Origin of the sequence: Sphingomonas sp. BGYR3 (assembly GCF_025153455.1) — a bacterium.
In the GTDB taxonomy this organism is placed as follows: domain Bacteria; phylum Pseudomonadota; class Alphaproteobacteria; order Sphingomonadales; family Sphingomonadaceae; genus Sphingomonas.
Genome location: NZ_JANZNT010000002.1, coordinates 1 through 55,727, shown reverse-complemented (window position 1 = coordinate 55,727; position 55,727 = coordinate 1). Strand labels below are relative to the sequence as shown.

Here is a 55,727-nt window from a genome sequence, read left to right as displayed (position 1 = left end):
GGCGGGGAAAAGCTGGGCGTGCTGATCGACGCAGGGCCGCTGTCGGGGCAGGACAGCGGCGGGGCCGGCATGGTGCGGGTCAACGCACTGTCGATGGTGACAATGCTGGCGCAGCTTCAATCGGATCGCCACATGGTCGATATCGATCTGGGCGCGACGCTGCCCGGCCTGAGTGCGACCAGCCTGAAGCTGGCGATTGGCGAGCGCCCCGCACAATCGCCCTGGATCACCATTACCGATCACGGCGCGCCCGTCCTGCGCACCGCTCAGGCCCGCCTGCTGATCGACAGCCGCATCGCCCCGACGGCGCTGCCCGGCCTTGCCAACCTGGCTTCGGTCCGGGTGCCGCTGTTCGTCGAGCTTGCCTCGGCAGAGGCGCGGCTGGCCGGGCTGAATTGCGGGGCGAATGGCCAGTTCGCGACGATCGAGGCGCGGCCCAGCCCGGGCAGCATCGCGCTGGCAAGTGCCGATATCCGCTCCTTTGACGATTTCACCCGTCCCGTCCCGCTGTCGCGCGCACGGATCGTGGATACGCTGCTGATCGACGTGACCGGCATGGCGCGCATCGATCTGGGCGCGGCGGAGCCATGGCAACGCCTGACGTTCGATCGGCAGGATGTCGATAACCGCACGGTGCGCACCGTCGTCAGCAGCACCGCCATTCAGGGGGTTACCGCCAGCCTGATCCAGCAGGCCGATCTTCGCGCCGAAATCGCGGGGCTGATTGCGCTGGACACCGGAAAGCTGACCGCTGCGGTGGGCGAGCAGCTTGCCACGCTTGGTCCTGCACTGGACGGGCTGATCAATCTGGCGACGGGAACGCTGGGGATCCGCTATGGCGAAGCCGATGTCAGGGTGAGCGGCCTTCGCTGCGGTATTCCAAGCCTGGTTGGCTGACCGGGCTAAAAAGACGATCGGGCCGGCATGATACGCAGCCGGCCCGATCTGATACGCGTTACTTTACTGGGTCGTTGTCCGTCAGAAGCGAAGCGCTGCCGTCAGCCGCAGACCATGGGTATCGAACCGGCCGTTGGTCCGAGCGAAGTCGGTTCCGGCCGGATTCCCGAGCACAAACGGGTGAGTGGCAGGTGCGGTTCCCTGGCTGGCGCGGACGACGTAATCGTCCTGGTCGAAACGGGTGTACAGATACTCCATGCCGACCGAGAAGTTGCGGCCCAGCTTCTGCTCGATGCCGCCGCCGGCCTGCCAGCCCCACTCCATGTCCTCGCCGCGGCCTTCATAGGCGTTGGCGGTGTTGGTCGAGGTGAAGCTGTTGTTGATCTTGCCATAGGTGGCGCCGAACGTGCCGTAGAACAGCGTGGTGTTCGCAGCGAAACCGGCGCGGGCACGCACGGCGGCGTTCCAGTCCAGCTCACGCGTGAACTGATAGTTGGCGGGCGTCGAGCTGAACGCGGTCACGCTGTCCGACGCTTCCGACTTGCCGAACTCGCCGACCACACCATAGACGAAGCTGCCAACCTGCTTGTCGGCACCGATGCGGGCGTAATATTCAATTCCGTCCTTGTCGCCGGTGCAGCCGGTTGCCAGGCTGTTGCCGTTCGGACGGCCGCCGCAAAAGCCGGGGAACACGTTCACATTGCTGGTGTTCACGATGGTGTCACCGAACTGACCGTCCAGGTTGCGGTCGAAGGTGACGCCTTCGTTGCCGTCATTGCTCTGCACGGTGTAGCCGAACGAGCCGCCGATATAGACGCCGTCGAACGGCTTTTCCTCGACCTCCTGGGCCATGGCGGGCGAGGCAACGGCAAACAGTGCCGATGCGGCGAGAAGGATAGAACGCATAAGATAACTCCCGGTTTGGATATGCGAGGGCACATACGTTTGACGACGGCAAAAGGGTTCATCGGGTTCCAACAAACCCGTCACACTGCTGCATAATTGCAACAGTGCCCCATGGCGGGGGGTTCCGCTTGCGCCGCTGTTTCCCGTGGCACTATACCGTCGGTCATGTCCGAACTGTTCGACGCATCGCCGTCCCGCCCCGACACCTATGATGCGTCCTCCATCGAGGTTCTGGAGGGGCTGGAACCCGTTCGTCGGCGGCCGGGCATGTATATCGGCGGCACCGACGAGCGGGCATTTCACCACCTTGCCGCCGAGGTTCTGGACAATGCGATGGACGAGGCGGTGGCAGGCCACGCCACCCGCATCGAAATCAGCCTGCAACCCGGCAACCGGCTGACCATCGTTGACAATGGCCGGGGCATCCCGGTCGATCCGCATCCCCGTTTTCCGGACAAGTCCGCGCTGGAGGTCATCCTGTCCACGCTGCATTCCGGCGGCAAGTTTTCGGGCAAGGCCTATGCCACGTCCGGCGGCCTGCACGGCGTCGGCATCAGCGTCGTCAACGCACTGAGCAGCGAAACGGTGATCGAGGTGGCCAAGGACCGCCAGCTCTATCGCCAGCGGTTCAGCAGGGGCGTGACGCTCGGCCCCATCGAGCCGCTGGGCAGCACGCCCAACCGGCGCGGCACATCAGTCACCTTTTCCCCCGATCCGGAGATTTTCGGGCCGGAAATGGCGTTCAAGCCCGCTCGCCTTTACCGGCTGGCCCGATCGAAGGCCTATCTGTTCGCGGGCGTCGAAATCCGCTGGAAATGCGCGGCCGAGCTGATCGCGGACGACACGCCGGCGGAATCGGTATTCCAGTTTCCGGGCGGCCTTGCCGACCATCTGCGCGAACAGCTTGGCGGCCGGGAGTGCGCGACTTCCGGCTTCTTTGCCGGTCAACAGGGATTTCCCGACGGACCCGATGGATCGACCACCGGCAAGGTCGAATGGGCCGTCGCCTGGCCGCTGTGGAGCGACGGCAGCTACAGCTGGTATTGCAACACCATCCCGACGCCCGATGGCGGCACGCACGAGGCGGGTCTGCGCGCCGCGCTGGTCAAGGGCATCCGTGCGTTCGGCGAGCTGGTCGGCCAGAAAAAGGCCAAGGACATCACGGCAGAGGATGTGATGACCGGCAGCGAGCTGATGCTGTCCGTCTTCATCCGCGACCCCCAGTTTCAAAGCCAGACCAAGGACCGGCTGACCAGTCCGGAGGCGGCGCAGCTGGTCGAACGCGCGGTCCGCGACCATTTCGACCACTTCCTTGCCGACAACATGGACCGGGGCAAGGCGCTGCTCGGCTATGTCCTGGAGCGGATGGACGAACGGCTCAAGCGCAAGCAGGAGCGCGAGGTCAAGCGCAAGACCGCGACCAGCGCGCGCAAGCTGCGCCTGCCCGGCAAGCTGACCGATTGTTCCGCCGATGATCCCGCGGGCACCGAACTGTTCATCGTCGAAGGAGATTCCGCAGGCGGCAGCGCGAAGCAGGCGCGCGACCGCAAGACACAGGCGATCCTGCCCATTCGCGGCAAGATCCTGAATGTCGCATCGGCCACCAGTGCCAAGATCCTGGCCAATCAGGAAATCGCCGACCTGGTTCTCGCCATGGGCTGTGGCACGCGCAAGGATTGCCGCCCTGATCAGCTGCGCTACGAACGCATCATCATCATGACCGACGCCGATGTCGACGGCGCGCATATCGCGACGCTGCTGATGACGTTCTTCTTTCAGGAAATGCCGGAACTGGTGCGGCGCGGGCACCTCTATCTGGCTCAGCCGCCGCTGTATCGCCTGACCAGCGGCACCAAGTCGCTCTATGCGCGGGACGATGCCCACCGCGCCGCGCTGGAGGCCAGGGAGTTCAAGGGCAAGAAGGTGGATGTCGCCCGGTTCAAGGGCCTTGGGGAAATGAACCCCAATCAGCTCAAGGAAACGACCATGGACCCCGCGACCCGCAGCCTGATCCGCATCACCCTGCCCCAGGAGTATGAGGAGCGGGCGGGCGTCAAGGACCTGGTCGATCGCCTGATGGGCACGAACCCGGCCCATCGCTTTGCCTTCATTCAGGAAAACGCCGCAAGACTGGAAGAAGAGGCAATCGACGCATAGTCAAACCCATGATATCGTCATGGCTTCGCATCTGTTCGGAGGCGTGTATGAGGCGTTTGGTTGCCCCGCTGACTGTTGCTGTTCTCGCACTCGCAACACCCGCCGCCAAGGCGCAGGACGTCGCTGTCCCCGATGGACCGGACATTACAGTCAACGCATTGAGCGTTGATGATCTTCGCAAAAAGCTGACTGACTGTATAGCACGGCAATGTCCGGTCGGTGAAGAAATCGACGCCACGCTGGCGCTCGCCGATAATCTTTTCATTGCCGGGCAATATGCCGAGGCAAAAAAGATCATGCGGACGTCGCTGCATCGGAACCGGCGTCACAGGAAAACCGATCCGGGCCCGGTCGCGGAGCTGGCGCGCGCGGCCAGCCGTGTGGCCAGTCATATGGGCGATAGCGATGCAGACCTGTTTCACGCCCGTGAGGCCAGGGCGACGCTCAAGGGGGCGCTTGGGGGGAGTGAAGAACGCGCCTTTGGCTCGCTTCTCGAGGTCGGCGATGCGATGGTCCGTGCAGCCCGGATAGAGGATGCTGGCCGACTGTACATGATGGCCCGCCGCCGCGCGATCGAGGAAAAGGATCCCGTTCTCGAGGCCACTGCCCGTATCCGGCTTGCCAGTATGTATGCAGGCCTGGCTACCCCGCAAAATCGGTACGGCGGACTGGTAAAGGTGCAGTTACGGCACTTGCTCCGACAGGATGATCCACGAATGGCCGACTTTCGGGTCGCGGCCGAACTGCTGATCGCCCGCCTGAACGCCAAGCTGGGCGACGCGTCGCAGCTGGAGCAGCTGATCGAAAAACATCGCATCGCAAACAAGAATGCGCCGCTCACCATGGTCTATGCCGCCGATCTGGACGTCCCGTTGCGGCCATCGGATGCGGGTGAATGGGCCGATCTTGGCTTCTGGGTCGACATGAATGGCAAGGTGGGCGCAGTCGACGTGCTGAAGCAATCCGACCGAAAAGGACGATGGGCGGCGCAGTTGACCGAGAACATCGCACGCCGCCGATATCAGGCATTTACCGCTGATGCGACGGCTCGCTACGTGGTCGAACGCTTTTCGGTTGTGAAGCGACGCATTGATAAAACGAGCAGCAAAATTGCGCAGTATAACGTCTCTGTCGTTTCGCTTGTGCTGGATGAACAGCAGGACACGCCGTAACCGCATGGCAAATGGCATGCTTTGGGCCGGCCGAACGCTGGTCCTGTTCCTCCTGTCCGCCTGCATCGTCGTTGGCCCGGCCACCGGTGTGCGCGCGGCCCCGATCGTTCAGGAAACGGAAGCGGCGCCGGATGCACGGCTGCAATCGCGGATCGGGTCGCTGAAATCATTCTTTGCCAACGGCGGGGATTTCGACGCCAGCTTTACCGAACAGTTCCGGCGACAGGTGCCGGAGGCGCGATGGCGGGCGCTGGCGGCCCAGGTGGTGGCGGCAATCGGCGCACCGGTCGGGGTCGAGGAACAGACGGCGGCGGGCCCGCACGGTGCCACCCTGCGGTACGGGTTCGAGCGCGGCATTGCCACGATCCGCATTGCCATCGAACCGGACGGGCAGGGCCGGATCGCGGGCCTGCTGATCGTCAATACCGAGCCACGCGGCGACACGGCCGTCCGGATCGCGGCGGATGTCGCCGGCCTGCCGGGTGCTGCCGGCCTTTTCGTCCAGCGACTGGACGACGCCTCCCTTCCACCCGTGATCGATCAGGCGGGCGACCGCGCGGGACCGATCGGTTCCGCCTTCAAGCTGTGGGTGCTGGCCGAGGCGGCGCGGCAGGTCGCGGAGGGCAAGCGACGCTGGAACGATGTCCTGCCTCTTGGCGAACGGTCCCTGCCAAGCGGCGTGACGCAGAGCTGGCCGCCGGGGTCGCCATTGACGCTGCACACGCTGGCGGTGCAGATGATTTCGATCAGCGACAATACCGCCACCGACACGCTGATGGCTGCGCTTGGCCGGGCACAGGTCGATGCCATCCCCGTGCTGGCGGGTGTACGGGACAGCGACCGGACCTTGCCCGTCCTCACCACGCTGGAGGCGTTCCGGCTGAAGGCGCTGGCAAAACAGGGGCTGGTGCCCGCCGACTGGGCCAAGATGACGCCCGATGCGCGGCGCAACCTGATGGCAGAACAGTCAGCCGCACTGAAGACCGCGCCGGTAACCGCATCGATGTTCAGCCAGGGACCACTCAGGACCGATATCGAATGGTTTGCCAGCCCCGCCGACATGGCGCGCACGCTCGACTGGCTTCGCCGCAACGGCGGGCCGGAGGCCATGGCGATCCTGGCCGTCAATCCCGGCACCGGCGTCGCCGACCGGTTCGAATGGGTGGGGTTCAAGGGCGGATCGGAACCCGGCGTCCTCAGTCTCAATTATCTGGTGCGGACGAAATCGAGGCAATGGTTCGCGGTCACCGGGCAATGGCACAATCCCGGCGGAGAAGTGAGCGAGGCACGCTTCGCAGCGATCATGAACCGTGCCCTGACGCTGATCAGTCGCCCGGTTCAGCCCTGATCGCCCGGCCGAATACCGGAACCGGGCTCAGGCAGAGATATCGCCCCGTCGCGCCGCCCATTCGCGCCGCAACAGCCCGTACAGCGTCGTGTCGCGCACACCGATATGGGTTTCCCATTCCTCGCGCAGCACGCCTTCCAGCTTGAAGCCCAAATGTTCCAGCAGCCTACGTGACGGCAGATTGTCGGGATCGGTATCGGCGAACACCCGCCGCTTGCCTTCGGTAAAGAACAGGTGGTCCAGAAACCGGGCCACAGCCTCACGCGCCAGCCCGCGACCGACCAGTCCGGGCAGGATCATGTAGCCGATTTCGCCGACACCCCCCTGCCGCCGTTCGCCGACCGAAACCATGCCGATCACCCGCGCCTCGCCCTTCAGCACGATGGCAAAGGCGCGCCAGCCGTCATTGTCGATCCGCGGTGCCAGATGTTCGCGCAGCGCCGCTGCCTCGCGGATCGGGGCGTGCGACCACCAGCGCATCTGCGCATCGTCGGAAAAGGCCGGCAGCAGCGCATCGGCATCCTCGATCGCCAGTTTGCGCAGGGTCAGCCGCTCGCTTTCGAGCGTCGGAAAATCAGTCAATCAAACGATCCTTATTGCGCCAGTGCATCGACCAGCGCGCGCACCTTGGCCTGCCGCCATTGCGGCAATGGCGCAACCAGCCAATAGCCCATGCGATAGGGTTTGGGATCGCTCGTCTGCACCACGCGGCCCGCAGCCAGATCGGCGCGGGCGATGATTTCCGGCACGGTCGTGCGCCCCATGCCCGCTGCCGCCGCGTCCACCGCCAGTCCCGCATCGCCGACCAGGATGCGCGAGACGCTTTCCTCGTTCAGGCATCCGGGCCAGGAAATGCGGGTGTCCGCACCGCCGCCGGGCCGCTCGACCGTCACCATGCCGTCGGATTCCAGCGCCTCGCCCTCATGCTCGCCCGGCCCCTCACCCCAGCGCACGGCCAGGTCGAGATTGGCCTCGGTAAATTCGATGGCATCGGCCGCAGTGACCAGGTGAAAGCGAAGGTCCGGATCGGCCGCAGCGATTTCCGACAATCGGGGCAGCAGCCATTTTTCAGCCAGGTCGCGCGGCGCAGCGATGGTCAGCGATTTGGACGACTGCCCCGCCTGCATGGCGCGCACTGCCTCTTCAAACTGAAGAAAGCCCATGCGCAGCGCCTCCAGCCCCGCCGCACCCTCCGGCGTCAGCTCAAGCCCCTTGGCAGTGCGGCGGAACAGGACAACGCCCAGCGTATCCTCAAGCGCGCGAATCTGCTGGCCAACAGCGGCGGGCGTCACCGCAAGCTCGTCCGCCGCGCGGGTAAAGGACAGGTGGCGCGCGGCAGCATCCAGCACGCGCAGGCCATTCAGGGGCAGATGCGTCCGCTTCACGGCCTCACCCCGTCACTGCTGGTGCGATCAGGGCGAATTTTGGGATCTCCGCATCGAACTCGTCCCCACCCGCGGACAGCATCTGGTAACTGCCCTGCATATGCCCGGTCGGCGTCGTCAGCGGACAGCCGGAGACATAATCGAAACTGGCGCCCGGTTCGATCAGCGGCTGTTCGCCCACCACGCCCTCGCCCTCGACCATGTGGCGCATCCCGCGTCCATCCGTGATGACCCAGCGCCGCGTGAGCAGCTGCACCGCGTGCTTGCCCTCATTCTCGATGCGGATGTGATAGGCCCAGAACCAGCGGCCGCGATCCGGCTCCGACTGTTCGGGCAGAAAGCTGACCGCCACCCGGACGATGACCCCATTCGTCTCCGCCGACTGGTTGAACAGCGATTTCACAATCCCGCCGCCCGCAATGCCTGATCCAGATCATCGATCAGGTCGGCGGGATCCTCAAGGCCCACATTCAGGCGCAGGGTCCCCTCCGTAATCCCCATTTCCAGCCGCTTTTCCTCGGCCACGCTTGAATGGGTGGTGGATGCAGGGTGCGTCATCAGCGATCGGGAATCGCCGATATTGTTCGAAATGTCGATCAGGGCGAGCGCGTTGAGCAGGCTGTGCGCCTGGGCACGGCCGCCATCCACCTCGAAGCTGAAGATGCATCCGGCCATGTCCATCTGGCTCATCGCCAGACTGTGCTGCGGGTGGCTGGGCAGGCCGGGATGATTGATGCGCGGCACCCGTCCTTCCAGGAAACGGCCGACGGCAAGCGCATTTTCCGACTGGCGGCGGATCCGCAGGTCCAGCGTCTCCAGCCCCTTCAGCACCACCCAGGCGTTGAACGCCGACAGGGTGGGGCCAGTGTTGCGCGTGAACGGCAGCAGCGTGTTCAGGATGAAATCCTCGCTCCCGCAAACCGCTCCGGCCAGAACGCGCCCCTGCCCGTCCATCATCTTGGTCGCGGAATAGGCGACGACATCCGCGCCGAATGCCATCGGCCGCTGCAATGCAGGCGTGGCAAAGGCATTGTCGACGACACTGGTAATGCCGCGTTCGCGCGCCATGCCGCACACCGCGCGCAGATCGACGATGTCCATCGTGGGATTGGCGGGGGTTTCAAAGAAATAGACCTTGGTATTCGGCCGGGTCGCGTCGGCAAATTGCTGCGGATCGCGGGCATCAACGATCGTGGTCTGAATGCCGAACTTGGGCAGCAGCGTGTCGGTCAGCCAGCGGCACGACCCGAACAGCGCGCGGCCGGCGACAACATGATCGCCCGCCTGCAACTGGCACAGCAAGGATGCGGTCATCGCCGCCATGCCGCTGGCGGTCGCGCGGCACGCCTCTGCACCTTCCAAGAGGGCGATGCGCTGTTCCAGCATTTCGACCGTCGGGTTCTGCAACCGTGAATAGGTCATGCCCGCCTGTTCGCCGGCAAAGCGTGCCGCGGCATCCTCTGCCCGGTCATAGGCATAGCCGGAGGTCAGGAACAGCGCCTCCGACGTCTCGCCAAATTCGGAACGGGCCGTGCCGCCGCGCACCGCCTGTGTCGCCGGGCGCCAGTTCTGGGTAATGGATCGGTCCTGGCCGGTATAACGCTTCATGGCATCCGCTTTGCCGGGCGGCGGGGGCCAAGGTCAAGCGCGTTGCGCGTTCCCATGGCCATCCGCGCCGCTATGGCACCGGGCGGGTGGCGAGCAATGCTGAGGGGTCAACCGCTGAATATCACCGGCCAGCTGGCGTCAACCCGCCGCGCGCCGCCCGTACCGACCCCAGGTGAAGCGCGAGGACAGGGCAAAGTTCCACACCGCGCCCACAGCCACCCCGGCCAGCGCGGGCACCGCCCAGGCGCCCTGCTGCGCGCCGTGCAGGAACGCCGCCACCCCGACATTCGCAATCGCCCCCACCGAACAGATCACGCAAAAGCTGACCCAGCCGTCGATCAGTTGCCGCGTGCCGCGAAGCCGCCGGTCGCGATAGGTGAGCAGATTGTTCAGGAAAAAGTTGAACGTCATCGCCACCAGCGTCGCACCGATCTGCGCCGCCAGAAAATCCGCCCCCAGCGCCTGATACAGCAGCCACAGGATGGTCAGGTGGACCAGCGCGCCCATCGCGCCGACGCCCGCGAAGAGGACAAAGCGCACCGGCACCCAGCGGCCGAACATCCGGTCATACAGCGCGATCAGATATTCCAGCGCCACGACATGATCGAGCTTGCTTTCCCCCGCATCCCGCGTGCGAAAGACATAGGGCATTTCGCGAAACTTCAGCGGGCGGGGGCTGGCCGTCATCACGTCCAGCAGGATCTTGAACCCGATCCCCGACAGGCTGGGCACAAGCTGACGGACGATGGCCGTGCGGATCATGAAAAACCCGCTCATCGGATCGGACAGGTCCGCCTTGATCACGTGTTGCGCCAGCCGGGTGGCAAGGGCGGATTTGGCGACGCGATCCCGGTCCCATTCGCCCGTCCCGCCGCCTTCGACAAAGCGGGAACCGATAACGAGGTCCAGGTCCGGCTGATCGAACAACAGCTCGAACATGCGCGGCAACAGCGTTTCGTCATGCTGCAGATCGCCGTCCATCACCGCGACAATGGGCGCAGCGGTCGCGCACATCCCCTCGATACAGGCGGTGGACAGGCCGCGCCGCCCGATCCGCTGGATCACGCGCACCCGCGGGTCGCGCCGGGCCATGGCGCGGGCGGCATCGCCCGTTCCGTCGGGGCTGTCATCATCGACGAAAATGACTTCCCACCCGCTTTCGCCCAGCACGGCATCCAGCCGTTCGATCAGGCGCGGGACATTCTTCGCCTCGTTAAAGACGGGAACAACGATGGCGAGGTGAAGGGCATCAGGCATCGGGATCAGAGCGCGGCCAGCACCGCATCGGCCATGGCGCGGGTGGACAGCGTTCCGCCCAGGTCCGCCGTGCGGGCGCCCCCGGCAATCGCCGTGGCCACCGCCGCCTCGATCCGGTCGGCCGCTTCGGGCCGGTTCAGCGAATGGCGCAGCATCATCGCGGCGGACAGGATCGTCGCGCACGGATTGGCCCGGCCCTGCCCGGCAATATCCGGCGCGGAACCATGGATCGGTTCGTACAGCCCCTTGCCGCCATCGTTCAGCGCGGCGCTGGGCAGCATCCCGATCGACCCGGCGCACATCGACGCCTGATCCGACAGGATGTCGCCGAACAGGTTGCCGGTCAGGATCACGTCGAACTGGCCCGGATCGCGGACCAGCTGCATCGCGGCGTTGTCGACATACATATGGCTCAACGCGACGTCGGGATATTCGGCCGCCACCTCGATCACCACATCGCGCCACAACTGGCTGGTTTCCAGCACATTGGCCTTGTCGACCGAACACAACCGCCCCTTGCGGCCCTGCGCGGTGCGAAAGCCGACATGGGCGATCCGGCGCACCTCATCCTCGGCATAGGCCATAACGTCATATCCCTGACGCCGGCCGTCGGCGGTGGGGCGGATCCCCTTTTCACCGAAATAGACATCACCGTTCAGCTCGCGGATGATGACCATGTCGATCCGTTCGGCCACCTCGCGCTTCAGGGTGGACGCGTCCTCCAGCCCCTTGAACAGCCGGGCCGGGCGCAGATTGGCGAACAGGCCGAGTGCGGCACGCAGGCCCAGGATCGCCTGTTCCGGGCGCAGCCGCCGCTCCAGCCCGTCATACCGCGTGTCCCCGACCGCACCGAACAGGACCGCATCGGCCCGGCGGGCCAGGTCCAGCGTCGCGGACGGGAGCGGATGGCCATCGGCATCGTAACCCGCGCCGCCCACCGGCGCTTCCTCGAACGTCAGGCCCAGATCGAGCGCGGTCAGCACGCGGACCGCCTCTGCCGTCACTTCCGGCCCGATGCCGTCGCCCGGCAGCACTGCGATCAACGTCATCCGAACAATCCCCGATATCCTGAGCAATCTTGCGGCCTGCCGACTAGCGGCGGCTCTGCGGTCACGCAACCGCGCGCTTGATCCGATCGACGAGCCGGTCCCGCGCCGCGATCGCATCCTGCCCCCGGCCGATCATCAGGTCGCGGGCGATGAAATGGCCGGTCAGGCGCAGGCCGTCCAGAATGTCCGGCCAATCGGCCGCACTGCCATCCAGCAGAAACCGGGGCAGTCGCAACAGGCGGTCCGTCAGTCCCTGTGCCGCCGGCGCGCTCACCGCACCGCCGCTTTTGGGGCTGACATGGGTCAGTTCCTCGGTCGCGCCGGTGGCGACGCACTGACGAAGGTCAAGGCCAAAGCCCAGCTCCCTCAGCACCAGCAGTTCGTACCGGACCAGCGCCGCCGCCCAGTCGCGCGCGGCGGGCGCAGCTTCAATCGCGGTCAGCAGCGCCTCCAGCGTCGCATGCAGCCGGGGATAGGGCTGCCCCTCCGGCAGGGTCGCGGCGGTCAGTGCCGTGGCCCAGTCGATGGCGGCGGCGGGCAGCGGCTCGGCAAACAGGGGCGCCCGGCTGTGGATCAGCTCGGCCGTCATGCCGGGCAACTGATCCTCCGTCCGCGCGCGCCATTCGCCCGCGATGCGGTTTCCCGGCTGAAGGATCGGGCGCAGCCGGCGCGAATGACCGCCGCGCACATAGCCCGCAACGACGCCCGCCGCCTCGGTCAGCCCGCGCACGATCGCGCCATGCTCGCCATGCAGGCGAACCGACAGGATGGTGGCAGGCGCGATCAGGTGCATCGGCCCTCGTCCTCCCCGATCAGGGGCGGGGGGTCAACGCCGCAGCCGCCGTGCCCAGTCGCTGCCCAGCGCGCGCTTGGCAAACGCCACTCCGCCGTCAAAGGCGGACAGCGCGCCGATCAGCGCCCGATTGGACAGGCCCGGCCGCAACAGCAACAGGTCGGCACAGGCAACGCCACCGGTTGCCAGCTGACGCTTGTGCTGCCCCTCCCCTTCGGTGAAATCGAACTGGGCCAGCGTCCCTTCGGCAAACAGGTCGCGCATCGCCGTCAGATGCAGCACGCTGCCCGGCGACCAGTCGTTCCACGCGGGATCATGGCCGACATGTTCGTACCGGACGATGCCGTCGCTGACCGGGCACCACAGATAGGCGACCGGGCGGTCGTCGATGGACAGGATCCATCCCCGCGCCCGCCCCGCCGCCGCCAGGGCCAGCATTTCCGCCTGATACCCGTCGTCGGCGGGCAATGCCGCGTCCAGCAATCGTTCCTGATAGGTGCGCGCCGCCACCTGCCGCGCCAGCGGGTGAAAGGCGGCGACCTCGGCCGGGCTGCGATACCGTTCGATCCGCACCCTGCCCGCCGACGCCAGCTTCTTTTCCTTGCGCTTCAGTCCCGACCGCGTGTTGCCGGACAGGGCGGCGAACCAGGCGTCGAACCCGATCGACAGGTCAGTGTGAAACCGGGTGTAGCGTTGCCGTTCGCAAACCAGCAGACCGGCGCCCGCCGATGTCAGGGCGGCGACATGCTGCACCGGCAGTGATGTGACAAGGTAGCCATGCTCGCCCGGCAGCAACGGCGGCAGGACGGGCGCGGCATCGGCCAGCACCGCGTCCAGACCCAGCGGCACCCGCGACAGCCGCCGCCTGACGGTCAGGATCGTGCGCGCACCGACCTGAAAATGCACTGGCCAGGGCGGCGACGGCGCGATCAGCGGCACACCCGACTGGATGGCAACCGCCTTCACGCCGCGCGCTCCTCCACCCAGTTGGACCAGAGCTGTTCCGCCTGCCGCCATGCGGTGCGCAGCGGATCGGGGCCAAGCGGCCGGTCCTCGGCATCCAGCCGCCATTCGGGCAGCTCGGCGAAATGACGGGTGGGCAGCATTTCGCGCAGGTCAGCCAGCATGGTCAGCAGCGCGTCGAACCGGCGCACATGCACCCCGTTGGCGCGGGTCCCCGCCCGGTTGGCCAGTTCGAAACTATGGCCGACGATCGTGATCGCCTGATGCCCGGCGTGCAGCGCATGGCCGATTGCCGCGCGCATTTCCCCGGCCGACAGCGCACAGATCTGGAAATGTCGCAAATGCCCCGGCGCGTCCTCGATGACCGTCACCGGCACTTCGATCACGCCCTGATGCTCGATCGGGGATATCCGGGTCGGCGGCAGGTCGATGGCACTGGGCGCGGGCGCAGCGGCACCATTATGGCTGCTGTCATAGCGGATGCCGTGGCTGGCCAGGGCACGCAGCGTTGCATCGTTCGCGGCATAGCTGCCCGCCCGGAACGCCACCGGGCGCGGCGCGCCCGCCGCCATGATCAGGTCGATCGCCCCGCCCAGCAACTGCGCCTGTTCCGTCTCGGCATAATCGATGAGGTTGAACGGTGCGTGCGACGCGCCGCCATCGCCCGGTACCGCGCGGGTCCATCCGGGGTGCAGGTGCAGCTGCACCTCCTGCCCCGCCGTCAGCACCGCATCCACCACGCGGCGGATCGGATCCAGCCCGAACGGAATGGCCGGCATGGGGTCGATAAAGAAACACGCCTTCAGGCCATGATCGTTCAGGCAGCGGAGCTGATGGGCGATCCCGACCCCCGCCGGTTCCAGCGAACGGGCAACAATCGCGGGCAGGTCGTGTCCCGCCCGGTGCTGCCGCCAGGAAAGCTCCGTATCGATGGTCAGAAAAACATCGGTTGCCATGCCCCCGCCCTACCCGAAAGGGGGTAAAGAATGTGCCAAGATCGGCGGGCGAACCGGTTTCGTGGTTCTGCGATGGCCCGCTGGTTACGGCTTGATGCCGTACCGCACATAATCCTCGTCGATGCGCGGCGACAGCATCCGGGCGGCGGCCAGATCCGCATCGCCCTCTGCCGCCTTGCCCTGACGCCGCTGGATGATGCCGCGCAGGTACAGGCTGCCCGGCATATAGGGGGCCAGGTCCATCGCGGCCTTCAGATCGGCCAGCGCATCGTCCATCCGGTCCATCCGGAAATACACCATCGCCCGGCTGTCCAGCGCGGACGCCGGATCATCGCTCAGCTCGATCGATTTGGTGCAATCCTTCAGCGCGGTGTCCAGGGCGACGTTGCGCGTCCCCTTCAGCCAGCACCGGTTGTTCAGCAGGTCCGGGTCGCCTGGCGATGCGGCAAGCGCCTCGTCCATCGCGGCCAGCGCCAGGTCCATCTCGCCCATTTCCGCCAGCACATCGGCCTTGTGCGACAGGTAACTGGATTTATCCTCGCCGCCCTCGGCAATGCGTTCGTCTAGCAGTTCGAGCGCGGCATCGCCCTGCCCGATTCGCATCTGTAGCATGGTCAGCGCGCTCACTGCACCAAATGACCCCGGATCGATGGCGCGCGCGGCCTGAATGTCGGCAAGCGCCTTCTTGTCATCCTTCATCAGTTGATGGACGCGCGCGCGCCACAGCAACAGGTCGGCGTCGGTTTCGATAGCGATAGCACTATTCAGGTCGGCCATCACGGCCTTCCAGTCCAACAGCGTGGCATAGAAATCCGCGCGATTGGTCAGCGGCTCGCGCTTGTCGGGCTTTGCCTTGATCGCGGCGGCATAGGCGGCCAGCACGGGGGCAAAGGCATTGGCCTGCTTGGCGGCCTGAACCTGCTGCCATTGGGGCGGCGTTGCGGCGGGCGCGATCAGCTTGAGCGAGCGGCTGCCGGCCCGTGCCATCGCCTGCCGCGTGGCCGCGATGTCGGCGACCGCGATTTCCGTGCCGGTCGACTTGATCTCGTCCTGGATCACCAGCCAGCCGTCATCGCCGATCGCGGCCTTTCGCGTCAGGCTGCGCCCGGCCAGCGTTGCGGGCAATTCCACATCGCCGTCCAGCCGGAAATCGCGGCCTTTGCCCGGCAATTTCACCCGCTGGCGCCACACCATATGTTCGGCATCGCCCGTCGACACGGGCAGCGTGCGCCAAGCAGTCCGCGACCGGTCCGGCGAAAAAGTAATCGACGAAACCGTCTTGTCGAGATTCAGCACGCGGCGCTCGCCATCGCGGGTCCAGCCACCGCTGGCCACGCCGGTCATGGTCACGGTGGCGGTGCCAGTCGCGGCGTCGAACGCCATCTGATGACCGGTCATCGTCGCGCCTTGGCTCAGGATGCTGCGGTTGATGCCATTCGCCATCTGCTCCATGGCTTCGGCATTACCCTGCGCCTGCGCCGCCTTGAGCTGTTCGACCAGCGGCCCGCGCATCGTCATCCACGCGGTATAGGTGCCGGGCACGTCGATACCGGCCGACAGGTCATGCTCGACCTCCGCCTGAAACTGGGGCCGGGCCGGCGCGCGGGCATCGATCGGCATCAGTGCCGACCCGTCGGGCCGCAGCGGCAAGGCAAAGCGGAATGGCGGCACATCGGCCATGTCGGCCAGCTGCGCGCCCGCGCTCGTGCCATCCAGCCAATAGCTCGTGCCGCCGATTTCCGCCCGGACGATCACATGGTCGAACGCCGCAGGGATTGGCAGACGGCCGGGCAACAGGCCGCCAAGCTGGCTGTGGACCAGAACCGGCTCCGCCTTGATCTCAAGCGCGTGCAGCATCGACAGCAGCAACAGCGTCTTCGCCTTGCAGTCGCCATAGCGCAGCCGCCACGTGTCGGCCGGGGTCTGCGGCCGGTAATTGCCGCCATTCATGCCGTTGAACAGGTAACTCACCTGATCCTGTACCGCGATCAGGGCCAGCGCCGCGCGCTTCAGCGGATCGGTTTCGGCGGCGCGGATCCGGGCGACTTCGCCGGCCAGCGGGCTGTTCGCCGCGATCAGGCCATCGGTTTTGTAGAGCGCGGCCATGGTCCGCGAAATGCTCTCCCAGTCGGCAAAGCTGGTCGCTTCAAGGATCGGCAGCTTGCGAAAGCGCACTGGCACGTCATCGGGCAGTTCGGCCGGTTTGGGCAGGGTGCCGATCCATTCCAGCTCGTTCCAGTCGCCATTGGCCACCGCCTTGGCCGTGAAGCCATCGGCATAGCTTTGCCATGCGATCTTCTGATCCTTTGGCCAGATCATGCGGGTGCGGGAATAACCGATCTTTGCCGGTTCCGCGGGCAGCGCCACCGCCGCCTGCACACCGCCGCCCAGCGCGCCATCCTTGTTCGTCTCGGAAAACCGCATCCGCAGGACGTCGCCGACCTGCAGCCCCTGAACCGACAGGGTCGCGGTCAGCATCCCGTCGACCCAGCGCTGCTCCAGCCGCTGTTCACGGCGCAGCACCTCGAACTTCTGCCCGCCCTTCAGCACATCGATCACCTCGCCGCCGCGAAGGATTTCGACGGAATGGACGATCAGGTCGCCGGTATCCGGGTTCCACGCCAGACGCAGGTTGCCAATATCGCCCAGCATCTGCGCCGTCGCCGCGCGGGTGGCCAGATCGCTGTAAACCCAGGCTTCGTCGCCGTTCAGCCGGACCTGCTGGTCGCGCACCTGCAAGGGGGGATCGGCATCGGTCAGCTTGGCGGCATTCAATGCAGGGGCAGCTTTGATCCAGGTGGGTGTGGCCTCATACCGGATCGTCTCACCCGCACTCGCCGCCGACACCCAAGCCAGCGCCATCACCAGCCACGCACACACCCGAACCCACATCATGCCGATTTCCGCCCCCACGGTGCGGTCGCAAAATATCGACCCCCCGTTCAGGGGAGCGTAACGCGCCCATCCCGCCGCCCGCAAGCGGCAAAGCGTTCAATTCGGGTGATAAAAATCGTAAACCTGCTGGGCCACCGCCGCGCTGACACCGGGTGTCCGCTTCAGATCGTCCAGGCTGGCCGATCGAACCGCCTTGGCCGTGCCGAAATGCATCAACAGCGCCTTTTTCCGGGCCGGACCAATGCCAGGCACCTCGTCCAGCGGCGATGCACCGATCGCCTTCGCGCGCTTCTCCCGATGCGCGCCGATGGCAAAGCGGTGCACCTCGTCACGCAATCGCTGAAGGTAGAACAGCACCGGCGCGTTGACCGGCAACTGGAACTCCCGCCCATCCATCAGGTGGAACACCTCGCGCCCCTCACGGCCATGATGCGGCCCCTTGGCGATGCCGACCACCGGCACATCCTCGATGCCCAGCTCCTCCAGCACCTGCATCGCGACGCCCAGCTGCCCCTTGCCGCCATCGACCAGCACCAGGTCGGGCCATTCGCCCCGTTCCCGGTCCGGGTCCTCTTCCTGCGCGCGGGCAAAGCGGCGGGTCAGCACTTCGCGCATCATCGCGAAATCGTCGCCGCCCACGGTGTCCTTCCGCTTGATGTTGAACTTGCGATACCCGCCCTTCCGGAACCCCTCCGGCCCGGCGACGATCATCGCGCCCAGCGCGTTCGTGCCCTGAATATGGCTGTTGTCGTAAACCTCGATCCGGTCCGGCGGCGCGGGCAGGTCGAACAGATCCGCCACTTCGGCCAGCAGCTTTGCCTGGGTCGTGCTTTCCGCCAGCCGCCGGTCGAGCGCCTCCACCGCATTGCGCTGCGCCTGTTCCATCAGGCGGCGGCGCGCGCCCCTCTGCGGCACGCTGATCGCGACCTTGTGCCCGGCCCGCTCGCACAGCGCCTCGGCCAGCAATTCCGCATCGGCCAGTTCGCGATCCAGGAACACGTTCCGCGCGGGCGGCACTTCCTCATAGAATTGCATCAGGAACGCGGCCAGCACCTCGTCTTCCGGCACATCGGCGACGTGCGTGGGGTAAAAGCTGCGATGGCCCCAATTCTGCCCGCCGCGGATGAAAAACGCCTCGATCCCGATGACGCCCTGCTTGGCGGCCAGCGCGAACACATCGGCGTCACCCACCCCGTCGGCATGGATCGCCTGACTGCCCTGAATGAAGGTCAGCGCCTTCAGCCGGTCGCGCAGCACGGCGGCCAGCTCGAAATCCATCGCTTCCGCCGCCGCCGTCATCTGCTGGCCCAGCTTGGCCTGCACCTGCGTCGATTTGCCGGTCAGGAACGCCTTGGAATCGGCAACCAGCTCCGCATAATCCTCGGTGCTGATCCGCCCGACGCATGGCGCCGAACACCGGCGGATCTGATACAGCAGGCACGGCCGGTCCCGCGTCTTGAAGAAACTGTCGGTGCACGATCGCAGCAGGAACAGTTTCTGCAGCGCATTCAGCGTCTTGCGCACCTGACCCGCACCCGCGAACGGCCCGAAATAATCGCCCTTTGCCCGGCGCGCACCACGATGCAGCTGGATCCGCGCAAAGTCGTGATCCTGCCGGATCAGGATGAAGGGGAAGCTTTTGTCGTCACGCAACAGGACATTGTAGGGCGGCCGATACCGCTTAATCAGCTGCGCCTCCAGCAACAGCGCCTCGGCCTCGCTGCCCGTGGTCACGATCGTCATCCCGCGCGTCTGCGCGACCATCCGCTGCAACCGTTTCGACAGCCGGGTGACCTGGGTGTAATTGGTCACCCGGTGTTTCAGCGCCCGCGCCTTGCCGACATAGAGCACATCGCCCCGCGCATCGGTCATGCGATAGACGCCGGGCCGCGTGGGCAGGGTATTCAGGACGTTGCGAATCGCCGCCACCCCGACCTCCAGGTCGGGCTGTTCCGCGCCGCGCACGGCATAAGCGGCCTTTTCCTCGTTAAACCGGTCGGGGCTGTTGGGGGTCGACATCGTCCGGTGGGATTTAGGGGCGCAGCAGCGGAAACGCCAGCCATGGCTTGACGCGAACCCGGCGCCGCATCAGCCTGTTGACCCATGCTGCTCGTGCTTGCCCTGCTCGCCCAGACCGCTGCGCCGGATTGCACCCATGACCGGGCTGCGCTGCTCGCCCTGCCGCAACAGGCGTTCGATCAGGACATGGACGGCGGCTGGCGTGCGCTTGCCAATCGCGGCTGCGATGCACAGGCCGCGGACCTGATCCGTGACTGGCGGACCCGGCACGGCGCCAAAGACCTGATCCTGATATGGCACGAAGGGCAGATGCGCGCCAATATAGGTCAGACCGATGCAGCGATCGCCCTGTTCGATCAATCCCGCAAGCCGGCGGATGAGGATGCGCCGTTCGGCTGGAACCACTATGTCGATGGCAGCATCGCGTTCCTGCGCCGCAACCGGCCCGCGTTGGAACGGGCGCGGGCGCAGCTGGCGGTGTTGCCACGACCCGAATGGTACAAACCTGTCGATCGGGAGGGCAGGCCTCAGCCCGTGCAATGGCCGATGAACCTGCACGTGCTTGACGGGTTTCTTGCGTGCTGGGATCGGCCCTACGCCGAAGCCTATGGCTGCGGCATCCTGTCCCGCGCGAAGCCGAGCTGATCCCTCCGCTTATTTGATCGCCGCCAGATCCTTTTCGGCGGCGGTCAGCATATCGTTCGTGATCTGACCCTGCGCCAGCGGCTGCAGCTGCTTCAGGCTCATCTGCTTGAACTGATCATACATAGGGTGCTTCAGCATTTCGGGAAAATGCTTGTCCAGCACGGCCTTGGACGCCGGGTTGGCCGCCAGCGTCTCGACGGGCGTATCCAGGGACAGGGCGACGGAAGCCGCAGGCGTCGTCGCCGGCTTGCCACCATGCGCCGAATGATCCTGAACCACCGGCATCGTCGCCAGCATCACCGCAAGCGTCATCATCGGCACGCTCCTTTCCCCTGTCCTTGACGACCGGCGTCAGGCGCAGCCGGCTTCTCCGTCGATCACCTGCCGGACCTTTTCCGCCAGTTGCCGCATCGTGAACGGCTTGGCCAGAAATGCAACATCATGATCCAGCATCCCGTTATGGACGATGGCGTTGCGGGTATACCCGGTGGTGTAGAGCACCGGCAATCCGGGCCGCTTTTCCCGCGCGGCCTCGGCCAGCAGTCGGCCGTTCAGGTCGGGCATGATCACGTCGGTGAACAACAGGTCGATGCGATCGCGCTGGTCCAGCAATGCAAGCGCACGATGCGGATCGGCGGCCTCGATCACGCGATAGCCGAGTTCCTCCAGTGCGGTCACCGACATCCGACGCACCCGCTCCTCGTCCTCGACCACCAGCACGACTTCGCCTTCGCGCGCCTGGGGCAGCTGCTCCCCGGCATCGACCCCCAGCGATGGCACGGCTACCTCGCCAAAATGGCGGGGTAGATACAGCTTGATCGTCGTGCCGACCTCTGTCTCCGAATAGATTTTCACATGGCCGCCCGACTGCTTGATGAAGCCATAGACCTGGCTCAGGCCAAGACCGGTGCCCTTGCCTACGCCCTTGGTCGTGAAGAAGGGATCGAACGCCCGCTGCATCACCTCAGGCGGCATCCCGCTGCCGGTATCACTGACCGAGATCATCACATATTGCCCGGCCGTCACTTCGACATGTTCCGCGGCATAGGCGTCGTCGAGATGCGCATTCGCCGTCTCGATCGTCAGCCGCCCGCCCTCGCCCATGGCATCGCGGGCATTGACCGACAGGTTCAGGATGGCGTTTTCCAACTGGCCGGCATCGATCAGGCAGGGCCACAGGCCACCGGCCAACACCGTTTCGACGCGGATGCCGTCGCCCAGCGTCCGGCGAAGCAGTTCGGACATCCCGCCGACCAGGCGATTGGCGTCGATGGCGCGGGGCGCAAGCGGCGACTGGCGGGAAAAGGCGAGCAGACGCGCGGTCAGCTCTGCCGCCCGCCTTGCGCCCTCCTGCGCATTGCCGATCATCTGCCCGGCCCGTTCCGGATTGGTACCAAGATGCCGGACGGCCAGCTCCAGCGATCCGGTGACGATGGCAAGCATATTGTTGAAGTCGTGTGCGATCCCGCCGGTCAGCTGGCCGATGGATTCCATTTTCTGCAGCTGGCGAACCTGGGACTGTGCCTCTTCGCGCGCACCTGCCTCTTCGATCAGCAGCTGATTGGCGGCCGCCAGCTGATCCCGCGCATCATTCGCCTGTCCCAGCCGGCGCTGCAGCTGGCGCAGCACAAACGCCCCCAGCAGCAAGGTGCCAAGCGCGCTGAGCACCAGCCAGCCAAGGACATTGCGGGTCTGCGAATTGGCCGCATCGTCGCGCTGACGCAGCAAGCCGCGCTCGATATCCTTCATCTCGCCGCTCAGCGCGCGGATCTCGTCCATGACGCGCCTGCCCTCACCCTCCCGGACGACGGCTGCGGCATCGATCATACCCCCCAGCCGGGCGGCATCGACAATGCGCGTCGATATTGCCAGCTTTCGGGCGGCCAGCACCTGAAGCTGGCGAGCGCGGGCAAATTGTTCCGGATTGTCGGAAACCGATTTGACCAGTTCGTTCAGCTCGCCCGGCAGCCGGCGGCGCGCCATCAGGAACGGCTCGGCAAACTCCGGATTGCGCGTCAGCGCATAGCCGCGCGCGCCGGTTTCAGTATCCTGGATGATGGAAACGATGCTGCCGATGCGGTCATGGACCTGCAAGGTATGGAGCACGCGTTCGTTTGCGGCCCGCTGGTCGCGGACCAGCATGATCGTGGCGACAATCGCTGCGGTAAGGATCAGGAACGCTGATGCAAGGATCAGCAGTCTGGCATCGATCGGGCGGCGGGTCATCCCGCCGCCCGTGCCCGTTACACTCGGCAAGCGCAACGAAAATTATTGTGCAGTCGGCTTCAGTTAAGCCGCGACAGGCCAGCGATGGTCCGGTCGACCAGCGGCTTGTCGGCATCGGCGCCGTGATTGGCGGCGATGATGGCACCGGCGGCGCGCGTTGCAGCGTCGGCGGCGGTCGCGCGGACCTCGGCCAGCGCCTGACGCTCAGCAGCGGCGATCTTGTCCTCGGCCATGCGGGCGCGGCGGGCGATCAGCGCATCGGCATCGGCCTGCGCCTTGACGACCAGCGCGTCAGCTTCGGCACGCGCGCTTTCCACCATTGCCTTGGTCTCCGCCTCGACATTGGCGATCCGGCGGGCGTAATCGTCGCGCAGGCGCTCTGCCTCCTCGCGCAGCGCCTTGGCCTCGTCCAACCGCGTGCGGATGGCGGCAATCTGCTTGTCCAGCATCGCACCGATCAGGGCGGGCACGCCCTTGACCAGCAGGATGAGCAGGAAGACCGCCATGGCCAGGCTGACCCAACCCGTCGGGTCAAGGAACAGGGCGGTCGGATCGGCATGATGTTCGGCCGGGCCGCCATGAGCCTCGGTCGTCGCGGTCACGCCGCCATGCGCTGCTTCAGCCATGAATGGCCTCCTTCACCGCGGACCGCGCCGCTTCCTCGGTTACACTGACGCCGGACAGCCGGGCGACGATGTCGCGCGCTGCATCGGCGGCAACGCCTTCGACTTCGGCAACCGCTGCATCGCGCGATGCGGCGATCCGCGCCTCTGCCTCGGCGATCTTCTGCTCGGCGGCACCATTGGCCGCGGCCAGCGCAGCCTCGGTCGACCGGGCGCCCGATGCCTTTGCCTCTGCGATCAGCTTTTGAGCGGCTTCACGCGCGGCATTTTCCTTGGCCCGCCATTGCGCCTCGGTCGCGTCGGCCTGGATCCGCGCGCTTTCCGCTGCTGCCAGATCGGCAGCGATGGCGGCATCGCGCGCATCCATCGTCTTGGTCACCTTGGGCACCAGCCCGCGGCCGACCAGAACATAGGCGAGACCGAAAATCAGGACGATCCACAGCACCTGCGACAGCAGATAGCCAAGATCACTGAGTTGCGCGATTTGAGGCATTCAAGGCGTTCCCGTATCCTGCGGGCCGGAAGGATTCCGGCCCGGTCATCGTCCGTCGCGCAGAATTACGCGACGAAGATCAGCAGAACCGCGACGACGAACGCGAGCAGGCCCAGAAGTTCGGCGGCGGCGAAGCCGATGAACATGTTGCCCTGCTGGCTCGACGCGGCCGACGGGTTGCGCAGCGCGCCTTCCAGGAACGCGGCGAACACATTGCCCACGCCCAGCGCGGCCAGACCGGCACCGATGGCAGCCAGACCGGCACCCAGCAGCTTGATCGCATCAGCTTCCATTGAATTCACTCCTTAGGGATAATCAGGTGTTTGACGAAAATGGGATCAGTGATGCTCGTGCAGATGCTCGGCATCGTTGATGTAAAGGCTGGTCAGCAGCGCAAAGACATAGGCCTGCACCCCCGCCACCAGCAGTTCCAGCGCGGACACGCCGACCATCAGCAAAAAGCTGGGGATGCCCACCGCCGCGCCCAGACCGGCACCGGCATTCACCGAATTGACGATGAAATAGGCCAGCACCTTCAGCAGGATGTGTCCGGCGGTCATGGCAACAAACAGTCGCAGCGCCAGGCTGAACGGCCGCACCAGGAACGAGATCATCTCGATCGGCACGACCAGCAGCAGCACGGGGATCGGCGTGCCGTGCGGCACGAACAGCTTGAAGAACTTCAGGCCGTGCTTGCCGAAGCCGACCGCCAGCACGATGGCAAAGCTGACGATGGCGAACACGCCCGTCACCGTGAAATGGCTGGTAAAGGTAAAGGGGTGGACGCCAACGAGGCCCAGCGGAAGCAGGCCCAGGACGTTGGCGAACAGGATGAACATGAACAGCGTGAAGACGTACGGCACGTACTTCTTGCCGGCCGGGCCGATGTTCGCGCTGAGCAGGTTGCCGATAAAGCCGGTGAAGCCTTCGACCGCCATCTGCCAGCGGCCGGGAACCATCTGACCCTTTGCGCCGCCGATCACGAACACCCACAGGGCGACGAGCGCGATCAGCATCCATGCCGCGGAATTGGTGAATGAAATCGCCGCATCGCCGACCGTGAACAACGGGTCGCCGATCGTCTGCACCTGAAACTGGTGCATTGGGTCGATCTTGCCTGCTTCTTCAGCCACTGCCCCAGCCATTCCCTTGGACGCCATTCCCGTCAAAGAACCAAGTTATAAAGCGGCGCCCGAAATTATTTCGAGCGCCGGTTCGCAATCCGGATAATGTTCCTGAAGGCACCCGCCACCCCAAGGGCAAGCATCGCCAGCAGGAGCCACGGCGAGGTATCCAGCCAGCTGTCGAGCAACCACCCGATAACGGCTCCCCCAACCAGCCCCCCGATCAGCTCGGCCAGCACGCGGTTGCCCATCCGGGTATCCGCCTCGCCCTTGTCGGGCTGTGCTTCGCCGCGCCGCACCGCTTCCTCGGCCTGCGCCCGCCGAAGCCGCTCTTCGAGCGAATCCAGCCGCGCATCTTCGCCAAGGGGGTCCAGTCCGGGCCTGCGATCGGTCATCTGCGTCCTTCTGTTGCCCGTGGGGGTCGGAGGAACGCCAATGCCGGGCGCCGGCCCGCCAAGGCAGGGGCCGTTTAGGAAGGGGGGACCCTTGAGTCAACAGGTGGGATTGGACCCCCGCGGCCGGGGGTCGGCGCGGCCACCGGGAAACCGGCGGCACGCACTGCATAGCTATGCGATCTGGCTTAGATGCACTTCGGATCGCGGACCGGGGCGCCCGCCCCCCGCGTCTGCCACGCGCCCGCCGGATCCATGTATTTTTCGCCCGGCGTTGTCCGCGCGATCAGGTTGCAGCCGGTCACGAACCCGCGCTGTTCCACCGTCCCGCCCTCGGCCTGCGCCTGGGTGGTATAGGCCTTTTTGCGCTGCAGGTTGATGTCGCTCACCATCTTGCGGACATCGGCGGACGCATTGCCGACGACACCCAGATAGCCGTCCGGCTGTTCGCCCACCTGCCCCGCCGCGCGGGCAGCCGCATAGGCAGGATCGCGCGCCTGAGCCAGCGCAGCCCCGGCCGACCCTGCCGCCGCCAGCGCCAGCAGCGCCGCCGTGATCTTCATGCCCGTCCTGTCCATCGCCATTCCCATCAGAAGATTCCCGGATTTTCGTCGATCAGCCGCTTTGCATCGCCATCGAAGCGATACACGATCTCCTGGCTGATCTTGATGTTGAGGTTGATCTCGATCGGCTTGTCCGGCGCATTCACAGTGATGCAACCGCCAAGGCCGGCCATCGCGACCGCCGCCATCATCGTCCAGCCAATCCGGCCCTTTCGCTTCGCTGCGGGCGGCACCACGCCGTCGCCAGTCGTTGCACTCATGGCATCTTCTCGCTTTCTATAGGCTGAATATCGGGTTGGGGCGGCTTAGGCGAGGCGATTATGCCCCGCGCCTGCGCCTCGCGCTCTGCCTGTTCGCGCAACAGGGTGGGCACGTCGAGGTTGGACGGATCATAGATCGATTTGGCGGAATCGATCAGTTGCAGGAACGGCGCCTGGATGCGGATGTTGAACACCAGCGGCAGTCGCGCCAGCCGCCGGATCAGGAAATTGCTCTTGGTCCCCGCGCCCTGAGCGACGCCGGCAAAGCGGATTTCGGTAATCATGTCGCCGGCCAGCGGCCCGTTCAGCGCCAGTTCCAGCTCGCGATAGCGGATAGCGCGCAGCGCCTGGAACGCGAAATCGCCCCATGCGCCCAGCTGTTCCTCGCTCAGTTCGCCCAGATAGGCGAGCGTGCCGCCGCCCTGCCGCACCGCCAGCCGCCCGCCCTCGACCCGCGCACCGCTGGCATCGAACAGCACCGGAATCACCCCGTCGAACGTGCCCGTGGCGTCCAGATTGTCGAAATCGAACTGTTGCAGGAACTGGTCCGCATCCACGCCCTCGGCACGGAACACCATCTGCTTGGGCGCGGTGCTGGCGAAATCGAGCACTGTCGGCTCCAGCACCATCGCCCCGCCCGCCAGCGGCCAGCGCCCGCCTTCGATCGCCACCTTCTGTCCGGCCAGCAGGCGATACCGGATTTGCCCGTCGCGCACCGGAAAGCCGGGATTGACCTCGGCCAGCCGAACCACCTGCCCCGGCTCGGTTTCCAGCGACAACAGGTCGGAAAAGCGCAGTTCGCCGGACAGGCCGGTGACCGGGCCGAATGCCGCCGCCAGGTCCAGGCTGTCGGTGCGGAACGTGCCGCCGCTGGTCACCCCCTCGCCAGTCCAGTTGATCGTGCCGCGCCCGCTCACCTCACCCTTCACCGCCGCGACGACGCCGAAGGCCAGTTCGGTCAGGTCGCGCGGCTGCAGGCCCCTTTCGGCAAAGCGGATACCCGGCACATGGATCACGGCGTCGCCAACCGTGCGCGACAGATCGTGCCGGATGGTGACGGCAGCGATCGTCTGATCCCCCCGGGGCAGGGTCAGCGTGCCCGAGGTCAGGATTTTGCTGTCGGCCAGGGTCAGGCGGATGTCGTTGCTGACCATCGGGTTGAACCGGGGTTCGCGCGGCGGCTGGCCCGGCTCGACCGCGTTCACATCGTCGCTGACGGTCAGGCCGCCACCGACGGCCAGCGCTGCATCGGCAAAGCGCCATTCGCCCGCCCCGTTGGACAGGAGCAGCGGCACGCGCGCAATCTGTCCGTTCAGGCCCACGAACCGGCCCGATACGCCGCCGTCCGCGATCGCCCCGTCCAGCTTCTCTGCGGCAAGACGGTTGACCCGATCCGGCGCACCGATCGCCAGCGCGGGCCGGTCCAGCGCGAACCGGCTGGCGGCAAGGTCGAAACGGCCGCGCGCTGCATCGACGGTCAGCGGCGCGCCGCCCAGCGTTCCGGCAAGGCGCACTGCGCCGGTCGACACGCCGCCTGCTACCCGGCCATCGGCAAGCCGCAGCATGGCGCCATCCGTCGGACACAGGGCCATTCGCGCGGGCGTCAGTGCCAGGGTGCTGATCAGCAGTTTTTGGAACGCCAGCGGCGCGCAGCCGGGATTGACCGTCAACCGGCCATTGGCGAACCGCGCATCGATGGGCAGCGACAGGCCATCCACCCGCCCGCCGGGCAACGGCCCGCTGAGCACCGCAGCGCCCGTCATCTGCGCGCGTCCTTCAGCCAGCTGGAATGCCACTTGATTAAGCGCCAGGCTGGCATCCCCCGCGCGATAGGGGGCGATCAACGCCTGCCCCGTCACCGCCCCGCCCGGCCGCGCCTGATTCAGGCGGATCAGCCCATCGGGCAGACCGCCGCCGCCGAACGCGACCCTGCCGTTCAGGGTCAGGCCGCCCGCCGGCCATGAAAAACGCGCGCCATCGCCATCGGTCAGCGACAGTCGCGCACCGCTGGCCGCGTTCAGCGTCATCCGCCGAAGCTGCCCCGAAACGGCACCGCCCTTTGCCTCCACCGCCAGGTCAGCGGCAACCCGCGCATCGCTGGCCATCGCGCCCAGCGCATCCGTCAGTCGATCGATCAGCGGCCCGACCGGCGTTCCCGTGCCGCTGCCGCGCAGGGCAGCAACCTGTCGCCGGACCGCGTTGCCCGCCCGCATGCCATCCAGCGTCAGCCGCGCATCCAGCGCCTGAGCCTTGCCGTTCCTATATTGGCCGACGACCCGCACCTGCCCCGCCGATGCCAGATCGGTCGTGATCCCCGATGCGGACAGGTCCATGCTGCCGCCCGTTGCGCCGGGTCCGCCATCGAACCGGACGGTGCCGGTCAGCGTGCGCATCGAAGCGCGCGGGTCATTCAGCGCACCCAGCGCCAGCCCCGCCTGACCGCGCCACCGGTCCAGCCGTTCATTGAGCGCAACCTTCACCGCCACGGACGACGCGCCCAGCGTGGTGGCGTCGCACCGCGCACCCGCGATGCGAAGCGGCCCGTCGAACCTGGGCTGGCGGGCAGCGATGCGGATATTGCCATACAGCGTCATCCGCGCCGCGCGGCACGGCCCGGACGTGACCTTGGGCGCCACTGCGGCGATCCTGCCGCGAAATCCGTCGTCCAGACGGCCCGATCCGGTCAGTTTTACGCCCACCTGCCCCTGGTCGGTGTCGATCCGGGCCCGCCCGTCCCCGATCGCCAGCGCGATTCGTGGCAGGGAAAACGGTTTGCCCGACGGCGCGGGCATCAGCCGGTCCAGCGTGCCCAGCGTCAGCTTGCCACCCACCACCCTGCCCCGCATCCGGACCTTGCCGGCGCGCACCGCCACCACCTCCGGCTCGCCAAAGCCCAGGCTCAGGTCGATTTCCGCCCAATCGGCGGTCAGGTCGGGATTGGCTGGATCGCCCAGCATCAGATTGGTGATCCGCTGCGTCCGGAACCCGACATCGGCAATCGTATACCGGGCGGGCACGCCCCGCTGGATCAGGGCATCGCGGATGAACCCGTCGGCAATCGGCCGCCGCTGGCTCCACAATATGCCCGCCGCCGCGAACAGGATGATGGCCGACACCGCGGCGATCCGCGCCGATCGCCGCAGCAGTCGGCGCCGACGGGGCGATGCGGGCGCAGCACCCATGTCCAGGTCAAACGGTTCGGGCTCGCTCACGATCGCCGCACCGCTCCAGCCCGGCATCGTGGCAGGCATGCCCGGCAGGCCAATGCACTGGGATGGTTGGCGATCGTCATCACGCGTCCGGGTTAGCACGGCTTGCCGCCGACGCCACCTGTGCTACCGCTGCGGCATGAACGATCCCGGAACCGACGGCACCGGACACCGCGAACGGCTGCGCAAGCGGCTGCTCGCATCCGAGGGGCGGGACCTGCACGACCATGAACTGGTCGAATATCTGCTGGCAACGGCGCAGCCGCGCGGCGACACCAAGGGGACGGCAAAGCGCCTGCTGGCCAAATTCGGCAGCCTGCCGGACCTGCTGGCGGCGGACGTCGAATCGATCCGGCAGGTCGAGGGCGCGGGGGATGCGGCGGCCGCAGCGATCAAGATCGTGCGCGCCGCATTGGTCCGCACGTTGCGCAGCGAGGTGGAAAACCGGCCGGTCCTGTCCAACTGGCAGGCGCTGCTCGATTATCTGCGTGGCGCGATGGCGCATGTTCAGGTGGAACAGGTGCGCGTCCTGCACCTCAATACCCGCAATGCCCTGATCCTGGATGACGAGCTTGGCCGCGGGACGATCGATGAGGCACCTGTCTATATCCGGGAAGTCGTCCGGCGTGCGCTCGATTTCGGATCGGCGGCGATCATTCTGGTCCATAACCATCCCTCCGGCGATCCCAGCCCGAGCCGCGCGGACATCGACCTGACCAAAGCCATCGTCGCAGCGGGCAAGCCATTGAACATCAGCGTCCACGACCACCTGATCATCGGCCGAAACGGGCATTTCAGCATGCGGGCAAACGGGCTGATCTGAAGTCCACGGCCGCACGAGATACGAAAAAGGCGGCACCGTCTCCGGCACCGCCTTTTCCATTGTCGTGACGAACGATCAGATCTTGTCGCCCAAGGCGCCCTTGACGCTGCCGGCGATATCCTGGCCCGTGCCCTTCACCTGCTGGGCTTTGCCCTCGGCTTCCAGTTCGGGATTGTTCGTCGCTTTGCCAATCGCTTCCTTGGCATTCCCGGCGAGCTTGTTGCCAGCTGCTGCCAGCTTGTCGGTCAGTTCACCCATGGGACACTCCTTTCAATCCGTTCGGGACCTTAAAACTTTCGGCAAGACGAAGGGTTCCCATCACGAAAACCTCCGCGCTCCGATCAAGTTCAGGCCGACTGCGACAGGAACTTGGTCAGCTCCGGCTTGCTGACCGTGCTGGACTTGTCCGCATCGGCAGCAGCAAAGGCCTGACCCATCCAGCCCTGCATTTCGGTGGAGGCGAGGTCGGCGCCCGGCTCGCTTGCCTTGCGCAGCGTGCCCAGCCACGTGCCGAACTCTTCCTTGCTCAGCTCGCTGTTGCCATCCACGTCATATTTCGCCCAGTCGGCGTCGATCACCTGCGCCACCTGATCTGCGGTCGTCGCCGGCTGACCCTGGGCTGGGGCCGCCTGCTCGGGGGCTGTCTGCTCGGGGGCGGGGGCGGTCTGCGCCGCACCCGCGGCGGGATCGGCCGGGGCCTGCTGCATGTCCTGCGCAATCGCGGGGGTGGCGATCAGGGCCGCACCGGCCAGCATGATGGTCTTCAACATGGGATTGCTCCTTCAACATCATTCTTCGAATTTCGAACCGGCCGGTCCTGCCTTCATTGGGGGCAATTGGCGGAACCGGCCGGCACAGCCGAAGCTGTTGACCGACCAACGGCGACCGGATCATTTGGCTGCGAATTGCCCGCGCGGATCGGCTTTGCTACGGGCCGGTTCGCCCGGATTCCGAGTGCTGGGCACGACGAGCCGCATTTCAGCCCCATTCTCTGCCCGCCAGAATTGTAATCAGAAGGACGCCCGATGGTCCCCCGCTATGCCCGCCCCCAAATGACCGCCATCTGGACGCCGGAAGCGCGCTACGCGATCTGGTTCGAGATCGAGGCCCATGCGACGCAGGCGCTGGCCGATCTGGGCGTGGTTCCGCAGTCCGCGCCCAAGGCGCTGTGGGACTGGTGGGCGACCAGGCCCGCGATCGACGTGGCCGCTATCGACGCAATCGAGGCGGTGACCAAGCATGACGTGATCGCGTTCCTCACCTGGGTCGCCGAACAGGTCGGCGACGAAGCGCGCTTCATGCATCAGGGGATGACCAGTTCCGACGTGCTCGACACGACGCTGGCGGTTCAGCTGGCCCGTGCTGCCGACCTGCTGATCGCGGACCTTGATGCACTGCTCGCCGCGATCAAGCGCCGGGCGATGGAGCACAAGTTCACGCCCACCATCGGGCGCAGCCACGGCATCCATGCCGAACCCGTCACCTTTGGCCTCAAACTGGCGCAGGCCTATGCCGAGTTCGATCGCAACCGGGCCCGGCTGGTCGCGGCACGCGCCGACATCGCCACCTGCGCGATCTCCGGCGCGGTCGGCACCTTTGCCAATATCGATCCGCGCGTTGAGGCGTATGTCGCTGACAAGCTTGGCCTGACCGTGGAACCGGTGTCGACACAGGTCATCCCGCGCGATCGGCACGCCATGTTCTTTGCCACGCTGGGTGTCATCGCCAGCTCGATCGAGCGCGTGGCGACCGAGGTGCGGCATCTGCAGCGGACCGAGGTGCTGGAGGCGGAGGAGTATTTCTCGCCCGGTCAGAAAGGCTCGTCGGCCATGCCGCACAAGCGCAACCCGGTGCTGACCGAAAACCTGACCGGCCTGGCCCGCATGGTGCGCGGCTATGTCATCCCCGCGCTGGAAAACGTTGCGCTGTGGCATGAACGCGACATCAGCCATTCCTCGGTCGAACGCTATATCGGCCCGGACGCCACCATCACGCTGGATTTCGCGCTTGGCCGCCTGACGGGCGTCATCGACAAGCTGGTCGTCTATCCCGAGCGGATGGAACGGAACCTCAACCGCATGGGCGGCCTCGTCCATTCACAGCGCGTGCTGCTGGCGCTGACGCAGGCCGGGCTGAGCCGCGAGGACAGTTATCGCCTGGTTCAGCGCAATGCGATGAAGGTGTGGGAATCCGACGGCGCGCTGTCGCTGATGGACCTGCTGAAGAACGATCCGGAAGTGTCGGCGGCGCTGAGCGCAGAGGAGATCGAGGCGCGGTTCGACCTCGATTATCACCTGGCTCAGGTCGATACGATCTTTGCCCGCGTGTTCGGGGATCAGGCAGCGACCGCCGCGGGTTGAGGCGGGCCGAACCGGAAATGCCGTTTCAGGCGGTTGGCTGGCGCCTCGACAAAGCGCCAGGACAGCGCCGCAACGATCAGCGTCGCTGCGCCGCCCGCCACGAACAGGGCCGGGCCGGGATATAGGGCATATCCGGCCGTGCCGGCCAACCGGGTCAGCGCGGCCATGACGAACAGGTGATAGAGATAGACGCCATAGCTCACCTTGCCGATCGCGGTCAGCGGGCGGCTGGACATCAATGCGCCCACCGGCCCGCCCATCCCCTGATGACATAGCGCGACGGCCAGCATCATCGGCGGCAGGCTGATCATGGTCAGCGGCCAGTCCGTCAGCCCCGTCACGAACAGCGCCGCAATGGCGGGGACGGAGGCGATTGTCAGCACGATCAGCCAGCGCGGCACCCCGCCCTGCCGCCAGGCCAGCGCAAGCGCCGCACCCGCGCCTAGCGCGTCAATCGATGCGGGCAACAGCATGTACTTGCCGAAATGACTGGGCCAGAACCGGTCGGTCGCCAGGTGCCATGCCAGGGCGGCAAATATCGCGCCGATGGCGATGGGCAGCAACCAGCGGCGCCGGGGGATCAGCATCAGGAACGGCCAGATCAGATAGAATTGCTGTTCAATGGCCAGCGTCCAGAACGGGCCGACGATCCACGGCTGGAACCCTTGTCTGAACCCGAAATAGACGTTCGACAGGTACAGGACGTGCCACCAGCCACTGTCGCGGACCTGCTGGACATTCACGATGAGGATCACCGCCAGCAACAGATAATAGGCAGGCCACAGGCGAAGCGCCCGCCGCGTGAAGAACACCCGCCAGGCGCGCGGGCCAGTGCTGAACGCGGCATCGCTCGCCCGCATGTCGACCAGCATATGGGTGATCAGAAATCCGCTGAGGACAAAGAACAGCCGAACGCCGATCGATCCGGCGATCGATCCCGTGTCCCACAGATGCGTGAACAGCACCATGGCGACGGCGATGGCGCGCAACCCGTCCAGCTGTGGCCGCCAACCGTCACTGTCGTGCTTGATCGCCGAACCGGCCATTGCGCGTCGTTCCCCCACCGGACCCCGCCGCCGTCTACACCGAATTCAATCCTGCGCCAAAAATCACTTGCGTAACGGTTCGTGAAGAAACTGCGGATACATCCGCCGCATGGAAAGCTTGCTCAACATCTCCGATTGGAAACAACTGGCGGCGCAAGGCAAGAACGCTGCAGCACCGCGCAAACCATCATTCGGCAAGGCGCCCAGCCTGCACTTGCGGGCAAAGCCGGCGAGCCGCGCCGAAGAGCTGGCGCGCGCCAAGGAGATCATCGATCTCGCGCGGGAATCGATCGCCTACGCCTTTGCTTGCGCCCGCGGCGGGGACGCAATCGATGCAACGGCCTTTGTCCCCATCGTGAACGCGGTTGCCGCCTCACTGAACCGCAACGCAACTGCATTGCCCAGCCTGATCCGCCTTCGGGACGCGAGCGAGGCCGTCTATTTCCATGCGATCGGCACCAGCGGCCTGATGATCAGCATGGCCCGCGAACTGCGCCTGACGGCCGAAGAGGTCGCTGATTTCGGCATGGCGGGGCTGCTGCTCGACATCGGCATGACCGCGGTTCCGGCGGAGATCCTGGCCAAGGAAGGGCCTCTGGACGAAAACGAGCAGGCCGCCGTCAAGCGGCATTGCGAACTGGGCTGCAAGATGCTGGCCGAAGCCGGCGGCGTTTCGGATTTCGTGCTGCAGACGGTGTTGCAGCATCACGAGCGGCTGAACGGGTCCGGCTATCCCTATGGCCTGCGCGGCGATGAAATCGGACTTGGCGCCCGCGTGGCCGCCATCTGCGATTCCTTCGACGCCGGCACCTCGCCGCGCGCCTATGCGCAGCCGCTGACCGCCGCCCAGCTGATCGACGAGCTGCGCGGCAGCCCCGACGAATATGACAGCTCGCTGGTCACCGTCTTTGTCCGGATGCTGGGCGCATTCCTGCCGGGCGCGATGGTGCGGCTGGCCAGCGAGCGGCTGGCTGTGATCGTCGACGAGGGGGAAGACCCGCTGAACCCGCCGGTCATCGCCTTTCACTGCATCCCCAGCAACGGCCCGCTGGAATGGCAGCGGGTGGACACGCATCGCGACCGGATCATCGGCATCGAACGCCCCGATCGCTGGGCGATCCACGATTGGCCGGAACTGCGCCGGATGCTGATGCGCTGGAACCATGAAAATCGCCCCGCTCAGGCGTGATTTCCGGCGAACAGCCTTGTGACCGCTGACGTTTGCCAACCGGGCTGTCCGTGATAGCCTTTCGCCGGGACTCTGTATCGAAAGGCTGATCCATGGCGCGATCCATCAGCTTTATTGCGTTTGCGGCAGCGGGCGGGCTTTTTGCGGCAGAAGCCGCTGCCCAGGAAGCGCCGCGCCGAGAGGTTCTGCCCGACATCACCATCCTTGGTCAGCGCCCAATCCCGGCCGAAGCGCCGCGCTCGACCGCATGCGAAGTGCTGGCACGCGACGGATTTGCGAACGCCGTTGTCACCGCCGCTGGCGGCGACCTGTTCCCCTATGCGCCCGTGCGCCTGCCGCGCAGTCCCGATTACAGTGCCCCGCCCAGCGTACCCGAAGGATCCGCACTGCCGGAATTGGGCAAGCGGCGGTTCGGCGTCGGGGGGACGGCTGTCGACGGCGTTTCATCGCGGGCGAATAACGACAGCGAGACGGTGGCCGGGACAGCGCCGATGGAGGACCGGATTGCGGCGTGCCGGGCGGCACTGCAGCGGGGCGGCGCTCGGCTGGTCAATCAGGAGGACATTGATTTTCCGGACGCTTTCAGCCCCGCAAGCAGGGCATCGGGCCGGGACACGGGCTTTGCCCTGGCCCGCAGCCAGCAGGCCAATCGCGACCGGTCGCTGCCCATGGGTCTCGCGCTGTTCGATCAGGGCCGATATCGCGAGGCACTGGACTATTTCCGGCAGGCGGAACGCAAGCTTCAGCCGCGTGACGGCGGCGAAGAGGCGACGCTGTATATCGGCAAGATCCTGTTGCAGGGCCTTGGCCCGCAATCCGACCCGCAAGAGGGCGTGCGCTGGCTGAAAAAGGCCGCAACGCTGCCGTTCAGCCCGGTTTCCGACACCCCGCAATTCGACCCCCGCTATCCCGAAATGACCACGGCAATGGGCGAGGCGTCCATCATGCTGGCCAATATCTACCGCATCGGATTTCGGGGCATCCCAAGGGACCTGGCCGAATCGCGGCGCTGGCTGGAACGGGCTTGGGATGTCGGTCATATCGGCGCGGGAAAGGCGCTGGGCGATGTGTATCTGAACGGCACCGGCGTAGCCCCGGATGCCGCACGCGCTGCGCAATATTATGAAAAGGCCGCGAAATTCGATCATCCCGACGCGCAGGTCGCGTTGGCGCAGCTGTTGCTGTCCGGTGCGGAAGGGGTTCCGGCAAACCCGGCAAAGGCGGTCAACTGGCTAAAGCTCGCCGCGCGCAACGACAATGCCGACGCCCTGTTCGCGCTGGGCCGCGCCCATGAGTTCGGCACGGCCATGCCCGCCGATATTCAGCGTGCCGCCCTGTTCTACAAGGAAGCGGCGCTTGGCGGGAATGCACAGGCACAGAATGCGCTGGGCACGATGTTTTACGAAGGCACCGTTCTGCCAAAGGACCTGAAGGCCGCACGCCAATGGTTCGATGCTGCGGCCCAGCGCGGCGATGCGGACGCCATGTTCAACCTCGCCGCCATGCTCGCCCGAGGCCAGGGCGGCCCGAGCGATATGGACGGCGCACGAAAGTGGCTGAAGGCCGCACAGGTCGCCGGCCATGACAATGCCGGTGCTGCGCTGGCCGAGCTGGACCGAAGGGCTGCCGCCAGACCGCAGGGCTGACCGCGCGAGCGGGCAGCACGGGTCGGCGGATTACCCGCCGACCGCGCGCTTCAGCTTTTCGAAAAATCCGCTTGCCTCCGGGGACTCCTCCCCGGTTTCCGTCGCACGGAATTCCTCCAGCAATTCCCGCTGCCGCGCCGACAGCTTGGTCGGCGTTTCGACCTGAAGATGCACGACCAGGTCGCCGCGACCGCGCCCCTGCAGCACCGGCATCCCGGCACCGCGCTGGCGCACCTCGCGCCCCGACTGGGTTCCCGCCGGTACGCGGACGATGATGCTGTCCCCGTCCAGTCCGGGCAGCTCGATCTCGCCGCCCAGCGCCGCTGTCGTGAAACTGATTGGCGCGCGTGCGTGCAACGTCGTGCCCTCGCGGGCAAAGATCGCGTGCCGCTTGATGTGCAGAAAGATGTACAGGTCGCCGGGCGGCCCGCCACGGGCGCCCGCCTCGCCCTCACCCGACAGGCGGATTCGCGTGCCTTCGTCAACGCCGGGCGGGATATTGACCTGCAACGTCTTGGTCTGATCCACCCGACCCTCGCCGCGACAGGCGGGGCACGGATCGCTGATCACCTGACCCTGACCATGGCAGGACGGACAGGTCCGCTCGACGACGAAAAAGCCCTGCTGCGCCCGCACCTTGCCCGCGCCGCCGCAGGTGCCGCAGGTCTTGACCGCAGTTCCCGGCTTCGCGCCGGAACCCGAACAACTCTCACAGGTGCCGGTGACGTCGACGGTGATCTGCGTGGCATGGCCATGGAACGCCTCTTCCAGGCTGATTTCCATGTCATAGCGCAGATCGGCGCCCCGGCGCGGGCCATTGCGGGCACCGCCACCGCGGCCGCCTCCCATGAACTCGCCGAACACGCTCTCGAAAATATCGCTGAACCCGCTGAAATCCTGCGGCCCGCCACCGCCGCCCTGCTGGAACGCGGCATGACCATATCGGTCATAGGCGGCCCGCTTCTGCGGGTCCTTCAAGACTTCGTAGGCTTCCGAAACCGCCTTGAACTTGGCCTCGGAATCCTTGCACCCCCCGGTCTTGTCGGGGTGATATTTCATGGCGAGCTTGCGATAGGCGGCCTTGATCGTCTTGTCGTCGGCACCGCGCTCGCATTCGAGCAGCTCGTAATAATCGATCTGGGTGGTCATGGACGAAACTCCATCCAGCGCCCCCCGGCTCCGCCCGGTCCGAATATGGGGATATTGCTAACCCCGTTCGGTCGGAGCGAAGCCGAGAATCGCTGCACCGGCCGTCAGGCCTTGTTGTCGTCCACTTCGGAGAATTCGGCGTCCACCACGTCCTCCTTCGGACCGGACGCATCGTCCGCCGACGGAGAGGCTTCGGCTGCCGCCTGCTTCTCGTAAATCGCCTGGCCCAGCTTCATGGCGACCTGCGCCAGCGCCTGCGCCTTTTGCGTCATCGCTTCGGCATCGCCGCTGTCCACGGCCGCCTTGGTTTCGGCAATGGCACCCTCGATCTCTGCCTTCAGCGAGGCATCGATCTTGTCGCCATTGTCGGCCAGCTGACGCTCCGTCGTGTGGATCAGGCTTTCGGCGTTGTTCTTTGCCTCGGCCGATGCGCGCCGCTTCTTGTCGTCTTCGGCGAACTGTTCGGCATCGCGCACCATCTGTTCGATGTCGCTGTCCGACAGACCGCCGGATGCCTGGATGCGGATCTGCTGTTCCTTGCCGGTGCCCTTGTCCTTGGCGCTGACGTTGACGAGGCCGTTGGCGTCGATGTCGAACGTCACCTCGATCTGCGGCACGCCGCGCGGGGCCGGCGGGATTCCGATCAGGTCGAACTGACCGAGCAGCTTGTTGTCCGCCGCCATTTCGCGCTCGCCCTGGAAGACGCGGATGGTCACCGCCTGCTGATTGTCGTCGGCAGTCGAATAGACCTGGCTCTTCTTGGTCGGGATCGTGGTGTTGCGGTCGATCATGCGGGTGAACACGCCGCCCAGCGTTTCGATGCCCAGCGACAGCGGGGTCACGTCGAGCAGCAGCACGTCCTTGACATCGCCCTGCAGCACGCCGGCCTGAATGGCCGCACCGATCGCAACGACCTCGTCCGGGTTGACGCCGACATGCGGCTCCTTGCCGAAAAAGTCCTTCACGACCTGACGCACCTTGGGCATCCGGGTCATGCCGCCGACCATGACGACCTCGTCAATGCCGTCATTCTTGACGCCGGCATCCTGCATCGCCTTGCGGCACGGCTCCAGCGTGCGCTGAATGAGGTCGTCGACCAGCCGCTCCAGATCGGCACGGCTGATGCTCTTGACGAGGTGCTTCGGCCCGTTCTGATCGGCGGTGATGAAGGGCAGGTTCACCTCGGTCGTCGCTGCGCTCGACAGCTCGATCTTGGCCTTTTCCGCCGCTTCCTTCAGCCGCTGCAGCGCCAGCTTGTCCTTGGTCAGGTCGATGCCTTCGGCCTTCTGGAAATCGCCGGCCAGGAACTGGACGAGCTTGCTGTCGAAATCCTCGCCGCCCAGGAAGGTGTCGCCGTTGGTCGCCTTCACCTCGAACACGCCGTCGCCGACTTCCAGGATCGAGATGTCGAACGTGCCGCCGCCCAGGTCATAGACCGCGATCGTCTTGTTCTCGTTCTTGTCCAGGCCATAGGCGAGCGCGGCTGCCGTCGGCTCGTTGATGATGCGCAGCACTTCAAGGCCGGCGATCTTACCGGCATCCTTGGTCGCCTGACGCTGGGCGTCGTTGAAATAGGCCGGAACGGTGATGACCGCCTGAGTGACGGTCTCACCCAGATAGCTCTCGGCCGTTTCCTTCATCTTCTGCAGGATGAAGGCGCTGATCTGGCTCGGCGAATAATCCTCGCCGCCCGCCTTGACCCACGCATCGCCATTCGGCCCGCGCGCGATCGAATAGGGGACCAGTTCGGTGTCCTTCTTGGTAATGGGATCGTCGAACCGCCGACCGATCAACCGCTTCACCGCGAACACGGTGTTGTCGGGATTGGTCACGGCCTGGCGCTTGGCCGGCTGACCGATCAGCCGCTCGCCATCCTTTGCGAACGCAACGATCGACGGCGTGGTGCGCGCACCCTCCGCGTTTTCAATCACCTTGGGCTTGCCGCCCTCCATCACCGCGACGCACGAGTTGGTCGTGCCGAGGTCGATACCGATTACTTTACCCATAGCTCCTCGTAAGCCCCCGAAAGTTCAAACAGTTGATGATCGATCCTGTCCATCCCTGACCGGACCGCTCGGTTCACTGAAGGCGATATAGGCGGGGTTTGGCTTGCCGCAAGATTTGCCGAACGTTACCGGTGAATCCCGAACTGGGAGTATCGTTCATGGTCCGTCATATCCTTGCCCCGCTGGCATCCGCCCTCGCCCTTGCACTGTCCGCATGCGGCGCACCGCCGGCGCCCGAGGCAAGCGACGCCTGGGTCCGCCTGCCCGCGGTCGAGGGACGACCCGCCGCCGCCTATTTCCGCTTTACCGCCGGGCAAGAGGCAAAGACGCTGGTGGGCATCAGCACCCCGATCGCCGGGCGCACCGAACTGCATGAAAGCATCAAGTCGGAAAGCGGCGCGATGAGCATGGCACCGGTGGCGGACGTGCCGGTCCCGGCGGGCGACACGCTGTCGTTCGAACCGGGCGGCAAGCACGCCATGCTGTTCGACATCAAGCCGGAGGCAAAGCCGGGTGCATCGGCACCGCTGACCCTGAAATTCGAAGATGGCAGCACTGTCGAGGTTCAGGCAAAACTGGTCGGTGCGGGCGATCCGGCACCGGCAAATTGACCGAAAACGGGGGGCAAGCATGGCCGATACGATTGACCGGTTCCGATCATCGACGCGTGGCTGGCTGCTGGGCACGCTGGCGGGATGGGGCACGCTGGCCCTGACCCTGGGCGGTCTGCTGGTCAGTTTCTATTTCCAGGCGCAGGGCATGATGACCGGCGCCGCGTGGCTCGGCCCCGTGGCACTGGTGACCGGACTGGTCCTGATCGCCCTGCGCTGGCTGGCCAATATCGGCACGGGTTATGAAGTGACCGCCGACCGGCTGGTGCTGCGTCAGGGGATCATTGCCAAGTCGATCGACGAAATCGAACTCTATCGCATCAAGAATGTGCGGATCGATTTCACCATCCTCAACCAGATGGTCGATATCGGCACGCTGACCATCGGATCGTCGGACGAAACGACGGCCACCGGCCCGCTGGTGATGCGCGACATCCCACGCGCCCGCGCTCGGCGAGAGGCGCTGCGCGAGCGCGTCAATGCCGCGCGCCAGGCACGCGGCGTGCGCGAAATCGACCTGGCGGAGGACAGGGTCTGACATGGGCGGACCCGCCCGGCCGCTGACGGATCAGGAAATCGCGCTCGCCCGCACGGTTTTTGGCGATGCGCTGGATTACGGCGCGGCCCGGGTCGCCAACCGCAAATGGGCGTTCTTTCAGCCACGCCGCGTCACCATGGCGCCGCTGGGCACCATCCATTTCCATCCCGGCGGCGGGCTTTACTGCGACGATTTCGGCTGTGCGGCCCCGCATCTGCAGGGCTTGTTCGTCCACGAACTGGTGCATGTGTGGCAGCATCAGCAGGGCATGTTCCTGCCGCTCCGCCGCCATCCGTTCTGCCGGTACAGCTATACCCTGAAACCCGGTTGGACGCTGGACCGGTACGGCATCGAACAACAGGCGGAGATCGTCCGCCATATCTTTCTGTTGAAACAGGGGATCGCCGTCCCCGGCGCCCCGCCGCTGGAACAATATCGCGGCATCCTGCCCTTTTGACGGGGCATCCGCAGGGATGCCCCGACATGGTGTCGCCACATCGGCCCCGTTCAGTCCGCCCGCAATTCCGGCGACAGGGTGGGCGCTTCCATGATCCTGGGCGGTGGCGGCGGTGGCGGCGGCGGCGGGGGAGCCGCGCGCGGCGGCGGGGGTGGTGGTGGCGGCGCGCTCTGCGTGGGAGCGGCGGGTCGGACCATCGGTGTCGTTGGCCGCCCGGTCGCGCGCCCGGCCGCGCGATCTGGCGAATAGAGCGGCCGGGTCGGCTGCGCCCGGCCTGTGGCGGCGGCGGGCGGCGGCGCAGACCACTGCTGGCGCTGAGGCTGTCCGGCAACCGGGGCGGGGCGGCGGCCCGGCATTTCCTGGCGCGGTTGCCGCTGAATGGCCTCTGCCGCGCCCGGCTGGGTCACCGGCCGGGCCGGCCGGATGATCGGCGCGCGTTCCGGCCGGTCGGGGCGTAGCGCATCCTCCCGCCGCACTGGACGACGCACCGGGTCGGGATTGGCATAAAGCGGCGGGGGCGGTCCGGCACCGGCGCCATCACCGGGCCGGGGCGGCCGACCGTCGGGACGCGGTCGGCCAGGTCGGGCCAGGATTGGCGGTGGATCCCCCATGAACTGACGCCCGCGCCATTCGCGGAACGCCTCGGCACGGGCGCGGCGTTCCTCACGTTCGAACCGCCAGCGTTCGCGGTCGGCGCGGCTGCGGGGCGAATTGCGATAGCTGCCCCACAGCGGATCGGCGGCGTAGCCAAAGTCCCAGGTGGCAAAGCTGTTCCACAGGATCGGCGCGCTGCCGGCCCACAGCTCCGGCTGCACCCGGCCACGCCGCCCCTGTCCGTCCGCCGCCTCGCGCAGCATCGCGCCGCGCCGCAACAGACCGATGGCATCCGCCCGTTCCACCGGTGAAGGGATGGCATCCGACACGCGGCCATCCCGGCCGTACACCACCGCCAGCCGGTCACCGGTAAACCCATAGCTGGTATCCACATCGCGGACCAGAAACGGCAGGGTCGCGCCCGGTTCGAAATAATAGCCGCGCACGCCATCGCGTCCCACCGGCTCGGTAATCACCCAATAGCCGTCTGCGGTGACCCACACCCACTGGTCGTCGCCATCGCCGCTGGCCAGCGTGAAATCCGGCGGCGCCTGACCGATCGCATCCCACAGCGCATCCGCCCGGTCGATCCAGGCATAGTCCGCCGCATCCTGCCCGAACTCGCCGACAGCCGGGGGCGGGGCATAGCCCTGCGGCTCCATGTCCGGAAAGGTGCACCCGGTCAGCAGCATTGCCGCCGGTGCGATCCAAACGCCCATCGCCAACCGTGCCATCATCCCACCTCTCCTCTCCGTTCGACGATGGATTGGAACAACTGAACGAGCGATGAGCAGCTTTCGGATTTCAGGGGATCGCCCAGACGACCTGGCGCGTGCCATAACTTGCCACCGGATTGCCGGCGGCATCCAGCGCCGGCCGGTTGAACCGCGCCCGCTTCATAAGCGCATCGCAGGCGGCCTTGTCCAGGTCTTCGCGCCCGGATGTCTTGATCGTCCGGCACGAGGCAATTTTGCCCTGTTTATCGACTTCCCAAAGGATCGAGACTGTTCCGCCCACGCCGGCCTGCAGGGCGGACTTCGGATAATCCTCGAACCGGATCCAGTCACCGACAGTCTTGGCCGGCTCTGCAGGTGTTTTGACATTCATTGACTGGGCCGCGTCAATGCCCAGCGTCTTTGCAAAATCGGCCTCGCAAGCCTCCAGCGCCTTCAGTGCCTGTTTGGCAGCCGAAATAGGGAGCGTGACAGGCTCCTGACCCGCCACGGCAATCGTCACCTCCTGTGCCGCCGCAATCGGCGTCAGCAAGGTTCGCGGCACACTGCCCAGGATCAGGGTCTGTTTGAGCTTTGGCGCAGGCCATAACGTGACCTCTCCCTGCCAGAGCTGGTCCTGGCCCGGAACACTGATCGTGGCCAGCTGACGTTCCCTTTTCCGGCTGGTCATGCCTTCAGTGACAATCTGCAGCCCGACCATGTCCACACCCGGCAGGGTGGACCGGATACCAAACACGAACTCGCCCGATTTCGTCGCATAAGCGCGCGACAACACGCACATGTCCGCCTCATAGGCCATTTGCCATCCGGGCGAATTGGGGATGGCCTGCTGCGCGCCTGCATCATCGGTCGCCACCGCAGCTACAACCAACCAGGACATTGCGGCGATGACGGCTCTGATCATGTGCGCTCCTGCCCCCCAAGGATGGCAAGGCTAACCGCAGACCGGTTTGATGTCGACCGGCGAGGACCAACCGAACGGGGGCGTTGCACCGCCAGTCATCCCCGCACGAACAGGGTTTTCAGCCAGCGGGAGCCGCTGCGCGCGGCCTGTTGCCAATCGCCCTCGTCCCCATCGCCCGCCATGTCCTGACGCGCGGGATCGAGGAGTTTCAGGCGCGCGCCCCGAAATGCGGCCGTCCGCCCGGTCACCAGCGTCAACCCGTGTTCCAGCGCGGTTGCCGCAATCAGGGCGTCGGCATCATCGCTCAGCGCCAGCCGCGCCCGGCGGCGGGCCACGGCCGGATCGACAGGCAGGATGCGGCCATCGAACGCCGTGCTGACCGGACCGTCCAGCCATTCGCGCCACGCCCCGCCCTCTGCCGCCGAGCGATCGCCCGCAATTGCGGCCGCACGATACAGCGTCATCAGCGTCACCGCAGAGACGAACATGCGGTGCCGCGGCGTCCGGCCGGCCCAGGCGGATACTGCGGACGAGCCGCCCCGCCGGGATTCGCGCAGGGCGAGCAGGATCGGCGCATCGATCAGGAACATGACCGGTCAGCCCGCCGGGTGCATCGCTGCGGCCAGATGGGCGGCATCCAGCGCCGCCGCGCCCGGCTCTGCCGCCAGCAGATCGGTGACGATGTCCTCCTCCCCCGCCATGCGGCGATAGGCGGCGATGGACAGCAGGACATGGGTCGGCCGGCCGCGATCCGTCACGAACACCGGTTCGGCCAGGGCGAGTCGCTTGGCGGCGGTCACGTCCTGATTGAACGCGCGTGCGGTGATCAGTTTCATCGATCCGGCACTCCCGATGATAGCGATAAATTGAACCTACATTACTACAATGTGGCGGCCCGGCAACACAGCGTCGTGCATCGCCCGAAATCGTTCGCCCGCCGACCGGTGCCGCGAACTTTCAGGCTTGCAGGGCAACCCTTGGCATGGCCCAAGCATCGGCGCACCGGTCCGGCAAGGGTCGGGCGGATCGAAGATAGGGCTTGGGAGGGAACATGATCGCGGACTGGTTCGCGGATTTGTGGCGGGTCGCGGGGGATGTGCTGAACGCGCACGGTCCTGCGGTCGATGCGGCCAAGAGCTTTGCCCCTTCCGACTATTCAATCCACTTCTTCCTGCAGATCGCGGTGATCCTCGCCACCTGCCGCATCGTCGGCTGGCTGGCCCGGCGGCTGTTCGGCCAGCCACAGGTGGTGGGCGAAATGATCGCGGGCGTCATCCTGGGCCCGTCGCTGTTCGGCCTTGTGTTCCCCGAAATTCAGGGCGCGCTGTTTCCAAAGGAGACGCGCAACGTCCTGTATGTCGGCGCGCAGTTCGGGGTCGGCCTGTACATGTTTCTAGTCGGCACGACGCTGCGGCTCGACCATTTCCAGTCCAAGGCGAAAAGCGCCGCCGGGGTCTCGGCGGCAGGGATCGGGGCACCGTTCCTGTTCGCGTTCCTGATCACGCCGTTCCTGTTGACCGTGCCGGGCCTGTTCGCCGATGGGATCAGCCGGCTGAACGCCACGCTGTTCATGGGCGCGTGCATTGCGCTGACCGCCTTCCCCATGCTGGCGCGGATCATCAACGAACGCGGGCTGGCCAACAGTTCGCTCGGCACCCTGTCGCTGACCGCGGGCGCGTTCGACGATGCTGCATCCTGGTGCATCCTGGCGATCGTGCTGGCGACCTTTGGCGGCGGGCCGGGCGTTGCCCTGCTGGCCATCATTGGCGGCGTCAGCTTTGCCGCGTTCATGCTGCTGTTCGGGCGCCGGCTGCTTGCCCCGCTGGGCACCGTTGTCGAACGGCAGGGTCAGATGAGCCACGGCATCCTGTCCGTCACGCTGATGCTCTATGCCCTGTCCGCCTTCGTCATGGACGCGGTCGGCATCCATGCCGTGTTCGGCGGATTCCTGCTGGGGGCCTGCATGCCACGTGGCCGGTTCGTCGAGGAGTTGAAGCGCAAGGTCGAACCCATGACCGTCGTGTTTTTGCTGCCGATGTTCTTCACCTATTCGGGGCTGAACACGCGGCTGGACATGGTGAACAACGCCACCCTGCTGCTGATCGCGCTGGGCATCCTGGCCGTTTCCATCGCGGCAAAATTCGGCGCGTGCTGGCTGGCCGCGCGACTGGCGGGCGAGGACAACCGCACCGCCATGGGGATCGGCGCATTGATGAACGCGCGCGGCCTGATGGAGCTGATCATCATCAATATCGGCCTGCAAAAGGGGATTATCGGCCCCACCCTGTTCGCCATGATGGTCCTGATGGCGATCGTCACGACCGTGATGGCAGGGCCGCTGTTCGAACTGGTCTATGGCCGCCAGGCCCGCGCCAGCGGGGAACTGGGCAGCCTTGCCGATGGCGATGATCGTGCCGCGATGCCCGCATCCTGAACCGGATGCGCCGTCGGGCCAGCCGTCAGGCGGCGTGAAAACTGTCGATCAATTCGCGATGGCCCGGCAGTTCGCGGGCGGCACGGGCGCCATAGCGCGCGATCCGCTCAAACTGCCGCCGTGCGCCCTCCTGATCCGCATAGTCCCCGCTCTGCGGCGACAGATCCGTCGCAAAGCCCATGCCGTACAGAATGTACTGATAGTTGAACCAGGCAAAGCTATCGAGGTCGAGGATGAAGTCGAACCGGCCGGGCGGCCGGTAACGCCATTCGTCCAGCAATTCGCGCAGCCGTTCGGGCACCGATGACGGATCGACATTGTCACGCCAGAACGGCTCGTTCCGGCGGCTCAGGCAATAATGCAGCTTCAGGAATGCGACCGTATTGTCGTACCGCGCCTGCATCCGTTCGTTGAACCGGCGGGCGGGGCCGGCAACCGAGCCGTTGAGGGGCAGCAGCTCCGCAATCATCGCGGCGGCGGTTTCGATCATCACCATACCAGTCGATTCCAGCGGTTCCAGGAACCCGCCGGCCAGGCCCACGGCAACGCAGTTTTTCACCCAGGGCGTGGTCCGATACCCGGCATCAAAGCCGATGCTGCGCACCTCCACATCACGGCTGCGCCCGCCAGTATAGGTCGCCAGCACGGCCGCCGCCGCATCCTCGTCCAGATGGTCGCCGGAATAGACGCAGCCAAGCCCGCGCGCACCGGCAAGGCCGATATTCCAAATCCAGCCGCCTGCATGGGCAGCGGCGATGGTATAGCTGTCCAGCGGCTCGCCCGGGTGCCCGTGCGGCAGTTTGCACGCCAGCGCGCGGTTGACGAACAGGGTGTCGCGAACGCTGCGGAACGGGGCGTCCATCGCCCGGCCGATCAGCTCGGCCCGAAATCCGGTACAATCGACATAGAGGTCCGCAGACAGCCGCCCGTTGACTGTACAGACCACATGGTCGATCGCACCGCTTTCGCTGTCCTGCACCACCTGTGCCAGTGCACCGCTCAAGTGACGGACGCCCAGTTCGCGCGCACGGTCGGCCAGCACCTCGGCCAGGCGATGGGCGTCGAAATGATAGGCGTAGCTGAGCGGCCCTTCGAAATCCCCCTCGCCCGCCTGTTTGGGCGCACGCTGGGCGGCGGCCACGCGGTTCTGGATCGTCATGGCCTCTGCAAAGGGCGCGCGCGTGCCCGCGTCCTCCAGCAGCCAGTATTCGACCAGGCTCTGATTGCCCTCCGCATCGAACGGCGCTTCGAACGGATGGAGATAGCTGTGCTGGCGCCCGCCCGCCGGGGCGTGCAGCCAGTTGTCGAACCGGATCCCCTGTTTGAACGTCGCGCTGGACCGGCGGACGAACGCGGCCTCGTCCACGCCCAGAAAGCGCAGCGTGTTGCGGATGGTGGGAAAGCTGCCCTCACCCACCCCGATGATGCCGATATCGGGCGATTCCAGCACGGTGATGGCAACGCGCGGATTGCGCGCCAGATCGAAATGCCGGGCCAGATAGGCGGCGGTCAGCCAGCCCGCCGCGCCGCCGCCGACGATCAGGATCGAACGCTGCACCATGCCATCAGGCATAGGGTGTCATGCGGTGGTCGCCAAGCGGTTCGCTCGGCCGCACGTCAGTTCTTGCCGACCACGCTTTCGGGCAGGTCCTTGCCGAACACGCGCTGATAATATTCCGCCACCAGCGGGCGTTCCGCCTCGTCGCATTTGTTCAGGAAGCTGAGGCGGAAGGCGAAACCGACATCGCCAAAGATCAGGGCATTCTGTGCCCAGGTAATAACCGTGCGCGGGCTCATCACGGTGGAAATGTCCCCGTTCACGAATCCGCGGCGGGTCAGGTCGGCCACGCGGACCATGTTCTCGACCACTTCCTTGCCGCCGGGCTTGTCATATTCGCCCGATTTGGCGAGCACGATCTGCGCCTCTGTTGCGGCGGGCAGGTAGTTCAGGGTGACGACGATGTTCCACCGGTCCATCTGGCCCTGATTGATCTGCTGCGTGCCGTGATAGAGGCCGCTGGTATCGCCAAGGCCGACGGTATTCGCGGTGGCGAACAGGCGGAACCAGGGGTTCGGGCGAATCACCCGGTTCTGGTCGAGCAGGGTCAGCTTGCCCTCCGTCTCCAGCACGCGCTGAATGACGAACATCACGTCGGGGCGCCCCGCATCATATTCGTCAAAGACGAGCGCGGTCGGGGTCTGCAGCGCCCAGGGGAGCAGCCCTTCACGAAACTCGGTAATCTGCTGCCCGTCCTTCAGCACGATGGCGTCGCGCCCGATCAGGTCGATGCGGCTGATATGCGCGTCCAGGTTGATGCGGATGCACGGCCAGTTCAGGCGGGCGGCTACCTGTTCGATGTGGCTCGATTTGCCGGTGCCGTGATAGCCCTGAACCATCACGCGGCGATTGTGGGCAAAACCGGCCAGCACCGCCAGCGTGGTGTCGGGATCGAACACATAGGCGGGATCGAGATCGGGCACCCGCTCGTCCGCTTCGCTGAACGCGGGCACTTCCATGTCGCTGTCGATGCCGAATACATCCCGCGCCTTCACCATCTTGTCGGGGGCGCTCATCAGGATCGTGTCGCGGCTGTCGGGCTGGGTGTTGGGGATGCTGGCCATGATCATTCCGTTGTTGCCCGCTGTCAGTGGGAAGCCGGGCGGCCAAGGTCAAGCGTCGATCTTGGCCGGCAGCGGAAACCAGCCGATAAACCGGGCCAACAAGTCGCGGTCGCCGGTCACGGCTACCATGCCCGCACCCTCCGCCTCCACCACCGGCAGCCCGCCGTAGACGATCGCCGCCAGCGCCATGGCGTCGGGCACCACCAAGATCAGATCGCACCCCTCCGGCTCCGCGCGCTGCGTGGTCAGGCGCTTGCCGTCGACGGCGATCACGAACCCCTCTGCCCCGATGCGGAACCCGATCCTTGCCGCCTCTCCCCGCGCCCGGTCATGGTCATACATGGTCCGGAAACTCATCATGATGGACGCTGCGGACAGGGGCAGCGTCGGATCATGCATCGGGGATCGCACCGCCCACCGGCCCAGTTCCTGGATCAGCGTTTCCGCCTCCAGCCCCCAGGGCGTCAGTTCATAGACCTGCACCGACGCAGGCGGCGGCAGTTTGCGGCGCGCCACGATGCCGACCCGTTCCAGCCCCTCCAGCCGCTGGGTCAGCACATTGGCGCTGATCCCCGGCAAACCGGCGCGCAGTTCGGAAAATCGCCGTCCCCCGAACATCAGTTCCCGGACGATGAGCAGCGACCATCGCTCGCCAATCAGTTCAAGCCCCAATGCGGTGCCACAGCCATCGTCATACCATCGCTTCTGGACCGGAGATGGCAGGTTAGTTTGTTTATCTAACTTCATGGTTGTTTTATCTAACTTATGGGCGCACAGTCATCAAGCAAGCGATTCGATCTGTCATGAAACGGAGGGTTTCGGTCGGTGACGGGGGGGGGGGGGGGGCGCTCCCGACGGAGCGCGGCCCGGGTCGCGGACACGACGGACAAGGAGAGGATGGATGACCTATATCGACGGCTTCGTGCTGCCCGTGCCAGAGGCGCGGCGACAGGATTATCACGACCTGGCCACCCGAATGAGCGGCGTGTTCCGCCGCCACGGCGCACTGCATGTGGTCGAGGCATGGGCAGAGGATGTGCCCAAGGGCGAACACACCGATTTCTGGATGGCCGTGAAAGCGGTGGAGGGCGAGACGGTCGTCTTTTCGTGGATTGTCTGGCCGGACAAGGCAACACGCGATGCCGGCTGGGCCGCCGTGATGGCGGACGAGGAGTCGCAGGGGAATGCCACCACGGACATGCCGTTCGACGGCAAACGGATGTTCTGGGGCGGATTTACGCCGTTCGTCGATGATCGCGGCTGAACCGAAGCACAGGAGGGAAGCATGACCAATCCGCACGGAAGCTGGCTCTGGTACGAGCTGATCACGACCGACGCCGACGGCGCTTCGGCCTTTTACGGCGATCTGATCGGCTGGCAGGCCCGGCCTGCGGGTCAAGAGGGCATGGATTACCGGCTGTTCGCCATGAAGGGAGAGGATGTCGGCGGCTTTATGGCGATGCCCGGCAATCCCATGCCGCCGTGCTGGCTGGGCTATATCAGCGTCGATGATGTCGATGCCACCGCTGCGCTGGTCCGGCAACATGGCGGCGCGGTGCATATGGGACCACAGGATATCCCAGGCGTCGGCCGCTTCGCCTTTTGCGCCGATCCCGACGGTGCGATGTTCTACATCATGCGCGGCAGCGTCGAGGGCGGGGTCAGCAAGGCGTTCGGCGGGCATGACGGCCCGGCCGGGCATTTCGCCTGGAACGAACTGGCCGCCGCCGATCCCGCGCACTCGCTCGCCTTTTACGGCGCGCTGTTCGGCTGGGTCGTGCTCGACACCATGGATATGGGACCGGCCGGCCGGTACGAAATGATCGGCCCTGTCGGCGGCAAGCCGATGGGCGCGATCATGCCGGTTCAGCCGGGCACCCCCCGCCCCGTCTGGAGCCACTACATCCATGTTACGGGCATCGACGTGGCGCAGGAACGGGTAAAGGCCGGCGGCGGCACCGTCCTGTTCGGCCCCAGCGAGATTCCCGGCGGCGATTACATCCTGGTCGGCACCGACCCGCAGGGCGCGGCCTTTTCGATCGTCGGCGCGAAATAGGAGCGACCCCATGTCGAACGAACTCAGCATCGAACGCGTGCTCGACGCGCCCGTGGCCGCTCTATGGCGCGCGTATACCCATCATCTGAACGAATGGTTCTGCCCGCCACCCTGGCGGGCAGAGGTGGTCGAAATGGACCTGCGCCCCGGCGGCCGCTCCGCCATCACCATGTATGGCCCGGATGGCGAGGTAATGCCGAACGACGGCATCTATCTGGAGGTCGTGCCCGAACGCCGCATCGTCTTTACCGACGCGCTGACGACCGACTGGCAGCCACATGGGCCGTTCATGGTCGGGGGATTCGAGTTCGAACCCGATGGCGAACGCACCCGCTATCGCGCCTGGGCCCGCCACTGGACCGAGGAGGCCAAGGCGCAGCACGAGGCGATGGGATTCGAAGCGGGCTGGGGCATAGTTGCCGGACAATGGGAAGCCGTGGCACAGCGGATCGCGGCGGACGGCTGATCCCTCCCCCGCCCCGCCCCCTCGCGGTGCGCCCCTTCCCTCTCCCGCCTGTCGGAGAGGGAAGGAGCGGCGTCAGACGCAGAACGCTAAGGGCACTTCGCTACCGGAACCGAACCCGCCCCGTTCAGCGAGCAACCCCGTCAGACACCTACTGAGTAGAAAGCGGTCACTGAACCGTTCCGCCCGTCCCCAGCAGCAAATGGTCGATGGTTTCCCAATCGCCGATAAAGTCACCTTCTGCTGTCCAGAACTGCCCCATCTCCCGCGCGAAGGTCTCTAGGCAATCAAATATGCCCCGGTAGTGGCGCAGAGGCATTCCCGTCTCTTGGTGTAAAATGGCAATCTGATCGTCAGGCCCGCAGATCATTTCGTCCTGCCGGAGGAACGACACCGAACCTATCCGGAAGTATCCTTTGTTATGCAAGTCTGGGTGCACTGCCCGGAAGATCAGATTGTGCTGTTCGATGCAGATTGGTACCGCTTTCGCAGGATCCCGGCTGAATTCCTTGACCAAGCCACCGACACTAACTTGCCCCTCAAAAAGCCTCGCTCCATTCGTTTCGTGGTAGAACTCGAACAGCCTGGGAGGGATTTGGCGATTCAATAACTCGCTCATGCTGGCAATCTCTGCGCCTGTTAGTCCAGCGTATAGACAATGTAGATAGGCGCAGGTTCCGCGCTGTGCTTGGTAACAAATTTGCCGCAGTTGCCTTTTGTTGTGTGACAGGGAGGCATTAGACCATCGAGCAAGCTGCTCCAAAAGATTGTCTGCTGCGTCATTGTTCGTCATCAGCGACCAGTACGCCCTATCGTCCGATGTCCGCAATGGGGTTGGAAGCAGAGCGGCTGCCTTGGCCCCCTGACCCACCCCTCTCAGGCAAACACCGCCGACCCCTTCAGCGTGTCATACGCCTCGATCACCGCCTGCAGCGCGCGTTCATGGGTACGGTCGCCGCCGTTGCGGTCCGGGTGGAACTTGCGCACCAGTTCCGAATAACGCTGGCGCAGCGCCCGCCGGTCGACGTCGATCGGCAGGTCCAGCACCTTCAGCGCGGCACGCTCGCGGCCCGTCAGGGGGCGGCCGTCGGGGCGCTGCCGTTCTTCCTCCATCCGCCGCTTGAACCGCGCGCCGATGGCGTCCAGCGGATCGGCGAAATCGGCCCAGCGCGGCGGCCGGTCCGCCCCGCCGGTCGCGTTGAAGGCGCGGGTTTCCCGTTCCCATCCTGCGGTCGGGCGCTGCGCCTCGTGAATCTCGTCCGGCGTCATGCCCGTGAAGAAATTATACCGCGTGTTGAATTCCCGGACATGGTCGAGGCACAGCCATTGATACTGACCCGGACCGTCAAAGCCCGATCCGGCGGACCCCAGCGGCGCGCGAAATTCGCCCGGCTCGTTGCATCCGGGATGGGCGCACACCCGGCCGGTCCCCTCCACCCGGCCGTGAAAGCGCGTACGGGGTCGGTCGGCGCGCGGGGAATCGGAACGGCTTGCCACGTGGCTCCTCGAAACAAATCGTCTATATAGGGGGGATGACCGATCCCGCTACCGGCCCTGTTGCCGCCGAAGTCACCGCTCGTCTCACCCGCGCCTTCGCGCCGTCGCTGCTGCAGGTGGTGAACGATAGCCACCACCATGCCGGCCATATGGGCGATGACGGCACGGGCGAATCGCATTTCACGGTGACGATCGAAAGCGCGGCCTTTGCGGGCAAGTCGCGCGTCGAACAGCAACGGATGGTGAACCGCGAACTCGCCGACCTCTTGGCCGGCCGGATCCACGCGCTCGCCATCCGCACGCGGGTTCCCGCCGCCTGAGCATCGACGCCCTGCCCCGCCACTGACGACCCAGACAGAAATGAAAAGGCCGGAGCATCGCCCCGGCCTTTCCGATTTCAAATGTCCGCGGTCAGCGGCCAGTTCGTCAGGCTTCGGTCTTCTTCTTGGCCGGAGCCTTCTTCTTCGGGGCTGCTGCGGGCTGATCGGCGTCGGCGGCGGGCGCTGCCTCGGCCGGTTCCGCCTTCTTCTTGGCCGGTGCCTTCTTCTTCGGCGCCTCTTCCGTCACGGCTTCCGCTTCAGGCTCGGCCTTGGCAGCAGCCTTCTTGGCCGGGGCCTTCTTGGCGGGTGCAGCCTTCTTGGCGGCCGGCTTTTCGTCATGGTCGTGGTCGTGGCCGCAGCCCGGGCCATGGACGTGCGGCACCGCACCGTCTTCGCTTTCGATCGCGGCTTCCAGCTCCTCGCGCGTCACTTCGCGGTCGGTGATCTCGGCCTTGCCGAACAGGAAATCGACGACCTTATCCTCGAACAGCGGTGCGCGCAGCTGGGCGGCGGCCATCGGCTCCTGCCGAATATACTGGACGAACCGCTCGCGGTCCGACGGGTTGTACTGCTGTGCAGCCTGCGCGATCAGGCGGTTCATTTCCTGATCGGAAACGGTCACGCCATTGGCCTGGCCGATTTCGGACAGGAGCAGGCCCAGACGGACGCGGCGCACCGCGATGGCGCGGTAATCGTCCTTTTCCGCTTCCAGTTCGGCCAGCGCGGCATCCTTGTCCGCCTCATGGCCCGCTTCGTGGACCAGCTGCTGCCAGATCTGGTTGAATTCGGCCTCGACCATCGACGGGGGCACGTCGAAATCATGATTGGCGGCCAGCTGATCCAGCAGCTTGCGCTTCATGTACGTGCGGGTCAGGCCGTTCAGCTCCTGCTCGATCTGACCCTTGATCAGGCCGCGCAGCTGCTCAAGGCTTTCCAGGCCCAGCGACTTGGCGAATTCGTCGTCCAGCTTGGTCTCGCCAGCGACGCGCACCGCCGTCACCTTGACGGCGAACTCTGCATCCTTGCCCGACAGGGTGTCGACGCCGTAATCGGCGGGGAACGTCACTTTGACGGTGCGCTCTTCGCCGACCTTCACGCCCTTCAGCTGCTCTTCGAAACCGGGGATCAGGCGACCCGACCCGATTTCGATCGACATGTCCGTTCCAGTGCCGCCGTCAAAGGCGACGCCATCGACGGTGCCGACGAAATCCATGACGACCAGATCGCCCTCGGCGGCCTTGCGCGTCTTGGGCGCATCCTCGAACCGCTTCTGCTGGCTGGCCAGCTGGTTCAGCTGGGCATCGACGGCCGCATCATCGGCCGGAACGGTCAGCCGCTCCAGCGCCAGCCCGTCGATCGACGGCGCGGGCACGTCGGGCAGCACTTCCAGCGCAACCTTCACCGCGGCATCGCCGCCGGGCTTGTATTCGCCGTCCAGCTCGACCGAAGGCGCCATGGCCGGGCGCAGCTTCTTTTCGGCGATCAGGGTCTGAATACCCTCCTGGATCGAATTGTTCAGCGCATCGGCGGCCAGCGCCTCGCCGTGCATCTTGCGCACCAGGTTGGCGGGCACCTTGCCAGGACGGAAGCCGGGCATCCGCACCTGCGGGGCGACCCGCTTCACCTCGGCATCAACGCGCGCGTCGATATCCTTGGCACTGATGGTCAGCGTATAGGCGCGCTTCAGGCCCTCGTTCAACGTCTCGACAGTCTGCATTCCACTGCTTTCCAGTTCATCCATCGGGGTCATTGAGTGCCCTGGCCATCGGGCGACGGACTGGTGCGGGCGAAGGGAGTCGAACCCCCACATCTTTCGATACTGGAACCTAAATCCAGCGCGTCTACCAGTTCCGCCACGCCCGCAAACCGTCATCGGGACACCGCCGGTCGGCGGCGTCTATAGCAGGGAAGGGCCGTTGGGCAAGCCGTTCAATCGGGCGAAGGCAATCGCAGGCGGATAGACTTGCCCGCTGGCGCGTTCAATGGGCAAGAGGAGAAACGCGATGCCCGTCGAGCCCCCCATCCCCGAAACGCCCGCACCGCCCCCGCCAGCACAGCCCACACAGCCGCCGCCCGAACATCCCGGTCAACCTGCACCGGGCGAACCATCGGCCCCGCCGCCCGAAATCGACGTACCCGGCCCCGACATCGACGTGCCATCGCCGATGCCGGGCGGCGACCCCGGCCCGGCCCCGGTTCCGGGCCAGCCCGTCGCCTGACCGGTCGCGCGGCTGTGCAGCGGGTCAGTTGGCGGCGCGAACCGTCACCTGACCCTGTTTCGAAATGCCGAAATCGAACACGCGGGCAACCATGGTCGATCCGCCAAGGGCCGGGCCGGACGACGCACTCATGGAATACAGGAAGCCATACTGGCCCTCGGCCAGGGGTTCCGTCGGCATTACCTTGTAAACACCGGGCGCGATCTGTTCATAGTCAAAGGCAATGCGGTCCTTGTCCATCACGCCTGTCTTAGCACCGGCGATGTTGAAGCTGCCGACCCGCGCCTCGCGGCGGTCCTTCTTCACGGTGAACCGGATCAGGCTGAACTCGTTCGGCGACGTCACGACTGCGGCAGGCCCTGCCAGAAAAGCGGAGCCCATCGCGCCACTCGACAGGCTCTGGTTCGCCTGATCGAAATAGAAATAAAAGGTGGGTCGTCCGATGGCTGCCTGAACGCGGGCGCTGTCGCGCGGCACCACCGCCTTCATGCTCAGCGATGCGATGCCGCCCGTCAATGCATAGCCGAGCAGCCCGCCGGTCTTGGTCTGGTTCGACGTTGTCGGGTCGACCCGCACCATCTTTGGCGTATCCGCCCAATCGGCCAGCAGATAGACGCCAGCCGGATGCGGAACCATGGGGTCGGGCGAATCCGCCGACAATCCAGCCTTGGCCGAAACCGGCGAACTTTCCGAACCGCCGATCATGGCCGCAAGCACGGGGTTGGAAACCCCCTGTTTCTTCAGCGCGATCATGTCGTTCGTGGACAGGTCGAACTTGGTCGGCGATGCCTTGATCTTGGCGATAATCACGTCGTCGCCAAAGCCAGCTTCGGTCATCATCAGGACCGTCTTGTTATCGATGACTTCGCTCTGCGGCGACGCAGCCGTAACGAGTGCTGCCAATACTATGCTGATCATTTATACCCCCCCTAGTTGAGGGGGAGTATCAGTTACCGGCGATGCAAAGGCAAGAACATCCGGTCGCCCGGTCTCAGCGCGACCCTCTGCCGATGGAGGTATAGTTGAGGCCAGCCTTTGCGGCTTCGTTTGGTTTGTAGACGTTGCGCAGGTCAACCAGGACGGGCTGGGCAAGGCTGTTCTTGATGCGGGTGAGGTCGA

Annotated in this window: 56 protein-coding genes and 1 tRNA gene (1 of these 57 running past the window's edge); 18 read left to right on the top strand and 39 right to left on the bottom strand. The window is 65.8% G+C overall.

Annotated features, from left to right (window positions below):
• Positions 1-897, top strand: the 3' portion of a protein-coding gene (locus NYR55_RS12025) for a TadG family pilus assembly protein (RefSeq protein WP_260021733.1). The gene continues 747 nt to the left of window position 1, outside the view; 897 of the gene's 1,644 nt are visible here — the last part of the coding sequence; the start codon falls outside the window, past its left edge; its stop codon occupies positions 895-897.
• A gap of 81 nt (positions 898-978) precedes the next feature.
• Here the strand turns inward: NYR55_RS12025 and NYR55_RS12020 are convergent, their stop codons facing one another.
• Positions 979-1,803: an outer membrane beta-barrel protein gene (locus tag NYR55_RS12020; RefSeq protein ID WP_260021732.1), complete on the bottom strand. Its 825-nt coding sequence runs from the start codon at positions 1,801-1,803 to the stop codon at positions 979-981.
• A gap of 165 nt (positions 1,804-1,968) precedes the next feature.
• Here NYR55_RS12020 and parE point away from each other — a divergent pair, with 165 nt between their 5' ends.
• The 3 genes from parE to NYR55_RS12005 are packed head-to-tail and all read left to right on the top strand — an operon-like array spanning position 1,969 to position 6,480.
• Positions 1,969-3,960, top strand: coding sequence for a DNA topoisomerase IV subunit B (parE, locus tag NYR55_RS12015; RefSeq protein ID WP_260021730.1), 1,992 nt, complete (start codon positions 1,969-1,971; stop codon positions 3,958-3,960).
• A gap of 47 nt (positions 3,961-4,007) precedes the next feature.
• Entirely contained in the window at positions 4,008-5,132 is a 1,125-nt protein-coding gene (locus tag NYR55_RS12010; protein WP_260021728.1) for a hypothetical protein, read from the top strand.
• 16 nt (positions 5,133-5,148) lie between these two features.
• On the top strand, positions 5,149-6,480 hold the full coding sequence (locus tag NYR55_RS12005; protein ID WP_260021726.1) for a serine hydrolase: 1,332 nt from the start codon (positions 5,149-5,151) through the stop codon (positions 6,478-6,480).
• A 27-nt stretch (positions 6,481-6,507) separates the two neighbouring features.
• Here the strand turns inward: NYR55_RS12005 and NYR55_RS12000 are convergent, their stop codons facing one another.
• The 11 genes from NYR55_RS12000 to uvrC all read right to left on the bottom strand — a co-directional run bounded on the left by NYR55_RS12000 (position 6,508) and on the right by uvrC (position 19,405).
• On the bottom strand, positions 6,508-7,062 hold the full coding sequence (locus NYR55_RS12000; protein ID WP_260021724.1) for a GNAT family protein: 555 nt from the start codon (positions 7,060-7,062) through the stop codon (positions 6,508-6,510).
• Between the two features lie 11 nt (positions 7,063-7,073).
• On the bottom strand, positions 7,074-7,865 hold the full coding sequence (locus NYR55_RS11995; RefSeq protein ID WP_260021723.1) for a LysR family transcriptional regulator: 792 nt from the start codon (positions 7,863-7,865) through the stop codon (positions 7,074-7,076).
• A gap of 4 nt (positions 7,866-7,869) precedes the next feature.
• Positions 7,870-8,268: a Co2+/Mg2+ efflux protein ApaG gene (gene apaG / locus NYR55_RS11990; RefSeq protein ID WP_260021722.1), complete on the bottom strand. Its 399-nt coding sequence runs from the start codon at positions 8,266-8,268 to the stop codon at positions 7,870-7,872.
• The gene (locus NYR55_RS11985; RefSeq protein ID WP_260021721.1) at positions 8,265-9,473 is read right to left on the bottom strand and encodes a PLP-dependent transferase; all 1,209 of its coding nucleotides are present in this window, start codon (positions 9,471-9,473) and stop codon (positions 8,265-8,267) included. Before NYR55_RS11985 ends, apaG begins: the two co-directional genes overlap by 4 nt.
• Before the next feature lie 138 nt (positions 9,474-9,611).
• Positions 9,612-10,730, bottom strand: coding sequence for a glycosyltransferase family 2 protein (locus NYR55_RS11980; protein ID WP_260021720.1), 1,119 nt, complete (start codon positions 10,728-10,730; stop codon positions 9,612-9,614).
• Between the two features lie 5 nt (positions 10,731-10,735).
• Positions 10,736-11,779 (bottom strand): 3-isopropylmalate dehydrogenase, encoded by a 1,044-nt coding sequence (leuB, locus tag NYR55_RS11975; protein WP_260021719.1) that lies wholly within the window; start codon positions 11,777-11,779, stop codon positions 10,736-10,738.
• Between the two features lie 61 nt (positions 11,780-11,840).
• The gene (gene recO / locus NYR55_RS11970; protein ID WP_260021718.1) at positions 11,841-12,572 is read right to left on the bottom strand and encodes a DNA repair protein RecO; all 732 of its coding nucleotides are present in this window, start codon (positions 12,570-12,572) and stop codon (positions 11,841-11,843) included.
• Positions 12,573-12,605: 33 nt separating this feature from the next.
• Positions 12,606-13,538, bottom strand: coding sequence for a GNAT family N-acetyltransferase (locus NYR55_RS11965; protein WP_260021717.1), 933 nt, complete (start codon positions 13,536-13,538; stop codon positions 12,606-12,608).
• Entirely contained in the window at positions 13,535-14,491 is a 957-nt protein-coding gene (locus tag NYR55_RS11960) for a polysaccharide deacetylase (RefSeq protein WP_260021716.1), read from the bottom strand. Before NYR55_RS11960 ends, NYR55_RS11965 begins: the two co-directional genes overlap by 4 nt.
• Before the next feature lie 84 nt (positions 14,492-14,575).
• On the bottom strand, positions 14,576-17,386 hold the full coding sequence (locus tag NYR55_RS11955; protein WP_260021715.1) for a DUF3857 domain-containing protein: 2,811 nt from the start codon (positions 17,384-17,386) through the stop codon (positions 14,576-14,578).
• 96 nt (positions 17,387-17,482) lie between these two features.
• The gene (gene uvrC, locus NYR55_RS11950; protein WP_260021713.1) at positions 17,483-19,405 is read right to left on the bottom strand and encodes an excinuclease ABC subunit UvrC; all 1,923 of its coding nucleotides are present in this window, start codon (positions 19,403-19,405) and stop codon (positions 17,483-17,485) included.
• 84 nt (positions 19,406-19,489) lie between these two features.
• Between uvrC and NYR55_RS11945 the strand changes: the two genes are divergently transcribed.
• Entirely contained in the window at positions 19,490-20,050 is a 561-nt protein-coding gene (locus NYR55_RS11945; RefSeq protein WP_260021712.1) for a hypothetical protein, read from the top strand.
• A 9-nt stretch (positions 20,051-20,059) separates the two neighbouring features.
• On the opposite strand, the gene NYR55_RS11940 is transcribed toward NYR55_RS11945, so the two are convergent.
• The 10 genes from NYR55_RS11940 to NYR55_RS11895 form a co-directional block, all read right to left on the bottom strand.
• Positions 20,060-20,365 carry a hypothetical protein gene (locus tag NYR55_RS11940; protein WP_260021711.1) on the bottom strand — a complete coding sequence of 102 codons (306 nt, stop codon included), beginning with the start codon at positions 20,363-20,365 and terminating at the stop codon, positions 20,060-20,062.
• A gap of 36 nt (positions 20,366-20,401) precedes the next feature.
• A complete protein-coding gene (locus NYR55_RS11935) occupies positions 20,402-22,276 on the bottom strand; it encodes a CHASE3 domain-containing protein (protein WP_260021710.1) in 1,875 nt (624 codons plus the stop codon).
• Positions 22,277-22,335: 59 nt separating this feature from the next.
• Positions 22,336-22,902: a hypothetical protein gene (locus tag NYR55_RS11930; RefSeq protein WP_260021709.1), complete on the bottom strand. Its 567-nt coding sequence runs from the start codon at positions 22,900-22,902 to the stop codon at positions 22,336-22,338.
• Positions 22,895-23,392 (bottom strand): ATPase, encoded by a 498-nt coding sequence (locus NYR55_RS11925; protein WP_260021708.1) that lies wholly within the window; start codon positions 23,390-23,392, stop codon positions 22,895-22,897. Before NYR55_RS11925 ends, NYR55_RS11930 begins: the two co-directional genes overlap by 8 nt.
• A gap of 65 nt (positions 23,393-23,457) precedes the next feature.
• On the bottom strand, positions 23,458-23,685 hold the full coding sequence (locus NYR55_RS11920) for a F0F1 ATP synthase subunit C (protein WP_260021707.1): 228 nt from the start codon (positions 23,683-23,685) through the stop codon (positions 23,458-23,460).
• Between the two features lie 45 nt (positions 23,686-23,730).
• Positions 23,731-24,495: a F0F1 ATP synthase subunit A gene (locus tag NYR55_RS11915; RefSeq protein ID WP_260022361.1), complete on the bottom strand. Its 765-nt coding sequence runs from the start codon at positions 24,493-24,495 to the stop codon at positions 23,731-23,733.
• A 95-nt stretch (positions 24,496-24,590) separates the two neighbouring features.
• Positions 24,591-24,911 carry an AtpZ/AtpI family protein gene (locus tag NYR55_RS11910; protein WP_260021706.1) on the bottom strand — a complete coding sequence of 107 codons (321 nt, stop codon included), beginning with the start codon at positions 24,909-24,911 and terminating at the stop codon, positions 24,591-24,593.
• A gap of 185 nt (positions 24,912-25,096) precedes the next feature.
• A complete protein-coding gene (locus NYR55_RS11905) occupies positions 25,097-25,498 on the bottom strand; it encodes a YdbL family protein (protein ID WP_260021704.1) in 402 nt (133 codons plus the stop codon).
• Positions 25,498-25,731 carry a YnbE family lipoprotein gene (locus tag NYR55_RS11900; RefSeq protein ID WP_260021703.1) on the bottom strand — a complete coding sequence of 78 codons (234 nt, stop codon included), beginning with the start codon at positions 25,729-25,731 and terminating at the stop codon, positions 25,498-25,500. The genes NYR55_RS11905 and NYR55_RS11900 overlap by 1 nt, the downstream gene beginning before the upstream one ends.
• Positions 25,728-28,970: a YdbH domain-containing protein gene (locus NYR55_RS11895; RefSeq protein WP_260021702.1), complete on the bottom strand. Its 3,243-nt coding sequence runs from the start codon at positions 28,968-28,970 to the stop codon at positions 25,728-25,730. Before NYR55_RS11895 ends, NYR55_RS11900 begins: the two co-directional genes overlap by 4 nt.
• A gap of 109 nt (positions 28,971-29,079) precedes the next feature.
• On the opposite strand from NYR55_RS11895, the gene radC reads away from it, so the two are divergent.
• Positions 29,080-29,763, top strand: coding sequence for a DNA repair protein RadC (radC, locus tag NYR55_RS11890; RefSeq protein ID WP_260021701.1), 684 nt, complete (start codon positions 29,080-29,082; stop codon positions 29,761-29,763).
• 75 nt (positions 29,764-29,838) lie between these two features.
• Here the strand turns inward: radC and NYR55_RS11885 are convergent, their stop codons facing one another.
• Together NYR55_RS11885 and NYR55_RS11880 are read right to left on the bottom strand one after the other, a co-directional pair.
• Positions 29,839-30,021, bottom strand: coding sequence for a CsbD family protein (locus tag NYR55_RS11885; protein WP_260021700.1), 183 nt, complete (start codon positions 30,019-30,021; stop codon positions 29,839-29,841).
• A gap of 89 nt (positions 30,022-30,110) precedes the next feature.
• Positions 30,111-30,533 carry a hypothetical protein gene (locus NYR55_RS11880; protein ID WP_260021699.1) on the bottom strand — a complete coding sequence of 141 codons (423 nt, stop codon included), beginning with the start codon at positions 30,531-30,533 and terminating at the stop codon, positions 30,111-30,113.
• 255 nt (positions 30,534-30,788) lie between these two features.
• Here NYR55_RS11880 and purB point away from each other — a divergent pair, with 255 nt between their 5' ends.
• Complete coding sequence (gene purB, locus NYR55_RS11875) at positions 30,789-32,123, top strand: adenylosuccinate lyase (protein WP_260021698.1); 1,335 nt, start codon at positions 30,789-30,791, stop codon at positions 32,121-32,123.
• Here purB and NYR55_RS11870 read toward each other — a convergent pair.
• Entirely contained in the window at positions 32,099-33,169 is a 1,071-nt protein-coding gene (locus NYR55_RS11870) for an acyltransferase (protein ID WP_260021697.1), read from the bottom strand. The two genes, purB and NYR55_RS11870, sit on opposite strands and share 25 nt — an antisense overlap.
• Before the next feature lie 109 nt (positions 33,170-33,278).
• Between NYR55_RS11870 and NYR55_RS11865 the strand changes: the two genes are divergently transcribed.
• Together NYR55_RS11865 and NYR55_RS11860 are read left to right on the top strand one after the other, a co-directional pair.
• Entirely contained in the window at positions 33,279-34,358 is a 1,080-nt protein-coding gene (locus NYR55_RS11865) for an HD domain-containing phosphohydrolase (RefSeq protein ID WP_260021695.1), read from the top strand.
• A 92-nt stretch (positions 34,359-34,450) separates the two neighbouring features.
• Positions 34,451-36,004, top strand: a complete 1,554-nt coding sequence (locus tag NYR55_RS11860; RefSeq protein WP_260021694.1) for a hypothetical protein — start codon at positions 34,451-34,453, stop codon at positions 36,002-36,004.
• A gap of 30 nt (positions 36,005-36,034) precedes the next feature.
• Here NYR55_RS11860 and dnaJ read toward each other — a convergent pair whose 3' ends face one another.
• Both dnaJ and dnaK read right to left on the bottom strand, forming a co-directional pair.
• The gene (dnaJ, locus tag NYR55_RS11855) at positions 36,035-37,153 is read right to left on the bottom strand and encodes a molecular chaperone DnaJ (RefSeq protein WP_260021692.1); all 1,119 of its coding nucleotides are present in this window, start codon (positions 37,151-37,153) and stop codon (positions 36,035-36,037) included.
• 104 nt (positions 37,154-37,257) lie between these two features.
• Positions 37,258-39,159, bottom strand: a complete 1,902-nt coding sequence (dnaK, locus tag NYR55_RS11850; RefSeq protein WP_260021691.1) for a molecular chaperone DnaK — start codon at positions 39,157-39,159, stop codon at positions 37,258-37,260.
• 158 nt (positions 39,160-39,317) lie between these two features.
• Between dnaK and NYR55_RS11845 the strand changes: the two genes are divergently transcribed.
• The 3 genes from NYR55_RS11845 to NYR55_RS11835 are packed head-to-tail and all read left to right on the top strand — an operon-like array spanning position 39,318 to position 40,765.
• The gene (locus tag NYR55_RS11845) at positions 39,318-39,770 is read left to right on the top strand and encodes a copper chaperone PCu(A)C (protein WP_260021690.1); all 453 of its coding nucleotides are present in this window, start codon (positions 39,318-39,320) and stop codon (positions 39,768-39,770) included.
• A 19-nt stretch (positions 39,771-39,789) separates the two neighbouring features.
• Positions 39,790-40,308 (top strand): PH domain-containing protein, encoded by a 519-nt coding sequence (locus NYR55_RS11840; RefSeq protein ID WP_260021689.1) that lies wholly within the window; start codon positions 39,790-39,792, stop codon positions 40,306-40,308.
• A gap of 1 nt (position 40,309) precedes the next feature.
• Complete coding sequence (locus NYR55_RS11835) at positions 40,310-40,765, top strand: vgr related protein (protein WP_260021688.1); 456 nt, start codon at positions 40,310-40,312, stop codon at positions 40,763-40,765.
• Between the two features lie 50 nt (positions 40,766-40,815).
• Here the strand turns inward: NYR55_RS11835 and NYR55_RS11830 are convergent, their stop codons facing one another.
• From NYR55_RS11830 to NYR55_RS11815, 4 genes are all read right to left on the bottom strand, one after another.
• The gene (locus NYR55_RS11830) at positions 40,816-42,096 is read right to left on the bottom strand and encodes a hypothetical protein (protein WP_260021687.1); all 1,281 of its coding nucleotides are present in this window, start codon (positions 42,094-42,096) and stop codon (positions 40,816-40,818) included.
• Positions 42,097-42,163: 67 nt separating this feature from the next.
• Complete coding sequence (locus NYR55_RS11825; RefSeq protein ID WP_260021686.1) at positions 42,164-42,997, bottom strand: energy transducer TonB; 834 nt, start codon at positions 42,995-42,997, stop codon at positions 42,164-42,166.
• Between the two features lie 95 nt (positions 42,998-43,092).
• Positions 43,093-43,587, bottom strand: a complete 495-nt coding sequence (locus NYR55_RS11820) for a PIN domain-containing protein (protein WP_260021685.1) — start codon at positions 43,585-43,587, stop codon at positions 43,093-43,095.
• Positions 43,588-43,593: 6 nt separating this feature from the next.
• A complete protein-coding gene (locus NYR55_RS11815; protein WP_260021683.1) occupies positions 43,594-43,833 on the bottom strand; it encodes a type II toxin-antitoxin system Phd/YefM family antitoxin in 240 nt (79 codons plus the stop codon).
• Positions 43,834-44,048: 215 nt separating this feature from the next.
• Here NYR55_RS11815 and NYR55_RS11810 point away from each other — a divergent pair, with 215 nt between their 5' ends.
• Entirely contained in the window at positions 44,049-45,431 is a 1,383-nt protein-coding gene (locus tag NYR55_RS11810; RefSeq protein ID WP_260021680.1) for a cation:proton antiporter, read from the top strand.
• 25 nt (positions 45,432-45,456) lie between these two features.
• Here the strand turns inward: NYR55_RS11810 and NYR55_RS11805 are convergent, their stop codons facing one another.
• Genes NYR55_RS11805 through NYR55_RS11795 form a run of 3 tightly spaced genes read right to left on the bottom strand, consistent with a single transcriptional unit; the run spans position 45,457 to position 48,800 of the window.
• Complete coding sequence (locus NYR55_RS11805) at positions 45,457-46,992, bottom strand: tryptophan halogenase family protein (protein ID WP_260021679.1); 1,536 nt, start codon at positions 46,990-46,992, stop codon at positions 45,457-45,459.
• Between the two features lie 56 nt (positions 46,993-47,048).
• Positions 47,049-48,053: a cobaltochelatase subunit CobS gene (gene cobS / locus NYR55_RS11800; protein WP_260021678.1), complete on the bottom strand. Its 1,005-nt coding sequence runs from the start codon at positions 48,051-48,053 to the stop codon at positions 47,049-47,051.
• A 48-nt stretch (positions 48,054-48,101) separates the two neighbouring features.
• Complete coding sequence (locus NYR55_RS11795; RefSeq protein ID WP_260021676.1) at positions 48,102-48,800, bottom strand: winged helix-turn-helix transcriptional regulator; 699 nt, start codon at positions 48,798-48,800, stop codon at positions 48,102-48,104.
• 154 nt (positions 48,801-48,954) lie between these two features.
• On the opposite strand from NYR55_RS11795, the gene NYR55_RS11790 reads away from it, so the two are divergent.
• The 3 genes from NYR55_RS11790 to NYR55_RS11780 are packed head-to-tail and all read left to right on the top strand — an operon-like array spanning position 48,955 to position 50,575.
• Positions 48,955-49,317, top strand: coding sequence for a DUF1428 domain-containing protein (locus tag NYR55_RS11790; protein WP_260021674.1), 363 nt, complete (start codon positions 48,955-48,957; stop codon positions 49,315-49,317).
• A gap of 21 nt (positions 49,318-49,338) precedes the next feature.
• Positions 49,339-50,109 (top strand): VOC family protein, encoded by a 771-nt coding sequence (locus tag NYR55_RS11785; protein ID WP_260021673.1) that lies wholly within the window; start codon positions 49,339-49,341, stop codon positions 50,107-50,109.
• Between the two features lie 10 nt (positions 50,110-50,119).
• Positions 50,120-50,575, top strand: a complete 456-nt coding sequence (locus tag NYR55_RS11780; RefSeq protein WP_260021672.1) for an SRPBCC family protein — start codon at positions 50,120-50,122, stop codon at positions 50,573-50,575.
• A 166-nt stretch (positions 50,576-50,741) separates the two neighbouring features.
• On the opposite strand, the gene NYR55_RS11775 is transcribed toward NYR55_RS11780, so the two are convergent.
• Entirely contained in the window at positions 50,742-51,365 is a 624-nt protein-coding gene (locus NYR55_RS11775) for a hypothetical protein (RefSeq protein ID WP_260021670.1), read from the bottom strand.
• An 83-nt stretch (positions 51,366-51,448) separates the two neighbouring features.
• Positions 51,449-52,069 (bottom strand): J domain-containing protein, encoded by a 621-nt coding sequence (locus NYR55_RS11770; protein WP_260021668.1) that lies wholly within the window; start codon positions 52,067-52,069, stop codon positions 51,449-51,451.
• 35 nt (positions 52,070-52,104) lie between these two features.
• Between NYR55_RS11770 and NYR55_RS11765 the strand changes: the two genes are divergently transcribed.
• Positions 52,105-52,389 (top strand): BolA family protein, encoded by a 285-nt coding sequence (locus NYR55_RS11765; protein WP_260021666.1) that lies wholly within the window; start codon positions 52,105-52,107, stop codon positions 52,387-52,389.
• A gap of 106 nt (positions 52,390-52,495) precedes the next feature.
• Here NYR55_RS11765 and tig read toward each other — a convergent pair whose 3' ends face one another.
• Together tig and NYR55_RS11755 are read right to left on the bottom strand one after the other, a co-directional pair.
• Complete coding sequence (gene tig, locus NYR55_RS11760; RefSeq protein WP_260022360.1) at positions 52,496-54,106, bottom strand: trigger factor; 1,611 nt, start codon at positions 54,104-54,106, stop codon at positions 52,496-52,498.
• Positions 54,107-54,167: 61 nt separating this feature from the next.
• Positions 54,168-54,252 (bottom strand) — tRNA-Leu (locus NYR55_RS11755).
• Positions 54,253-54,392: 140 nt separating this feature from the next.
• Here NYR55_RS11755 and NYR55_RS11750 point away from each other — a divergent pair.
• Positions 54,393-54,608: a hypothetical protein gene (locus NYR55_RS11750; protein WP_260021664.1), complete on the top strand. Its 216-nt coding sequence runs from the start codon at positions 54,393-54,395 to the stop codon at positions 54,606-54,608.
• Between the two features lie 24 nt (positions 54,609-54,632).
• Here NYR55_RS11750 and NYR55_RS11745 read toward each other — a convergent pair whose 3' ends face one another.
• The gene (locus NYR55_RS11745; RefSeq protein ID WP_260021663.1) at positions 54,633-55,526 is read right to left on the bottom strand and encodes a hypothetical protein; all 894 of its coding nucleotides are present in this window, start codon (positions 55,524-55,526) and stop codon (positions 54,633-54,635) included.
• Between the last annotated feature and the right edge of the window lie 201 nt (positions 55,527-55,727).

Excerpts from the sequence above, each read along its gene's own strand:
- NYR55_RS11865 (WP_260021695.1), top strand. The coding sequence starts at position 33,279 with ATGGAAAGCTTGCTCAACATCTCCGATTGGAAACAACTGGCGGCGCAA.
- NYR55_RS12020 (WP_260021732.1), bottom strand. The coding sequence starts at position 1,803 with ATGCGTTCTATCCTTCTCGCCGCATCGGCACTGTTTGCCGTTGCCTCG.
- NYR55_RS12005 (WP_260021726.1), top strand. The coding sequence starts at position 5,149 with ATGCTTTGGGCCGGCCGAACGCTGGTCCTGTTCCTCCTGTCCGCCTGC.
- NYR55_RS11825 (WP_260021686.1), bottom strand. The coding sequence starts at position 42,997 with ATGATCAGAGCCGTCATCGCCGCAATGTCCTGGTTGGTTGTAGCTGCG.
- NYR55_RS11955 (WP_260021715.1), bottom strand. The coding sequence starts at position 17,386 with ATGATGTGGGTTCGGGTGTGTGCGTGGCTGGTGATGGCGCTGGCTTGG.
- NYR55_RS11775 (WP_260021670.1), bottom strand. The coding sequence starts at position 51,365 with ATGACGAACAATGACGCAGCAGACAATCTTTTGGAGCAGCTTGCTCGA.
- NYR55_RS11945 (WP_260021712.1), top strand. The coding sequence starts at position 19,490 with ATGCTGCTCGTGCTTGCCCTGCTCGCCCAGACCGCTGCGCCGGATTGC.
- NYR55_RS11980 (WP_260021720.1), bottom strand. The coding sequence starts at position 10,730 with ATGCCTGATGCCCTTCACCTCGCCATCGTTGTTCCCGTCTTTAACGAG.
- NYR55_RS11845 (WP_260021690.1), top strand. The coding sequence starts at position 39,318 with ATGGTCCGTCATATCCTTGCCCCGCTGGCATCCGCCCTCGCCCTTGCA.
- NYR55_RS11905 (WP_260021704.1), bottom strand. The coding sequence starts at position 25,498 with ATGGGAATGGCGATGGACAGGACGGGCATGAAGATCACGGCGGCGCTG.
- NYR55_RS11780 (WP_260021672.1), top strand. The coding sequence starts at position 50,120 with ATGTCGAACGAACTCAGCATCGAACGCGTGCTCGACGCGCCCGTGGCC.
- NYR55_RS11835 (WP_260021688.1), top strand. The coding sequence starts at position 40,310 with ATGGGCGGACCCGCCCGGCCGCTGACGGATCAGGAAATCGCGCTCGCC.
- NYR55_RS11785 (WP_260021673.1), top strand. The coding sequence starts at position 49,339 with ATGACCAATCCGCACGGAAGCTGGCTCTGGTACGAGCTGATCACGACC.
- NYR55_RS11910 (WP_260021706.1), bottom strand. The coding sequence starts at position 24,911 with ATGACCGATCGCAGGCCCGGACTGGACCCCCTTGGCGAAGATGCGCGG.
- tig (WP_260022360.1), bottom strand. The coding sequence starts at position 54,106 with ATGCAGACTGTCGAGACGTTGAACGAGGGCCTGAAGCGCGCCTATACG.
- NYR55_RS11750 (WP_260021664.1), top strand. The coding sequence starts at position 54,393 with ATGCCCGTCGAGCCCCCCATCCCCGAAACGCCCGCACCGCCCCCGCCA.
- NYR55_RS11900 (WP_260021703.1), bottom strand. The coding sequence starts at position 25,731 with ATGAGTGCAACGACTGGCGACGGCGTGGTGCCGCCCGCAGCGAAGCGA.
- NYR55_RS11795 (WP_260021676.1), bottom strand. The coding sequence starts at position 48,800 with ATGAAGTTAGATAAACAAACTAACCTGCCATCTCCGGTCCAGAAGCGA.
- NYR55_RS11820 (WP_260021685.1), bottom strand. The coding sequence starts at position 43,587 with ATGTTCCTGATCGATGCGCCGATCCTGCTCGCCCTGCGCGAATCCCGG.
- NYR55_RS11790 (WP_260021674.1), top strand. The coding sequence starts at position 48,955 with ATGACCTATATCGACGGCTTCGTGCTGCCCGTGCCAGAGGCGCGGCGA.
- recO (WP_260021718.1), bottom strand. The coding sequence starts at position 12,572 with ATGCACCTGATCGCGCCTGCCACCATCCTGTCGGTTCGCCTGCATGGC.
- NYR55_RS11870 (WP_260021697.1), bottom strand. The coding sequence starts at position 33,169 with ATGGCCGGTTCGGCGATCAAGCACGACAGTGACGGTTGGCGGCCACAG.
- NYR55_RS11745 (WP_260021663.1), bottom strand. The coding sequence starts at position 55,526 with ATGATCAGCATAGTATTGGCAGCACTCGTTACGGCTGCGTCGCCGCAG.
- NYR55_RS11830 (WP_260021687.1), bottom strand. The coding sequence starts at position 42,096 with ATGATGGCACGGTTGGCGATGGGCGTTTGGATCGCACCGGCGGCAATG.
- NYR55_RS11940 (WP_260021711.1), bottom strand. The coding sequence starts at position 20,365 with ATGATGACGCTTGCGGTGATGCTGGCGACGATGCCGGTGGTTCAGGAT.
- NYR55_RS12010 (WP_260021728.1), top strand. The coding sequence starts at position 4,008 with ATGAGGCGTTTGGTTGCCCCGCTGACTGTTGCTGTTCTCGCACTCGCA.
- NYR55_RS11860 (WP_260021694.1), top strand. The coding sequence starts at position 34,451 with ATGGCGCGATCCATCAGCTTTATTGCGTTTGCGGCAGCGGGCGGGCTT.
- NYR55_RS11815 (WP_260021683.1), bottom strand. The coding sequence starts at position 43,833 with ATGAAACTGATCACCGCACGCGCGTTCAATCAGGACGTGACCGCCGCC.
- NYR55_RS11930 (WP_260021709.1), bottom strand. The coding sequence starts at position 22,902 with ATGGCTGAAGCAGCGCATGGCGGCGTGACCGCGACGACCGAGGCTCAT.
- NYR55_RS11840 (WP_260021689.1), top strand. The coding sequence starts at position 39,790 with ATGGCCGATACGATTGACCGGTTCCGATCATCGACGCGTGGCTGGCTG.
- NYR55_RS11925 (WP_260021708.1), bottom strand. The coding sequence starts at position 23,392 with ATGCCTCAAATCGCGCAACTCAGTGATCTTGGCTATCTGCTGTCGCAG.
- NYR55_RS11915 (WP_260022361.1), bottom strand. The coding sequence starts at position 24,495 with ATGCACCAGTTTCAGGTGCAGACGATCGGCGACCCGTTGTTCACGGTC.
- NYR55_RS11765 (WP_260021666.1), top strand. The coding sequence starts at position 52,105 with ATGACCGATCCCGCTACCGGCCCTGTTGCCGCCGAAGTCACCGCTCGT.
- NYR55_RS11935 (WP_260021710.1), bottom strand. The coding sequence starts at position 22,276 with ATGACCCGCCGCCCGATCGATGCCAGACTGCTGATCCTTGCATCAGCG.
- NYR55_RS11895 (WP_260021702.1), bottom strand. The coding sequence starts at position 28,970 with ATGCCGGGCTGGAGCGGTGCGGCGATCGTGAGCGAGCCCGAACCGTTT.
- dnaK (WP_260021691.1), bottom strand. The coding sequence starts at position 39,159 with ATGGGTAAAGTAATCGGTATCGACCTCGGCACGACCAACTCGTGCGTC.
- dnaJ (WP_260021692.1), bottom strand. The coding sequence starts at position 37,153 with ATGACCACCCAGATCGATTATTACGAGCTGCTCGAATGCGAGCGCGGT.
- NYR55_RS11885 (WP_260021700.1), bottom strand. The coding sequence starts at position 30,021 with ATGGGTGAACTGACCGACAAGCTGGCAGCAGCTGGCAACAAGCTCGCC.
- purB (WP_260021698.1), top strand. The coding sequence starts at position 30,789 with ATGGTCCCCCGCTATGCCCGCCCCCAAATGACCGCCATCTGGACGCCG.
- parE (WP_260021730.1), top strand. The coding sequence starts at position 1,969 with ATGTCCGAACTGTTCGACGCATCGCCGTCCCGCCCCGACACCTATGAT.
- NYR55_RS11920 (WP_260021707.1), bottom strand. The coding sequence starts at position 23,685 with ATGGAAGCTGATGCGATCAAGCTGCTGGGTGCCGGTCTGGCTGCCATC.
- NYR55_RS11880 (WP_260021699.1), bottom strand. The coding sequence starts at position 30,533 with ATGTTGAAGACCATCATGCTGGCCGGTGCGGCCCTGATCGCCACCCCC.
- cobS (WP_260021678.1), bottom strand. The coding sequence starts at position 48,053 with ATGGCCAGCATCCCCAACACCCAGCCCGACAGCCGCGACACGATCCTG.
- leuB (WP_260021719.1), bottom strand. The coding sequence starts at position 11,779 with ATGACGTTGATCGCAGTGCTGCCGGGCGACGGCATCGGGCCGGAAGTG.
- NYR55_RS11960 (WP_260021716.1), bottom strand. The coding sequence starts at position 14,491 with ATGGCAACCGATGTTTTTCTGACCATCGATACGGAGCTTTCCTGGCGG.
- radC (WP_260021701.1), top strand. The coding sequence starts at position 29,080 with ATGAACGATCCCGGAACCGACGGCACCGGACACCGCGAACGGCTGCGC.
- uvrC (WP_260021713.1), bottom strand. The coding sequence starts at position 19,405 with ATGTCGACCCCCAACAGCCCCGACCGGTTTAACGAGGAAAAGGCCGCT.
- NYR55_RS11805 (WP_260021679.1), bottom strand. The coding sequence starts at position 46,992 with ATGGTGCAGCGTTCGATCCTGATCGTCGGCGGCGGCGCGGCGGGCTGG.
- NYR55_RS11810 (WP_260021680.1), top strand. The coding sequence starts at position 44,049 with ATGATCGCGGACTGGTTCGCGGATTTGTGGCGGGTCGCGGGGGATGTG.
- NYR55_RS11985 (WP_260021721.1), bottom strand. The coding sequence starts at position 9,473 with ATGAAGCGTTATACCGGCCAGGACCGATCCATTACCCAGAACTGGCGC.